Source organism: Mesorhizobium sp. M0306 (assembly GCF_040321655.1).
Lineage (GTDB): Bacteria > Pseudomonadota > Alphaproteobacteria > Rhizobiales > Rhizobiaceae > Mesorhizobium.
Window position 1 is genome coordinate 55,908 of the sequence record NZ_JAMYRY010000022.1, and the last position, 57,671, is coordinate 113,578.

Here is a 57,671-nt window from a genome sequence, read left to right on the forward strand (position 1 = left end):
CTGCATCAGGCCGCGACAAGTCAGCGGGCCGCTGCGGCTGCCGCCCAGACCATCGACCAGTTCATAGCCATCGGCGGAGGAGCGAAGTCCGACCTGTGGATGCAGATTTTGGCAGATGCACTCGACCGTCCCGTAATGCGTTCGACGACAGTGGAAGCCTCCTCGCTTGGCGCGGCGATGGCAGCGGCCAAGGGCGTGGGCTGGTTTTCCACCATCGCCGAAGCGTCGCTCGCAATGGCCAGCAAGCCGGCCAAAACCTTCGAACCGGACGCGAAACGGGCCGCGCTCTACGCCGAGCTTCTTGCGATCCATGCCGATCTTTGGCCTACGCTTTCAGCCTGGAACGAGCGCCTCGCGGCCTTCATGGAGGCCGATCATGGCTGAAACCAACTGGAACGCCTTAATCGAGGACGTTGTCGCGGGACGCTGGAAAGATCCCAAGACAGGCGCGGCAGCGGTCCTGCCGTTCCAGACGATCGAATTGCTGGAGACGACGGAGGGCCGGGAGGCGGATCTCGTTGCGCCCCTGGCCCTAGGCAGCCGCATCGCTGTTGTGTCCGATGTCAACACCGTCGATGTGATGGGCCGGCGCGTCGCGAAGGCGCTGCGCGCCATCGCCGACATCGACGAAATCGTGCTGCCTGACGGCCTCGACTGCGATGAGGCAACGATCCAGATGGTCAGGGAGAAGACGCGTCACGCCGACGGGGTCGTGGCCGTCGGGTCGGGCGTCCTCAACGACAGCTGCAAGCATGCAACCTTCCTCGACGAGCGGCCCTATGCCGTCTTCGGCACGGCCGCCTCGATGAATGGCTACGGCGCCTCGACAGCGTCGGTGACGTTGGCCTCCGGGCTTAAGATCTCGCTGCCCTCGCATGCTCCGCGGGGCATCTTCCTGGACCTTGGTGTTTCGGCTGCAGCACCCGCCTGGCTCAGCGCCGCCGGGCTTGGCGACAGCCTCTGCCGCTCCACCGCCCAGATCGACTGGTGGGCTTCGCATCGGCTGTTCGACACTTACTATTCCGAGGTGCCTTACCTGCTGCAGGCGGGTGATGAGGAACCGATGCTGGCCCATGCGCCTGGCCTTGCCAGGCATGACATCACCGCCGTCGGGCACCTCCAGCGCATCCTGACGCTGTGCTCGATGGGTGTGTGCTTCGCCGGCGTTTCCCACCCTGGGTCCATGGGAGAGCACCAAATCTCCCACTGGATCGACATGTTCGCGCAAGCCCATCATCCCGGCACCACGCACGGCCAGCAGGTCGGGGTTGCCTCGCTGGTCATGGCGCGACTGCAAGCGCGGCTACTGGACATGGAAGTGCCGCCGCAGGCAAGGCCGACCTTCATCGACGAGGCGGCAATGCTGGCGCGCTATGGCGGGCAACTTGGACCGCTTTGCATTGCCGAGATGAGGAAGACGGCACACGACGCCAGCCAGACGGAAACCTTCAACCGCAGGCTTGCGGAAATCTGGCCGGCGTTGCGCCAGGAGGTTCGGCCGATGGCAATGCCGGTCGCCCGCATGGAGGCGGCGCTCAAGGCTGCGGGGGGGCCGGTCACCGGCGCGGAACTAGGCCTGCCGCGTGCGCTTTGGCACGATGCCATTCGCTATTCGCGAGAAATCCGCGGCCGATGGTCCTTTGTCAACCTGGCCGCCGATGGGGGGTTGCTGGAAGAGTTTCTGGAGAACGAATGGTGAGAGCATCCGATCGCCAATGGCTCGCATGGCGAAAATGAGATCCAACCGGCAAGGGCAATCGAAGGGTAGCAATTTATGGCGTCTGTCACCATCAGCAACATAAAGAAGGACTATGGCGCCGTCTCGATTATCGATGGACTCGATCTCTCGATCGAGGATGGCCAGTTCGTCGTTCTGTTGGGACCGTCCGGCTGCGGCAAGTCCACGCTGTTGCGTATGATAGCCGGTCTCGAGCCCATCACGTCCGGTGAGATCGCCATAGGCGACAGGGTCGTCAACACGCTCCATCCCAAAGACCGCAACATCGCGATGGTCTTCCAGAATTACGCGCTTTACGCGCACATGACAGTCTTCGACAACATGGCCTTTTCCATGCAGTTGAAGAAACGCCCAACCGATGAAATCAAACAGAAGGTCGGATGGGCGGCGGCGATCCTCAATCTGACCCCCTATCTGGAACGGTACCCCCGCCAGCTTTCGGGCGGTCAGCGGCAGCGCGTCGCCATGGGCCGCGCCATCGTGCGGGACCCAACTGTGTTCCTGTTCGACGAACCGCTGTCCAATCTCGATGCCAAGCTGCGCGTGCAGATGCGCACCGAAATCAAGGAGCTCCACCAGCGGCTGAAGACCACCACCGTCTATGTCACGCATGACCAGATCGAGGCCATGACCATGGCCGATGTCATCGTCATCATGCGCGACGGCCATATCGAGCAGATCGGGCGCCCGCTCGATGTCTACGATCGCCCGGCAAACCTCTTCGTCGCCTCTTTCATCGGCTCGCCCGCAATGAACATGTTCCATGGCGAGGTGGCTTCCGAGCGCGGCGCCTGGGTGGTGCGGGCCGACGAGCTATCCCTCCCGCTCCCGCCAGGGGCTGCGGTCCGGCCCGGCCAAAAGGTGATCTACGGCATTCGCCCCGAACATCTTCGACCAGTGGCCGACGGGCGCGGCATTCCGGCGAGGATTACGGTTGTCGAGCCGACTGGCCCCGAAATCCACATCTTTGCCAGCATGGGCAACACCGCGATCTGCTCGGTGCTGCATGACCGCATGGAGCCCTCTCCTGGAGCGGTGATCCATCTGGAGCCGGCGCCTGAGCGAATCCACCTGTTCGACGAGGATAGCGGCGAGCGGCTGGACAAGGGAAGAAGCTGAATGGCGCGGATCATCATCCTCGGCGCCGGCGTCATGGGCTCTGCCATGACGCTTCCGGCCGCTCATGCCGGTAACCACATCACTCTTGTCGGGACCCATCTCGACGAGGAGATCGTCGGCTCGGTGGCCAGCACAGGTCGTCACCCTCGCCTCAACATCACTCTGCCTGACGCGGTGACCGCCTGTTCCTGGACCGAATTCGGGGCAGCGATGAACGATGGACCCGATCTGCTTGTACTCGGTGTTTCGTCGGCCGGCATTCCTTGGGCGATCGACCGCATTGCGGAAAGCATCAAGTCGCCCGTGCCGATCCTGATGATTACGAAAGGACTTGCGGCAACCGACGAAGGCATCGAAATCCTGCCACATCCGCTTGCCCGCGAGATCGAGCAACGCACTGGGTTGTCTGTCCCTGTGATGGCCATAGGCGGACCGTGCATTGCCGGCGAACTGGCCGCACAGCGCGACACGTCTGTGATCGTGGCCGGGCACGATCCCGACCAAGTGACCGCGGCGTCCCGCATTCTGCGTGCGCCTTTCTATCATGCGCGATCGTCATCCGATCTCGTCGGTGTCGAGATCTGCGCTGCTTTCAAGAATTTCTACACACTCGCCGTTGCGGCCCCCGTTGGGCTGCTCGAGCGCGACGACAAGGCGCCCAATGGCGCGCTCATGCACAACCTAGCCTCGTCACTTTTCTCGCAGTCCCTCGCCGAGATGGCGATTCTGGTCGAAGCTCTGGGTGGAAAAATCGAAACGGTGCTGGGGCTGGCCGGCTCCGGCGATCTTTATGTGACCTGCCAGGCGGGCCGTAACGGTCGCATGGGACGCCTGCTCGGCCGCGGCCTGCCTTATTCCGTGGCGAAGCGCGAACATATGAGTTCGGACACGGTCGAGGGGGCGCAACTGGCGCTGGACCTTGGTCCGGCTTTGAAGAATATGATGGGCCGGGGTGTACTTCCCCACGATCGCCTGCCGCTGACGAGGGCCATCATCGACGCGATTTGCCATGATGCTCCGCTGGTTTTGTCCTTCGACCGCTATCATCGAGGCTAGCGGAGCCGGGGAAACTCGATTGATGCCTCATATCGATGAGCACATGGCTCCGCCGAGCCCGCTCTGGACCCGCTGCCGCGGAGTGGACAGGATGATCTGATGGAGAAACCAGCACGAAAGAAACGCGACGGCCGCCAAGCCATAACGAGTTCCGTCACGGCCGATCGCGAGGAAGGCCTGCTCGTGCGCGCCGCCTGGCTTGCTTACGTCGGTGACCTCACCCAGGCGCAAATCGCCAAGTCTCTTGGCCTGACACGCCTTCGCGTCAACCGGATGCTGGCGCATGCCCGCCAGCGGGGGATCGTCCAGATTCGCATCAATTCCAAGGTGGCGAACTGCATCGAGCTAGAGCACCGGCTGCGGGACGCCTATGGCGTCTCCGAACCAATCGTGGTTCCGACACCGCCCGATCCTGCCCTGGTGCCACAGGTCATCGCAGCCGCTGCCGGTGAAGCCCTGTCGCTTAGAATCCATGACGGAATATCGGTGGGCGTGGGATGGGGACGGACGCTCCAGCTTAGCCTGCGGTCAGTGACCGTGCGCCCGGTCAAAGGGATGTCGGTCGTTTCCCTGCTTGGCGGCCTCACGCGTGGATCGGCGATCAACATCTACGAGATCGCTTCGCGGCTCGCGGCGCTTTTCGATGCGGAATGCTTCTACATCGCAGCACCGGTGTTCACGGACACCGAGGCCACGCGCGACCTGCTTATGCGCCAGTCCATTCTGGAAGACGCCTTCACTCATGCCCGCGACGTTGACGCCGCTTTCGTTTCGGTGGGCGCGGTGCACAAGGACGCCACCATCTTTCGGATCGGACTGGTAGGAGACGATGATCTCAGATCGCTCCGCGAAGCCGGAGCGGTCGGCGATATTTGCGGCCATTGGATCGGCGCCGACGGACAACTCGTCGATCACCCGCTAAACAGTCGCGTCATCGGCCTCGCCCCCGAACATCTGCGCGACGTCGACACTGTGATCCTGCCCTCCGGCGGCCTCGACAAGGTTCCGGTGCTGCGCGCCGTACTGCATCTCGGAGTCGTCGATGTGCTGATCACCGACGAGAAAACCGCTGAGGCGGTCCTTGCGGAAAAGCCGTAGCGCAGACTGACCTCTACCAGCAGAGCGGCCCGCGAGTGATCGTTTCTTCACGTCACAGAACCTCGTGGATTTCCTCGATCGAAGTCTCGCCGATCCGCTTGTCGAGAACGATCTCGCCGCGCGCCATGGCAACGACCCGGTCACAGCATTCGAAAACATGATGCATGTTGTGGCTGATGAAGACGCTGGTGATGTTCTGGGCCTTGAGGGCGCGAACGAAGCCGATCACCTTTCGCGTCTCTTTCACCGAAAGATGATTGGTCGGCTCGTCGAGGATCATGACTTTCGACTTGAAGTGCATGGCCCTGGCGATCGCCACACCTTGGCGCTGGCCGCCCGACAGTTCACCGACCAGCGCGTCGGGCGACCTCAGATGCAGATCGACGTCGGCGATCGCTTTGACGCTTTCGTCACGCATGCGCTTCTGGTCCAGGATGCCGATGCCGAAAACCGAGCCCTTCACCGGCTCGCGTCCGATGAAAACGTTGCGGGCGATGGTCATGGTCGGGACCATCGAATTATACTGGTAGATCGTCTCGATGCCGCGATCCATGGCGTCGCGCGGGTTCGAGAAGCGGACCGGTTCGCCTTCGATCCTGATCTCGCCGCCATCGGGCTTTTGGGTGCCTGACAGGATGTTGATCAGCGTCGATTTGCCGGCGCCATTGTCGCCGACGAGGCCCAGTGCCTCATCTGGGTAGATGTCCAGCGTGACGTTCTTCAAGGCGTGGACGCCGGAATACCATTTCTGGAGTCCCTTGATCGCGATGATGGGTGCCGCCATGATCAGGTCTCCACCTTCATTGCCCTGCCCCGCTTTCGAAGCCAGGCATTCATGACGACCGCGAAGATAGTCAGAAAGCCGATTGCCATCTTGAACCAGTTGGCGTCAACCTGACTCAGCACCAGTCCGTTGTCGATGACGCGGATAAGGGCAGCCCCGATGATGCCGCCGAAGATGGTGCCGATGCCACCAGCCAGCGAGGCACCACCGATGACGGCAGCCGATACGGCTTGCAACTCCAGCCCCTCGCCGATCGAGGGCAGCGGCGCGCCGAGCCGCATCACCTGAATGGTGCCGGCAAAACCGGCGAGCACCGAACAGATCATGAAGCAGGCGACCTTCACCCGGGCCGTCGGGATGCCCATCGACTGCGCGGCGGGCAGAAAGCCGCCGGTGGCGCGCACCCAGTTGCCGAAATTCGTGCGCGACAGGAGCACCGTCACCAGGATCGCCACGGCGACAAACCAGAAGAACGACATGCGAAAGAGGTCGCCCGGCCCGACATAGATCGTAAACAGCCATTTGGGCAGAGCGTTAGCTGGGATGACAGGAGGGAAGCCACCGGAGATTACCACCGTTAGCGAACGCGCGATGAACAGCAAGCCAAGCGTGGTGATGAAGCTTGGTATCGCGAAACGAATCGTTATGAACCCGTTGAAGAAGCCAATCAGGGCGGCGATCGCGAGGCCTGCGGCAAAGGCCGGCGCGAACGGCACGCCTGCCGCGAGCATCACCGCCATGGTCATCGGGGTCAGCGCAAAGACCGAGCCCACTGAAAGATCAAACTCGCCGCATATCATCAGCAGGGTCACGCCGATCGCGACCAGCCCCATTTCAGGCAGCAGCCCAAGCATTCCCCGCACGTTCTGCGTGTTCAAAAATACGCCGTTCGAGCGAATCTGAAAGACGAGGAGGAGGAGGAGCAGGAACACAACCGCCGCAAGCTCCGGCTTCTCCAGATAAATCTTCATCAAGCGCTTCATCATTCGCTCCGGCTTAGGATTGTTTGCGCTGGCTTGTCGCATCGGCAAGGGGGATGGCGGCAGTCTGTCTTCTACCGCCTTTGACGGGGAGATGCCGTTGGAGGATGGGACAGAGCCAACGCCCAAGGCCGTGCTGCCTGGCCCTCCCCCTTGCCCTCTCCGCGAAAAGAACGAGAGAGGACGCCGGCTTCGCGCCTACCGCACGCCTTGCGCGGCCAGTTCCTTGAGTTTCGGCACGTCTTCCTTGACGATGATGCCCTTGCCAGTGTCGATGTCTGCCGGCAGCAGACCGACGTTCTTGGCGAGATAGGCTTCCATCACCGGCATGAAGCCCTGCATGTAGGGCTGCTGGTCGACCTGGACCTGGATATAACCCGCTTCCATCTGTTGCAGGACCTCCGAGACGATGTCGAAGCCGCCCATCAGCACCTTGCCCGGCTCTATGCCGCGATCGATCAGTACCTGGGCGACGTAGGCATGCCAAAGGCCGGTGTCGAAATACACCGTGGTGTCGGGGTGGGCAGACAGATAGGCGCCAACACGATCGGCGACGACGGCGCCATCTGTGCCGGTGTCGAGCCGTTCAATGACCACTTCGCGTCCGGCATTCGCGGCTTTGTATTCCTCAAGGAACTTCATGACGCCGGCAGCTCGCTGTTCCGACCAGTTCTGACCGGGCGCGGAGACGCCGACGAGCGCCCTGATCTTGCCTTGCTTGGGGAAGAACTCGGACATCTTCTTGCCGAGTTCGTAGCCGGCGGGAATGAAGCCCTGGCCGATGAAAGCCTGGCGGGCATTGCCGGCTGCACCCTCGGTGTCGTCGACGTTGGACGCGATGACCGTGACGCCGGCAGCGCGGGCGTCGGCGATGATCTGGTCGAAGGCATTGTTGTCGACGATCGAGGTGATCAGCGCGTCCGGTTTTGCCGCGAGTGCCGCCTGCATGTTGGCCGATTGTTGCTCGATCGAGCCTTCGGTCTGCGTGAAGACCATCTGGCAATTGGCCTGGATCTTGGCGCAGGCGTCGTCAAACCCCTTCTTCACCGCCTGCCAGAACGGGTTCGACGCCGACGAATGATGCGTGAAGACGATGTTCATCGGCTCCTGGGCGCGTGAGCCGATTGCCGAGCCTCCAGCCAGTACTGCTCCCAAGGCTGCCGAGATAAGTAGCTTCTTCATGGTTCTCCTCCTCCGTAGAAAGCTGCTTCAGGTTCATTTTCAGAGAGTCGATGCGTCGGTCACCCGTCGAAGCGCCGTGAAGGCGCGATCGATTTCCGGGTTCAGTTCCATGCCGAGGCCCGGTCCGGGAGGCACGGTGATCATGCCGTTCTTCACCTCCGGCAAAGCGGTCACAAGGTCGCGGTACCAGGTCTTGTAAAAGGCCCTGACGCTCTCCTGGACAAGCGCGTTCGGCGCATTCAGTGACAGGTGGGTCGATGCGCCGAGCACAACTGGACCGGTGCAGTCATGTGGCGCGACCGGCAGGTGCCATGCTTCAGCCATGGCAGCGATCTTGCGCGCTTCCGAGAGCCCGCCGCACCAACTGATATCGAGCATAATGACACCGGCCGCTCCGGTTTCGAGAAGGTCGCGGAAGGCCCACCGGGAACCGAGCGTCTCCGAAGCCGATATCGGCGCCAGCGACGCCTCGGCATAGCGTTTCAGGCTGGACAGGCTGTCCATCCTGATCGGATCTTCGTGCCAGAAGGTCTTGTAGGGCGCAAGCTCGCGAGCGATTTGCATGGCCGGCAGCAGCTGCCACATTGAATGGAATTCAACCATGATGTCCATCTTGTCGCCGACCGCATTGCGGATTTTCTCGAATGGTGCCAGCGCGGAATTCAAGTCGGGCTGCGATATGTAAAGGCCGCGCGTTTTCTCGGCGGCCATATCGAAGGGCCAGATCTTCATGGCCGTGATGCCTTCCTCCAACAACGAATGCGCCAGTTCGTCGGCGCGGTGAAGGAAGCCGTTCAGATCATCATAGGCGTCGCCGGCCTTATCGAGCCCGTAGTTGGCCGTTTTCTGCCCGGTGGCCTTCTTGATGTATTCGGTTCCGGCACACGTGTTGTAGGTCCTGATCTCGTGCCGGGTGAAACCGCCGAGGAGCTGTGCGATCGGCTGACCCGTCGCCTTTCCGAACAGATCCCAAAGCGCGATATCGAAAGCGGAGTTGCCCCTGACTTCCGCGCCCGTCGATCGGAAACCGAGATAGCCGACGAGGTCGGCGGCAAGCAGATCGATCTGCAAGGGGTCGCGCCCGATCACGCACGGCGCGACGTATTCGTGCAGATAGGTCTCGACGGTCTCAGCCATGAAGAAGGTCTCGCCCAGTCCGACGAGGCTCTCGTCCGTGTGAACCAGAACCCAGAGAAGGTTGGGCCGCTCCTTGAGCCGCAGCGTTTCCAGTTTCGTGATCTTCATTGCGCGCCCGCTCCTCAGGCGATGCCGGCCGCCAGCAGGGCCTTGACGCTCTCGTCAAAATGCCTCGCCATCAGGTCACGAGCCGACTGGGGATCACCGGTCTCGATTGCTTCGGCGAGTTCGATATGGATCTGGATCATCTCCAACTGCTCGGCATCCGAAGGGCGGCTGCGCCAGCCGATCGGCCAGGTCTGGCGCGATACGCGCTCGAACGCGCCGACGATGAGGCTGAAAACCGGATTCTTTGCAGCCTTGGCGATTTCGAGATGGAAGGCGAGATCGTGCTCCATGACCTCTTCCGGCCGCTGGAAATTCTCGCGCATGGCGAGCGCGTGGGTCCTGATCCTTTCCACTTCGTCGGCTGTTCTGCGCAAGGCCGCCAGCATGGCGGTGCGGGTCTCAATCGTGCGGCGCACGTCGTAGATTTGCTGCACCGTGATCTGCTCGGTGTGGACGCCATGCTCGATCACCAGCGACATGGCGCCATAATCCAGCTCGGCGACGGTAGCCCGTCTGCCTGCCCTCAGGTCGATAAGCCGCATGGCGGCGAGCGAGCTGAAGGCCTCGCGAACCACGGTACGCGAGACGCTCAATTGTCTCGAAAGCGCGGCCTCGCTGGGCAGCCGGTCGCCCGGCCCGAGTTCATGCGCGCGAATATGGCGCGTGATCTCGCCGATCGTATTGCTGACCAGGCTCGCAGCGTCGGAATGTTTTGCGGATACGGCCGTGCTCACGCAATCTCCAGTTCAGGAGTGGGCAAACCTGTATGGCAGGTTTTCCAGATGTGTTGATAGTACCTAGGAAAGCTGTATGTCAAGCTCTGGTCGGCCTCATCGCCGGAAAGACCGATGACCAGAGGCTTGCATGACCGATGCTCTTGACGCGACCGATGCCGGTCGGCCGGGTGCGGGGCGCCTGCGTGATCGGACAGGCGATCATCTCGCTTGAGTAGGAAGACACCGGCGGGCGGCCGACCGTGCCGTCCGAAAATATCTCGGCGGATGATTCACTGATATTTCGATCGACCCACCCCATATGGGTGGACAGAGTGTCACTTGAGGACTTGCCTATGCTGATTTCGCGTTCAGGACGGTTTGCAGTTTTGTTTGCAGGGTTGTTCCTGGCGTTTTCCATGGTCGCTGTGGATCACGCCGATGCGCGTCGTGGCGGCAGCTTCGGCAGTCGCGGCATGCGCACTTTCCAGCCGGTCCCGCCGACGAGAGTTGCGCCGCAACCGGCCGCACCGGTCGAGCGCTCGATGACGCCGAATGCCGCAACGAACAATGCGGCCCGTCAGCCGCAGGCATTCCAGCGCCCGGGCTTCTTCAACGGCCTCGGCGGATCGATTATGCGGGGGCTGCTTCTTGGCGGTTTGATCGGCGTTCTACTGGGCCATGGGTTCGGCGGCTTGGCCGGCATGTTGGGTCTTTTGCTCCAAGTACTGCTGATCGGCGGCGCGATCATGCTGGCGATCCGCTTTTTCCGCTCGCAGGGGGCGCAAAGCCCGGCGCCCGCTATGGCCGGTGCCTCGCGGGGTACGGGGACGTTTGGGCGAAGCGCAGCAGCCCGGCCTGAGCCGAGCAACGCCACAGCGTTCCCCACTCCAGGTATTGGGTCAGGATATGGCGGAACGAGCCAAGACAATGCTTCCGATGAGATCACACTCACCCAAACCGATCTCGACACGTTCCAACGGCGGCTGACGGAAGTTCAGGAAGCATTCGGGCGCGAGGACCATGCTGCCTTGCGCCGGCTGGCGACGCCGGAAATGGTCTCCTATCTGTCCGAGGAACTTGCCGATAACGCCAAAAAGGGCGTCAGGAACGACGTATCGGATGTGAGCCTGTTGGAGGCCGATATTGCGGAAAGTTGGCGGGAGGGTGATCGCGACTACGCGACCGCTGCTTTGCGCTATGAATCTCGTGACGTGACCCGCGATCGCGTAAGCGGCAAGATCGTCCAGGGCCAGCCCGATCAGCCGACGGAGACAACCGAACTGTGGACCTTCATGCGCCAGAACGGCGGGGACTGGAAGCTCGCCGCGATCCAGCAGCCTGGCTGATGTGCTTGCCTGAATTGAATGTCTCCAGGAGGCTTGTTCAGTTTTGCCGGCTGCGCGCTTGAAGCCCAGTCAGCCGAGGTGAAGCAGCGCCGCCCTATCGGCCCAGTGGCAGCTTCGAAGTCATAATCAGTTCGGCCTCGTCCATCACTCCGGCCATGTAATTTGCAATGATGCGCGACGCGAGCGCTTCATGCTCATGCTCGGATTGACAGTCACCCTTGAGCCCGTCGAATACCCGGCCCAGAAGCGCCAGCTCGGATGGATTAAAAATACCAGCAGTCTGGGCTTTTCGATGGATCGGCATGGCCAATTCTCCGTCTCGGATGTTCTCAGCCGAACGATAGAACCGCCCCTCCAAGATTTGCATTAAAGTTTGCTAAGATCATGCTGGATAGCCACAGAAAAACGCCCGTCACGTGGAATAAGGGCATTGCGTGGCGCCGCGGATGCCACCGCCGCACTGTGGGCGCACCGCGGTCGAACAGGTGAGAGGCGCTTGGAGAGTGGGCCGCGAGCCAACAAGCCTCCGATGTGCTTGGGTAAGGTGACGGCGAGCACCCCACGGTTGTCGTTGTTCAATCCGTTGCGGACTGGTGCGGTAACTCGGTAGGGCGCGTCGGCGCCGTCTCGAGCTGGTCAGTCAATCGATTCTTCAGCACATCAATGAGGCTGACGGTGATGGCGATCACCGCGGGGCCGAGGACAAGGCCGGATGCTCCGAACAGGACGATGCCACCGATCGAGCCGATAAAGGCCACCACCGTGTGGAGGCGCAACCTGTTCCCGACAAGCATCGGATAGAGCAGATTGTCGATGCCACCGACAATGACGCCGCCCCAGACGGTCAATATCGCCGCGCTGGCCCAAGCCCCCTCCAGAGCGAGATAGACCGCCGCGGGCACCCAGATCACGAATGCCCCGAGCACAGGCACGATGGCAAGAAGTCCCATGACAAGGCCCCAAAAGACCGGCGTGGGCAGACCGAGCCACCAGAACATCAGACCACCTAGTGTTCCCTGGACGGCGGCGACGAACACGGTGCCGAGCAGTGTTGCATGAACCGTCTCCGCAAAGCGGGACAAGACGTGTGCCGTCTCGGGAGCGCGCAGGGGCGAAAGGCCCGCAACGGCTTGCAGGCCCTGTTGGCGATCCCGCAGAAAATAGAACAGAAGATAAAATGTCAGGCCGAACATCGCGACCTGATAGATGGAGCCACGCAACAGCGATGTGCTTTGTCCCGTCAGCCATTGTACGAATGCCGCGACCGAACCGGCCGGATCGAATTGATTCTCAATCCATTGGGCAACGGTCGAAAGCGTGGGATAGTCAGACATGAAGCCGTCTGCGTCCCAACCACGGACGACCTCCTGCAGATAATTGGCTCCGTTTACCGCCTCGCGAACGAGCTGCTGTGCGACGAGTACCAGCGGCAGGCCGACGGCAATCGCAGCAACGCTTACAGATATCAATGCGGCCAGGTTTCGATTTCCGACCCGTCTCTCAACCCATCGATGAGCCGGAGACAGGATGATTGCCAGGACCAGCGCCCAGGTCAATGCCGGCAAAAAAGGCCACGCCAGCAGATAGCAGACATATAGACCGATTGCCGCCGCTGTGAGGACGCCGAGCAATCTCAATTGTTTCACGTCCGGCATCTGTTTCAGATCAGGCACCTTTCGCTGTCTCGCAAGCCCAGCGAGCCTAATTGGTTTCTTGAAAAAAGGGCAGCGTCGGCTGCCGGTTACGGTGCAGGCAGGATGGCGAAATCGCAAGCGTAGGGTGCTTAGGGCAATTCAGGGATTTGCCGCCTATTCATCAGCAAACCGCTCTCTCAGGGCTTCAATGGCGGTTTTCAACGCGGCTTCGTCAACACCCACACCCAGATGATATTGTCTGCCAGGCCGTGGTATTCATGCCGCAGTACATTTCCGATCGTGCGCACCTGACGCCCTGGGATGTCCGGCTGGAGGGCTTTGACTTCATCTGGCAAGCCCCGGCTGGCCTCGGAAATAATTTCGGTGCCGCGCTGCACAGCGTGCTTGAGAACCCAGTCGCCTTGATAGTCGGCCACGGTTTTGCCTGCGACAGCGGCCTGAATCCCGTTGATGGCCTCGAGGGGTATCGTCCAAGGCATGGCGGAATTCACGTGCCATTCAGAAGATGCGCACGGCCGATTGTTCGATTTGCGGCCGCAACCGGGGATGCAGGCCATCCCGCGTGGTTACGTCGACCGGGACGTGCAGTTCATCCTCCAGAAGGAGCTTAATGCCCACAAGATCGAAGGCATTGAAACGGCTCTTGGGATCATAATCGATGAAAAGGTCAAGATCGCTTCCTTGTCCGGCTTCATCTCGAACCGTTGACCCAAACAGGTAAAGCGCGGTCGCGCCCATGCGTCTCACGGCATCAGCTGTCCGCTGCAACCTGTTGATGGCGTCCACTCTGTTCATGGCCTTAACTCATATCAGCGAGCACAACTTATCCACTTTTTCCCGCTTTCTGTGCCGGCTGCGCTTAGCACACTGCCTGCAATCCCCAACGAAGCAGCTGATGTCATTGTTCATCGTGTTCATCGCGACCTGAGCCAGCAAGATGACCGCAGCCCGTAAAGGCCGTGCCTACCGTCGGGGCTGGACAGCGGCCGGCTCTGAACGGATCAGATCAGCTGCCAGCAGTTACGGCGAGAACGGAAATATTGCCGTAGGCGCTCCCTTTCCCCGTGCTTGACCGGCGCCGGCGCATCTTCCTTTGTACCAGCGGATGCCGCTATGCTGCACCTCTTGCGAACAGCAGCACCCATAATCAATCGGCAAGCCAGAGCAGCTTCTTCAGTCAGAGATGCGGTTTGCGAAACGCCTGCGCCAGTCGGGCAACCTTGCTCCAGCCGTTCAGCCGGCTGATCCGGTTTCATGAATCACTGCGTCAAGATCGATGTCTGTACCGGATTGCGCTGAAAGACGCCGATAGAAGATCGAAGCAGGCTCACGACCGGCCTCTCGGAGCTCGTAGTACTCGAGCGCGCGCTCGACCACGTCCACAATGGTGCGATTTTGACGGCGAGCCAGGCGGCGCGCAAGATCACGCGCCTTGCCGCTACGGACTGAGAGCTGTGGATCGGTCATATCGGATTCCTTCGCGGCATTATTTAGACCCACTTGGCTTACTAGCAAAGATGGGTGGTGTTGGCTTGCTGCCGCATGAGCGATTAACGCTACAGCTGACGAAAGGAGACGCCCGTAATATTCGCGCACTTATTCGAAGGAATAGGTAAACCCTTGGGCTGAGGCGCCAACCGTCACCTTCGTCATCTTTTCACCAGCGAGCGACCGGTTCAGCACGCCGCGGCTCAATTCCGGAAGAAGAGTGTTGGTCAGAATTGCGTCAATCATCCTGCCGCCCGACTCGATTTCCGTGCAGCGGGCCTTGACCAGATCCATGACACCATCGCCGATGACCAATTCCGCATGGTTGGTTGCGTGCAGCCGGCGAGCAATCTTGGCGAACTGGTGACGAGTGATCGCTTCAATCATCGAATCCGAAAGCGGGAAGTAAGGGATGGTCACCACCCGGCCGAGAAAGGCCGCAGGAAAGACCTTCAGCAACGGACTGCGCAACGCGGTGTCCAATTCGTCGAGCCCTGCCCGTTCCGCCCCGTTCCTTGTCCGGTCCATGATGACTTCGGAGCCGACATTCGACGTGAGCAGGATCAGCGTGTTCTTGAAATCGATCCGTCGGCCTTCACTGTCGTCCATCATCCCTTTATCAAAGACCTGGAAGAAGATTTCGTGCACGTCCGGATGCGCCTTCTCGACCTCGTCGAGCAGGATCACCGAATAGGGCTTGCGTCGCACCGCCTCGGTGAGAATTCCACCTTTGCCATAGCCGACATATCCGGGCGGCGCGCCCTTCAAGGTGGAGACCGTATGCGCCTCCTGGAATTCGGACATGTTGATCGAGATCAGGTTCTGCTCTCCGCCGTAGAGCGTTTCGGCCAGTGCCAAGGCGGTTTCGGTCTTGCCGACGCCCGAGGGACCGCAAAGCAGGAATACACCCACCGGCTTTTCCGGAGCGCCGAGACCGGCGCGGCTGGTCTGCACGCGCTTGGCGATCATCTCCATGGCGTGATCCTGTCCCACAACGCGCTCGGACAGAGTGGCCGCGAGCCGCAGCGCCTTCTCGGTCTGACTCGACAGCATCCGCCCCGTCGGGATGCCCGTCCAGTCCTGAACCACGGCCGCCACGGCGTTGCGATCGACCGATGGCAGGATCAGCGGTGTTTCGCCTTGCGCCTCGGCCAGTTCGCTCATCAGTTCGCGCAGCCGAGCGAGATCGGCAGCCGGATCGGGAGGCGGAGTACCATCTGCCGCCGGAACCTTCGTCCCGGCAGTGGACTGTTCGGTCCCTGGCACCTCGACGCTCTCTGTCTCAGTGGCGGCCTCCTGCCCTTCCACGGCATCGAGCGGCACGCCGTCACCGCGCAGCCTGGCACGCAGTTCGAGTATCTCGGCCACCAGCGCCTTTTCGCGCTCCCAGCGCTGCTGCGCGGCTGCGAGCGTGCGTTCGGTCTCGGCCAGTCCGGCCTCGACCCGTGCCTGCCGCTCGGCCACTTCGATGCCGATTGCAGCCTCGCGGCCGATAATGCCGCGCTCGACCTCCAGCGCCTGGCGACGGCGCATAATGTCCTCGACCTCGGCCGGCGTGGCGTGCTGCGATACGGCGACACGCGCGCAGGCGGTGTCGAGAAGGCTGACCGCCTTGTCCGGCAGCTGCCGCGCCGGGATGTAGCGATGCGACAGGGCGACCGCCGCGTCGATCGCCTCATCCAATATCTGGACCTTGTGGTGCTGTTCGAGAACGCCAGCCACGCCGCGCAACATGAGGATGGCAACCGATTCCGAAGGCTCGTCGATCTTTATCACCTGGAAGCGGCGGGTCAGTGCCGGGTCTTTCTCGATGTGCTGCTTGTATTCCGCCCAGGTCGTTGCCGCTATCGTGCGAAGTTCGCCGCGCGCCAGCGCCGGCTTGAGCAGATTGGCAGCGTCGCCGGTTCCGGCAGCACCACCGGCGCCTATCAGGGTATGGGCTTCGTCGATGAAGAGGATGACCGGCGCTTCAGAGGATTGAACTTCGTCGATTACGGCCTTCAGCCGTTTTTCGAATTCACCTTTTACGCTTGCGCCTGCCTGCATCAATCCGACGTCGAGCATGCGCACGCTCACTCCCTGCAGTGGAGGCGGCACATCGCCTTTGGCGATGCGCAGAGCAAAACCCTCCACGACTGCAGTCTTGCCGACGCCCGCCTCGCCGGTCAGGATCGGATTGTTCTGCCGCCGTCGCATCAATATGTCGACAATCTGCCTGATCTCCGGATCGCGGCCGACGACCGGGTCGATCTTTCCGTCGCGGGCGCGCTGGGTCAGGTCGGTGGCATATTTGGCCAGTGCCGAATCCCCGCCCGGAGCCCGCCGCGGCGCCTCTGTCGCGGTGACCGTTGGCGCAGCGCCGGCTTCGAGTGAGCCCTCCGTGACATCGGCGAAGCGCGCCACGACGGCGTCGGCGTCGATCTTGTCGAACTCGCCGCTGATCTTCGACAGCAGGCCTTCCAGCACCGGTGTCTTCAGGCAAGCAAGCAGAACATGTGCGCTGCGGACCTCCTCCACGCCGAATTCCAGTGTTGCCAGATTCCAGGCCTCCTGGATGGCGTGGAAGATATGGTCGGAAAACTCTTCGATCGAGGTTGCGCCATAAGGCAGCTTGTCCACCGCACGCGTCATATCGGCCGTAAGTCGGCTCGCATCCAGTCCCGCATCGCCGATCATCATTTGCACATCCGAGCGGTCGGAGAGCACCAGCTGCTCGATGAAGTGGACGAGTTCGACGTAGGGATTGCCGCGCAGCTTGGCACTGTCGGCCGCTGCCTTGAAGGCGCGCAACCCTAGAGGATTGAGCTTGCCGACCAGTTCCTTGCGCTTGAAACTCTGCGATGACCGGCGCTGTTCCATCGAACGTGCTCCTGCACTCTGCAAGTGGGTAACCTGCCACATAAGCAGCCGCTTGACAAAGTGCGGGATGAACAAAGGTTTCAATGCCCGATTATGCGGGCTCCCATCATTGGTGGAAGATCCTGCATCGCCGGCCGCAAACAACGCGGGTCCTGACATCCCAGCACGACGCGTTCCTGGTCCAGGGCTCGCCAATCACGCCCCCGGATTCCACAATCAAGACAAGGCTGCATTAGCTTTTGTTAATTTTTTCCGCACTCGCTGAATTGTGGAAAAGCGCAACCGTGTGATAACGTAGGGGCAGGTCGGCCTCAGGGCCGGTGACTGGGGGATCGGTGTGATCGACGTCGCACTCTGGCTTGCTCCGCTCGACGGTGAAAATCCGTCGGGAGAGGATTTGCGTAACGATCCGGCGTTTCACGAACTGGAGCGCCTGACGGAGCCCCAGGTCAAGGTTGTTCATGACGGCAACAACAGGCCGGTCTCGCAAAGCACCATTCCCGTCGACTGGCCAGCAGTGCTCACCAAGGCCGAGGAATTGCGCGCGCGTGGCCGCGACCTGCGCCTGATTGTAATTGTCACACGCGCACTGGCCAACGAGCAGGGACTGGCCGGCTTGGCGCAGGGTCTGACGCTTATTGGGCGGACATTCGACCAGCATTGGGAAAGCATGCACCCGGCGCTGCGGCCCAACACGTCGCCTCGCGAGGCCGCCTTGCGCCGCATCAACGCGCTGCTCGATCTTCAAAATGGTCAGGACGGGCTGCTGGCCAACCTGCGGCAAATGACTTTCTTTGCGCCACGCTCGATCGGGCCGATCAGCGGACGCGACCTGGAACACGCTGCGCTCGACGACCGCGTCATGCTGCAAGAAGCAGCGTCAGGATTGAATGCGGCCGAAAAGGCAGCGCTTGTCAGTGCGCACGGACAACTGTTGAACCGGGTTCGTGCCGGGTGCGCGGCACAGGCGGATCAAGCCAATGAGGAAATGCAGTCGCTCATCGCCGATGCGCGCGCGGCGGTCGCGGCACTGGAAGCGGTCGAGACAGCCCTCAACGCTCGCCTTGAAGGCAGCGGCGGGACCACCATTCCGGAATTAAAACGGTTCCTGCAGCGTTTGCTGACAACCCTCGAGCGCAACTCGGCTGCCGGCGCGATGGCGAATGGCTCGGCAAAGCCGTCCCCTTCGCCTGCAGAACCGGTAATGCCTGCCCGAAACGGTCATGGAGCCGATACAATGGCAAGTGTGGCTAGCTACGCGGACTCGAGCACCGGACTCCCCGACCGGATTTCTTCGCGCGACGACGTGGTGAAATGCCTGGACCTCGTCGTCGCCTTTTATGACCGCACCGAACCATCGAGCCCGATCCCCCACCTCGCCCGCCGTGTTCGCCGGATGGTGCATATGGATTTTGTTGAACTGATGGAAGATCTTGCCCCGTCGGGACTGAAGGAGTTCCGGCTTCTTGCCGGCGTTCCCGATGCCAAGAAGACGGCTCAGAAGGATGAAAGGTAGCAAGCAATGCCAGCCGAAAGCAAAGCCAAGGTCATCGAACGAAATCGCGCGCCGCGGGTGCAGATCGCCTATGACGTGGAAACCTATGGCAGTCCAACGACCATCGAGCTGCCGTTTGTCATGGCCGTCATGGCCGACCTTTCGGGGGCTTCGCAGACGAAGGAAGCGGCGAAGTCGGTGCTGGACCGCTCCTTTGTCGAGACCGATGCGAACCGGTTTCCGCGTTTCATGGAGGCACTTGGACCACGCGTCAAAGCCCGTGTGAAGAATACGCTGCCCCAGGCTGAAGGCGCCGAGCGGGACGAGGAACTGGCGCTCGATCTTACCTTCACCAAGATGGGCGATTTCGCGCCCGACAAGATTGCCGAGCAGGTCCCACAATTGGCCGAAATCCTCAAGATGCGCCGCCAACTCGAGGAACTTCTCGGCTTCATGGACGGGCGCGTCGACGCCGAAAAGCGCATTGCGCAACTGCTGAACAATGAACCGCTTCTTGGCAAGATCGCCAGCCAGGCACTGGCGGACGACAAGGCAGGGGAATGACCATGGCCGAACAGCAAAAAACCGCCGCCGTCGCCGAGGCGGAAACCATCGATCTTGGAGAATTCAGCGGGCTCCTCGAGAAGGATTTCAAGGTCAAGAAGGACGACAGCGAAAAGCTCCAGCAATTGGTGCGCAATCTCGCACTTGCAGCGCAGACGCGCTCCGATACCACGACCATCTCGTCGAATGCGATCAAGTCGATCAAGTCGCTGATCGCCGGCATCGACAAGATGCTCTCCGAACAAGTCAACGAGATCCTGCACGCGCCGGAAGTGCGCGAAATGGAGGGCACATGGCGTGGCCTGTGGTATCTCGTCAACAATACCGAGACGGATCAGAAGCTGAAGATCCGGGTGATGAACATCTCCAAGGAGCAGCTGGCCGACACGCTTGAGGATTATGAGGGCCAGATGTGGGATCAGAGCCCGATCTTCAAGAAAGTCTACACGGACGAGTACTCAATGCTTGGCGGCGAGCCGATCGGCTGTGTGATTGGTGCGTACGAATTTTCCAACCACCCGCGCGACGTCGGTCTGCTGCGCAACATCTCCGGTATCTGCGCCTCAGCGCACACGCCCTTTATCGCAGCTGCGTCGCCTCGCCTGTTCCGCATGGACAGCTGGCAGGAATTGCCGAACCCGCAGGACCTGCAGCAGATCGTCTCCAACCCCGCCTATGCCTCGTGGCAGGCGCTGCGCGAGAGCGAGGATGCACGCTACATCGGCCTGACCATGCCTCGCGTTCTGGCACGGTTGCCGTATGGCACCGATACCGTTCCGGTGAAGGGCTTCACCTTCGAGGAGGAGGTACATGGCGATCATAACAAATACGTCTGGATGAACGCCGCATTCCCGATGGGCGTGAACATAAACCGCAGCCACAAGCTCTATGGCTGGGGCACGCAGATCCGCGGCGTCGAAAATGGCGGCACGGTCCTCAACCTGCCAGTGCACAGCTTCCCGACCGATGATGGCTCGATAGCGATGAAATGTCCGACGGAGGTCGCCATCGACGACCGGCGCGAGGCGGAGCTGGCCAAGCTCGGCCTGATGCCCATCCTGCATCGAAAGAACACCGATCTCGCCGCCTTCATTGGCGCCCATTCGCTGCAGGACGACGAGACAAGGGCGGGACGGCTGGTCGACCCCGATGCGCAGGCCAACGAGCGGCTGAGCGCCAACCTGCCCTACCTTTTCCCGGTCTCGCGCTTTGCCCACTACCTCAAGGCGATCGCGCGCGACAAGGTCGGTTCGTTCAAGGAGCGCTCCGACATGCAGATCTGGCTGACCGAATGGATCAACCGGTATGTGCTGGCCAACCCGGCCTTTGCCGACGACAAGGCGCGCGCCAAGCGCCCGCTCGCCGCCGCCGAGGTTCAGGTGGATAGCGTGGAAGGGCGCCCCGGCTACTACAATGCCCGCTTCTATCTGCGCCCGCATTATCAGCTGGAGGGTATCAATGCCTCGCTCCGACTGGTTTCGGAACTTCCGTCCGTAAAGACTTGATTTGCAGCAACAACATCTTGGTTTTTGAAAGCGGTGGAGAAAGACAATGCCCACAAATACGAAGATTGATGGCTTTCTAAAGGTTCCGGATATCAAGGGTCCAAGCACTCGAGATGGCCATGAGGACGAAATCGAAATCCATGGCGTCGATTACAAGATGATCGCGCCCTATGATCCAAATTCGCTCTCGCGTCGCGGTCGTGTGTCCTTGGGTATGATCAAGTTCACCAAGCACTATGACAAGTCTTCGCCCTACCTGAAAAAGGCGCTGTTCGAAAACAAGGCCCTGGACGAAGTCGTGTTTTCTGCACGGCGGACCATCGATGGCGAGACCAAGGATTACCTGGTCGTCACACTCACCGACGCCTCGATCATGGAATACGACATGTCGCAGGCCGAGGATGAGGAGGACCTGATCGAGGAAGAGGTCAGCTTTGCCTACAAAAAGATAAAGTTCGTCTACGACGACAACGACGAAATCGAAATGGATGTCTATGTCGGCAAGTGAGGCCCGGCGGCCCGGCGCGGACAAGTCGCTGGGTAGCGGCAGCTCGCGAGCAAAGCGCGAAGCGGTCCAGCCCTCTTTATGGGACCGCCTCGTAAACGATCTGCCGGGTATGACCTCCGAGATAGACGGGCTGCGCCAGGCACTGCAGGACGAGCTTGGCGCGGAGCGGCTGGACAATCTTGTTGCGGCCAGCGCGCGGCGCATCGACGCCGACGCGGAGTTGACGGCCGACCAGAAGCGGCGTCTCCATCGCCTGGCCTTTCAGAGCCAGCACCGCGCTGAAATTGAAAGCCGTGGCGTGGTGGTGTCGGCTCGTGTGCTCAAGGAAGCCGTGCGGCGCGATGTCGAGGCTTTGTTCAACACCGAGCGCTTCGAGGCCGTTCCGCTTCTTTCCGACCTTGAAAGCGAACAGGCCGCGGACAACCCGCCGTCGCTCGCCGATTTTCCGGAGGTGCGTCGCAGCGTCGTTAATTACGGAGTGCCTTCCTTCTCGGGCCGTTCCTCCCGCGACTTCGATCGCGAGGCGCTGGCGCGCGAGATCCGCTCGGTGCTTGCCACCTTCGAGCCGCGTCTCAAGGACAGTGCAACAAAGGTTACGGTAACCCTTGGCGACAAAACCGTGGGCCTGAAGATCGAGATAGATGCGGTGTTGATCATGACGCCGACGCCCGAACGCATGCGCCTGCGCACCACGATCAATCTCGATAACGGCTTGGCTCGGACCGAATTTAGGGAAGCCTGAGATGGATCGGGTCTTCGTAGAATATTACGAGGAGGAACTGATCCATATCCGTGCGCTCGCGGCAGAATTCGCCGACATGCATCCGGCGGTGGCGCGCAACCTTTCACTCGATACGGTCCCCTGTCCGGACCCCTATGTCGAGCGGCTGCTTGACGGCGTTGCTTTCTTGGCCGCGCGGACCCGGCTCAAGGTCGATGCGGAACGCTCGCGCTTCTCGCGCGCCGTCCTTGATGTTCTCTATCCTGACCTTGTCACGCCGGCGCCGGCAACGGCCATGGTAGTGCTCAAACCCGGCCAGCAGGTCCAGACAATGATTGGGGGCCATGTCGTCAAGCGCAATACGCGGCTGGTTTCCAGCCTCCAGCCTGGCCTTTCGACGCGTTGCACGTTCACCACCGCCCAGGACATCACGCTGTGGCCGATAGCCATTACCTCGGTCGGCTATTTTCAGGATCGTAGCGCCTTGGCGGCAGCCGGCATCACGCGGCTCGGCGGTGTGGATGGCGAGGCGGCGCTTCGCATCACGCTGGCCCGTACTGGAAAAGGCAAGCTCGATGAACTGTCGCTCGACCGGCTTGATCTTTACTTTGCCGCGCGCACCAAGGCACCACTGCTTTTCGATGCGATTTTCGGCGCCTGCTCAGCCGTTGGTGCACGACCGGAAGGCAAGGCCAACCCAATATCGCCGTTGCCGGTACCTGAAATGGTCGGCATCAGCGACGACGAGGCTCTGATGCCTCGTACACGTCCGACCTTCGAAGGATATCGTCTTCTGCGCGAATACTTCATGATGCCGGAGCGCTTTCACTATGCTCGGATTTCGGGGTTGCAGCCCATTGTGCGCAGATGCACAGCCGAGCTCGAGATCATCTTCATCTTCAGGCGTCCGGTGCCTGAACTTGCCGATCTGGCGGCGGCCGATTTTGAACTTTTCGCAACGCCGATCATCAATCTGTTCGAACGTGAGTGCAACGTCGTCGAGCTCGATCCGCGCAAGACGCGGCAGGTGCTGCATGCCGACCGCACGCGAGCGCGGGACTTCGAAATCTATCGGGTTACCCGCGTCGAGGACGCCGACAGCGAGGGGAGCGACGCCGCAATCCCGGAGCTCTTCAGCCTGGGACAGAACCGCGGCAGCGGTTGGGTTTATTCCACCGAACGGCGCCCACGTCGCCCGACGGAGGAGGAACGGCGCGACGGCCTCACCCGCACTTCATACACGGGCGACGACGTTTTCCTGGCGATTTCACGCCCAGCGGAAAATCCGCCTAACCGGCCGCTGAAGCGCGTCGACATCGTGGCGCTCTGCACCAACCGCGATCTGCCAATCCTTGACGACAACCCTACCTTGACGCTGGAAGCCGGCGATCCGGTCGAAATGATCCGGCTTCTCGGCGCATTGCGCCCGCCTCGCCCAGCCATCCCTGCAGCACTGCCGGCGGGCGCGGCGGGTGAATCGCGAGCCGACAATCTCGCCTGGCGGCTTGTAGCGCAGCTCGCGCTCAACTTTCTAAGCCTTGCAAAGGAAGGGCGCGGCGTCGACCCGCTGCATGCGCTGCTTGAGCTCTACGCCGACAGGGGTGACCCGAACCTCGCCCGCAATGTGCACTCGATCGTGCGCATCGACTCCCGGTCCGTCATCGAACGACTGCAGATCGATGGGCCGATGTGCTTCGGACGAGGCACGGAGGTGACATTGCATGTCGATCAGTCTGTCCTGGCGGGGCAGAGCACCTTGCTGCTTTCGGCCCTGCTGGCACGGCTGTTTGCCCGTCACGCTGGAATAAACGGCTTTGTGCGAACCCGCACATGGCTGCTGCAGAAGCAGGAGGATGTGCCATGGCCGATGACGCCCGGCAATCGCTACCTGATCTAGACAAGCCTGGCCTGGACCAGCCCGAAGAGCTGTCGGATGCGTTCGACTTCTTCGAGCTGTTGCGCCGACTCGAACGAAGAGGCGGGTTGTTCGGCTATTCAGGCCCGCCGGAGCGCGAACCCTCGCGGCTCGGGCAGCATGTTCGTCTCAGCTTTTCCGCCAAGGACTTGGCAGAATTCCGCGAAGCGACTGACAAAGCGCCCGCTCGGGTTACGGTCGCAAACATTGGTCTGATGGGACCTGAAGGTCCGATGCCTCTGCATTTGACGCGCTGGGTGCTCGATCGCCTGTCGCAACGCTGGTTCACCGGCGCCGATGCGCAGCAGACCAGCGACACGACCTTCATGGACTTCGTCAACATTCTTCAGAACCGCATGATTGGGCTGTATTACAGGGCGTGGGCGGATGCGCATCCGGCGGTTCAGGTCGAGCGCCCGGTAGGTGGGCGCGTTCGCGCCATGCTTGAAGCCATGGCGGGAATAGGGCTTCCCGGCACCCACAACCCCGAACTGGACGCCGTTAAGCTGCGCCAGGCCGCTTCGCTTGCCAATCAGGTCGACGGCCCCGAGCGGCTGACGCTGTTCCTGGCTGAGGCGTTCAAGGTGCCGGTCCAGATCAGGGAGTTCATCGCTGCCTGGATGACCATACCAGCCGCGCTCCAGACCCGCCTTGGCAAAGCCTACGCAGGGCTCGGTCGGGGAGCGACGATCGGTCCGCGTGTCTTCAACCGTCAAAGCAGGATCGAGCTCCGCGTCGGCCCGCTGGGCTATGAAGACTTCAAGGCGTTCCTGCCGGGTGGTCAGCGCCTCAAATTGTTCAAGCAGGCCGTTAGCGACATGGTCGGCGAATCGCTCGACGTCGATCTGCGCATCGTGCTGGCGCGCGATGCCGTTCCGCCGCCGCGTATTGGAACCGTGCAACTCGCCCGGACCGCGTGGCTTGCGCGGCCCGCTGAAAGGGGCGATGCTGACGACATGCGGCTGCGGACATTAGTCGGCTGGCGGCAGGAAGGGGGGGAGGTCGCGGCATGAGTCTGCTGCTGACGCTGGAGCAAGGGCCACGCACCCAGGCGGTACGGCAGACCCGGCTTGACGAGGGGGAACTGGTGATCGGCCGCAGCGCGGATGCCGGCTGGCAGATCGACGATCCCGACATGTTCGTTTCACGCGCCCATTGCAGGATCACTGGTGGGCGCGATGGATATTTCGTCACTGATACGTCGAGCAGCGGATTGTTCATAGACGACTCCGACAGCCCGCTCGGCGCCGGCAAGTCGGCGCGTCTTCGCAATGGCATGCGGCTGAGACTGGGCGATTACATCGTGTATGTCGATCTGCAGACGTCGAGCGCCCAAGCCACAGCAGCAGCAGCCGCAGGGCCAGTTCCGGAGCGCTTGCCGCCGGCGTCTCGGGCGCCGGTCAGCATCGGCCGTGACGATTTCTTTTCAGCCACCGTGGAAGAAGAGCCGCAGCGGCCACGTCCAGCCGAGCTGCCGAACCCGTTTGAGCAGCCGATCCCGGGTGCGTTCGAACGCGCCAATTCCAGACAGCGAAGCTCGCCTGCTTTCGACGACCCGTTCAGCCTCGATCCGGTTTCAACGCCCCTGTCAAAAAGCGCCGACGCCTACCTGGAACCAGACAGCACACCCAGCCGCGCGGACCCATTCGGCCTCGATCCTATGTCGTCCCCGAACGGCGCAACGGAGCCCGCGACGGCAAAGATGCCGGAATTCAATGACGATTTCGGTTTTGGGCCTGCCGCGGCGCCCAGCCCGGGACGCGATGCGGGCTCGACCGGTCAGCGCGAGCGCGACGCCCAACCACTGCAAGCGGCCAATCCCTGGGACCTGCCCGTGCGAGCGGCAGATGCCCCTCCCCCAATGCGGGCAGGCGCAGCCGCCAGCCCCGCCCGCCAGCCGCCCGCGAGGCAGCACGCCGACATGGCGCTTCGCACCGCATTCCTGCGCGGCATGGGCATCGCGGAAGCCGATTTTCCCGGGCGCGACGCCGTCGCCGAGATGGAGAAGTTCGGTCGCGAATATCGGCTTATGATGGAAGGATTGATGCAGCTGCTGCGCAAGCGTGCCGAAGAAAAGGGAAATGCCCGCGTTGCCCAGACAATGGTCGGAGCCTCCGAAGTCAATCCACTCAAGTTTCTTCCGACGGTCGACGACGCAATCGTGACGCTTATTGCCGAACGCAGCCCCGGATTTCTCGCCGGCGAAGCGGCTATCGCGGATGCGGTTCGCGACCTGGCACAACATCACGTGCGCGCCTGGCGCGGCGTGCAGGCCGCCTTGCGGCGGATGGTCGACCGTTTTGAGCCGGCAGCCATCGAAGCAGAGCTGAAATCGAGTTCCGCGATCGGCACGCTGTTGTCAGGCGGGCGCGGCGCCAAGCTGTGGGAGCTCTACCAGAAACGCCATCGTGAAATCGCCGAGAGCGCGGAAAAGAGCTTTCTCGGCGAAATCGGCGCCGATTTTCGTGATGCATATGAGGAGGAGTAAGACATGATCGATCGACGCGAATTTATCGTTGCCTTGGGTGCGACCGGGCTGCTTACGGCCTGTCAAAGCGCCGGGCCGCCAAAACCGTCGGTCATCACGGTGAAGCTGTCAGGGGCGGCCGGCATGAACCCTGGACCAGGCGGCGGCGATCGGCCAGTGACGGTGCTGGTCATGCGGCTGCGCAGCACCGGTAAGTTCAATTCCGCCGACTACTTTGCCTTGCAGGGGGATGCCGGCTCGGCACTGGCAGGCGATCTCATCGGATCCGACCAGATTGCCGTCGGGCCTGGAAAAACCGCGACCAAGACCATTACGGTTGAACCGGATGCGACGGCCCTGGGCTTCGTTGCACTCATCCGTGAGCCTGGAGGGCGAAACTGGCGGACGACAAAATCGGTTTCGCCCGGATCAAACTTTACGATCAATGTCACACTCGGCAGCGGCGGCATTTCCGCCTGACGGCCAAGGCAAGGGGAGCTCGATGCAGAGAGTAGGCGGATGAGCGATGCAAACAGGGTGCTGTGGTCCGAGGGCCTTTTCCTGCGGACCCAGCATTTCCAGCAGCAGGATCGTTTCTTGGAGGCGACTGTGCGCGGCGCGTTGCAGGCCGGCCAGCTGCATACGTTCGGCTTTCAGCAATTGACCCTGGATAAGGCATTGCTCGATGCCGGCCAGATCTCGATCCTGTCTGCACGAGGCATTTTCCCGGACGGAACCCCCTTCTCCATTCCGGATCTGATGGACGCGCCGCGTCCGCTGCCGGTCACCTCGGATACAGGCGCCGGCCCGGTGCTGGTCGCCTTGCCGCTCGAGCCGGCCGGCGGCGTTGGCTTCGATCCCGCGCATGCGCCACCCAGCGGTGCGCGCTATCATGGACGGATTGTTTCGGTGCGCGATGCCGTCCAGGGCGGTGCAGACCCCGAAGAAATCGAAATCGCCCGGCCGCAATCGCTGTTGCTTGCACCCGGCAAATCGGTCGGCGGCTATACCGCCCTGCCTATAGCCGACATCAAGGGGGTTCGTGCCGATGGCGGCGTTTCGCTGGACGAGACGTTCCTGCCACCGGCCCTGGTTACTGGTGCAGTGGCCTGGTACCGGCAATTGCTTCTGGAAGTCGTCACGGGCCTTGACCAAATCGCCGAGGCGCATGGCAAGATGGTCATGGGCGGGCCAGGGCGCAGCGTCGAAGACCTGTTGATGCTCAACCTCGCCAACGCGGCGCGTCCGCGACTGGCCCATATGCTGGCGCAGGATGTTTTCCATCCGGCCGAACTTTACCTGGAACTGGCCGGGCTTGCCGGTTCGATGGCGACCTACGGCTCGAGCGCGCGGCGACTGGGCGAGCTGCCGGCTTACAATCACATGGCGCCCGGCCCACCGTTTTCGGCGCTGGCGGATGCATTGCGCTCACTGATCCTGAGCCTGCGCTACATCGAGCCGAAATCGCGCGCGCTGCCCGTTATGCGCCATTCGACCAATGTTTGGAAAATCCGCATCGACAATCCGAAGCTGCTGGTGGCCAGCCGGATCGTCATCCGGGTCGGTTCGGAACTGTCGGAGGACGCGCTACGCAAGATATTCGTCAACCAGGCGACTGTGGGCTCGGCTGATGAGTTCGAAGGCCTGTGGAAGTCCCGCCTGCCCGGCATCCCGCTGAAACCGCTTCATTCGCAACCTCGCGAGATTCCTTACGACGGCGATCGGCTGTGCCTTGAGCTCGACCAGAAAAGCGAGCACTGGGCATCGCTGCTCGGTGCCCCAGGCTTCGTCATTGGCGTTTCGGGTGTGCTGCCGAGCGAACCGCAGGTGGACTGCTATTCGGTGAACAGGTGAAACCATGAGCCGGGATGATCCTTTCGGGCTGTCGGAGGATCGCGAACGCACTCGCATCAGGCTGACCGGCACGCCGATGCCGCGACCGATGGCGGCATCCTTGCCGGGCGGGCCGGTAAAACGCTCGCGCACCCACCCGAACGGCCTTGTCAACGCCTTCGCGCCCCTGCTCGAGTTTGCGCCTGAGCTTGAAAGCGCGCTGCCACCGGAGAATCCGGAAGTGTTACGCACTCGGCTGCTCGAAGAACTGGTTCGGGCACGCGACACGGCAATGGCGGCGGGGTCGTCGATGGAACGGGCCGATCAGGCAGCCTGGGTGGTGGCGGCCTTGCTCGACGATCTGGCCCTGAACACGCCCTGGGGCGGGGCCAGCGCGTGGCCGCGTCAGCCGCTTGTGGTCATGTTGCGCGGCGATGTCGACGCCGGCACGCAGTTCTTCACACGGCTCGACGAACTGGAACGCCATCCGAACCGAGATCGCGAATTGCTGGAACTCCAGTATGACTGCCTGGCACTGGGTTTTCGCGGCAAGTATCGCGTGCCCGGCCGCTCGGGCGATCGCTCGCTCAATGCCGTTCGGGTTGCCGCGGCACGTTTCCTGCGCGATGCTGACGCCGAGAATGCGCCGCTGTCGCCGAACTGGAAGGGCGTAATCGCATCCGACGAGCCGCAGCGCTTCATCGTTCCGATCTGGGTGATGGCCCTTGCCGCGGCGGTCATCGCCACCGCGACCTATGTCGGGCTCTCAATGGGACTAAGCAGCCAGGCGGTGGAGCTTTCGGCCCTGGTCCGCGCCTTGCCGCCGCCGACCCGTGGCGACATCAGTCGCGTGTCGCCAACGGTCGATGTCCCGCCGCCGGAGACTGTGGATTTTGCACTGCTGCCCGAATTTGAGGCCGGGGCGCCGGGCAATCTGAGATCGGCTCTCAGCGGCACGGAGAGCGTTTCACTGGCCAAGCTGGTCATCCAGGCCTCCAACCCCGAACTATTCCAGTCGTCGCGGCCAACACTGACGGAAGGATTCGAGCCGCTGATCGGCTCGATCGCCAAGGTGATCCTCGCCAATCGTGACCTGATCGGCAACATCACTGTGGTCGGACATACGGACAGCGTTCCTCTGCAAAGAACCAATCCGCTGTCGACCAACCAGCGACTGTCAGAGGCTCGCGCCCAGACCATTGCCGACATGCTGGTACAAAACGGAGTGCCGCAGGAACGCGTCCATTCCGAGGGCCGGGCAGCCACGGATCCAGTGGCCGATGACGGCACGCGCGAGGGCCGGGCTCTGAACCGGCGCGTTGAGGTGCTGGTCGAAAAGAGGCTGTGAGATGTTCATCCTGCGCTTCCTCTGGGCGGTCCTGACATCGCGCTGGCTGTGGACACTGATTGGCATCACGCTGCTTTCCTTGGTGATCTGGATATTCGGGCCGATCGTCAGGGTCGGACCTTACGACCCTTTCGCCTCGGACAATGTGCGCATCGTCATCATCGCGCTGCTGGTCATCTTCTGGCTGATCTGGCTGATCGTTGCCCAGCGTCGGGCGATCCGTGCCAACCGGATGTTCGTCGCCGAAATCGCCGCGCCGGCGGTAGAGAAGCCACTCAGCCCCGGCGAAGAGAATGTTGCTGCCGTCGGAGCCAAGTTCGCTGAGGTCATGGCCGAGTTGAAGCGCCGCAAACTGGGCGGTCGCAAGTTCCTGCGCGAGATGCCCTGGTACGTGATCGTCGGGCCGCCGGCCACCGGCAAGACCACAGCCTTGCGGCAGTCGGGGTTGAACTTTCCGATCGACCTGACCGACGACCTGCAAGGGGTCGGCGGCACGCGCAATTGCGATTGGTTCTTTTCGGAGAGCGCCGTTCTGATCGACACTGCGGGCCGCTATGTCCAACAGGAGAGCCAACCCGACGTCGACGCGGTGGAGTGGCTGGGCTTTCTCGACCTTTTGAAGAAGCACCGGGGCCGTCGCGCGCTCAATGGTGTGATCGTCGCGCTTTCGATCGATGTGCTTTCGGAGGGCGACGACGCCATCAAGGCGCATGGCCGCAAGATCCGCCGTCGGCTGGCCGAACTCAACGATCGCCTCGAAATCCGCCTTCCCGTCTATCTGATGCTGACCAAAGCCGACCTGATCAAGGGGTTCGAGGCTTTCTTCGGCGGTTTGTCGACGGCTGCGCGCGAGCAGGTCTGGGGGACGACGTTCGCACTCGATGCGCATGTCGATGCAAAGACCATCGAGCGGGAAATCGCGACGTTAGCAACCGAGCTCGAGCGGCGGCTGGTGCCCCGGCTGGAGGACGAAGACAAGCTTGCTGCCCGCGCCGAAATCTTCAGGTTTCCCGCCCAACTCGCCAGCCTGTCCGAGCCGATCCAGGTACTGATCGAGGCGATGTTCGGCGAAAGCCGGTATGAGGAGGCCGCCTGGCTGCGTGGCCTTTATCTGACATCGGCGACCCAGGAAGGGGCGCCCATCGACCGGCTGACCGCGGCGCTGTCTGCCTCCTTCGGTCTTCCGCCGCGCCGGGCGTTGGCCGCGCCGCGTGTCGAAAAACGCAGCTTCTTCCTGAAGAACCTGCTTACAGAAGTCATCTTCAAGGAAGCCGGCCTCGGCACCTTCGATCCGCTGGCGCAACGCCGCCGCGCCTGGATCTGGCGTGGCGCGGCCGCCGCATGTGCCGCAGCCGCCCTACTGGTCAGCGGGCTGTTCACCTGGTCCTATTACGACAACCGCAACGCGATCACGGCCCAGGCAAGCCAGTTCGAGGCGCTGCAAACGCCACTGACCTCGGCCGCGGCAAACCCGGCATCCGTAGAACAGCCCGCGATCGATGGCGCCCTCAGTGCGATGGATGAGGTCGCAAATGCCCGTACCCCGCCGCCTGGCGCAGCACAGGATTTGCTGGGGCCATCAGCCTCGGCGGAACTGGTGCGGGCACAGACCGACACTTACGACCATGCTTTGCGCAACGTTCTCGAGCCGCACATGGTGGCGCTGCTCGAGGCGACGATGTGGCGGCAGATCCGCGATCCGGACTTCATGCTTGGCGCGCTGAAGACCTATCGCATGATGACCGGCCTTTCTCAGATGGATCCGGATTTCGCCCAGGACTGGTGGGTGAACAAGCTGCCTGAATTCGCCGCGGCTGCCCCCTTTCCGACAGCTGACGCCGAAGAGCACCAGCTTGCCGCGATCCGTCGCATGGCGGTTGACGCCAGTTATATCGCCCCGGACCAGGCGTTGGTTGCAGAGGCACTGAAAACCGTCTGTACGATTTCCTTGCCGGCGCGTGCCTATAAACAACTGCTGGCCGACCCGGCGGTGACTGCGCTCAAGGAATGGATTCCTGCCAACTTCGCCGGCCCCAACGGCGCAAAGGTCTTTGCGCGGCGTTCCGACAAGACGCTTCGGGTCGGCATTTCGGGAGCGTTTACCTATGCCGGCTTCCATGACGCCATTCTCGACCGGGTTGAGGATGTCGCCGCCCAGGCAGCACTCGACCGGGCGGTGTTCGCCGGCGGTTGCTCGGAAAATTCCGAAACCTCGGTGTCAGCGCTGTCAGAGGATATTCTGAAGCTCTATTACGACGACTATATCGCGCAATGGGACAGCTTCCTGCGCGACATGAGGCTGGCGCCATTGACCGACCTCAACGTCGCCAGTGAGAACCTCAAGGATCTTTCAAGTGCCGACTCCGCGCTGAAGCGCTTGGTCACCGCGGTGGTCCAGGAGACCGAGCTTACGCGGTCCGATGACGCGCCGGCAAACGACAAGGCAGCGGCGGCAGGTGGCTCGAAACTGCTTGGCAAGCTGGGCAAGCTTGGCAAGATCGTAAAAACCGGAGCAAAGCTTTTGCCGCGTGCCGGCTCCGCCGACGAAGTGGATCTTACCGGCAGTCTGGTGGCCGAGCATTTCAAGCCGCTCAGGGGCGCCATCGCCGAGGTCGACGGTCAGCCGCCGGCGCTCGACGCCGCCATTGTCGCGCTGACCGCACTGTCCAATGTGCTGCAGACCGTGACGGCCAATCCCGATCCTCAGGACGCCATCAAGAAACAGGGCGGCCTTGCCGAACTGACTGGAGCGGTTGCCAGGCAGGCGCAGATCCTGCCCGACCCGATCGATGATTGGTTGGGCGGTATTGCCGGCGATACGAGCGGGCTGACGCAGAAGGCGGTCACCTCGGAGCTCAACGCCATCTGGCGCGCCGACATCCTGCCGTTCTGCCAGGCAGCACTCAACAACCGCTATCCCTTCAGCCCTGACAGCGCCGTCGACGTCAATGTCCGCGACTTCGCCCGCCTGTTCGGACCGGCAGGCCTGATCGACACCTTCATTAACGACCACCTGATCAGCTATGTCGACACGTCAGCGCAGCCATGGAAATGGCGCGCCGATTTCGGCCTCGACCCGTCGGCACTGGCCGCGTTCGAACAGGCAAGGCGGATCCGCGATGATCTCTTTCCCGGCGGTTCAGGCCCGCTGATGAGCTTCACGCTCGAACCGAAGGACCTGTCGCCCAATGTCGCGCGCGTGACGCTCAACCTCGATGGGCAGAATCTCGTCTACTATAACAATGCAACGAGGCCGCAGCCGATGACGTGGCCCGGCAAGGACGGCACAGGGGTCATCTCGCTTGCCTTCCAGCCGATCGATGGCTCGCCCGAAATCTTGCTCAACGAGACCGGCAGCTGGGCGTGGCTGAGAATGTTGCGCAGCGGTCGCTTCACCGGCACCTCGCTGTCGGACGTCTACAGCCTGCGCCTGGGCACCAAAGGGATGTATGCCGACTTCCAACTCAAGGCTGCCAGCGTCGAAAACCCTTACAACCTGCAGATGTTCAAGAAATTTTCATGTCCGCCACAGATATGATCCTGCCTGGCTTTTACGGCAAAATGCCCGCGACCGGCGATTTTGTCACCCGGCGGCTGCCGGGAGATTTTGTTCGCGCCTGGGACCGCTGGCTGGCGCAGCATGTCGTCCCGCTCATTGGCTCGGAATCCTGGGCGCGCGGCACACCGCTGCGGTTCCTGACCGGTCCGGATTTTCTCGGCGCATCGGCAGGCGTCATCGTGCAGAGCGCCGACAGAGTTGGCAGGCAGTTCCCGTTGAGCGTCGTCGTGCAGCTTTCCGAGGCTCCCGTCGAGCTAGCGTATGCCGATGCATGGTTTGCCGAGATCGAAAAGGTGGCCATCGCCGCCCAAGACGGCGAGCTGACGCCGGATGAATTGGATGGCGCGCTGGCTGCGCTACCAGTGCCGCAGGTTGAGCCGGGCGAAGAGCTCATCAGCGATATGGCGATGTGGACAGCGCGTTCGGACATTTTCGACATCGACCCGCTATCGCCTCAAACGGCGCTGGAACAAATCTTTGCGGCAAGCTGGGAGACCAGCTGATGCAGATCTGGAACCAGATGGGCTATCCGCACCAATTCACCGTGGCCTTGGACAAGGCCGGCCATGAGTGGATCGTCATAGTGATAAAGGGCACGTTCGATTTTCCCACGATACCCGGCGGACCGGTGCAAAAATCGGCCGAGCAGGTGCCGCTCGTCTTTGCCGACATCCATACCGGCGAGTCCGGTTACTCGGCCACGCTCTGGGAGACCGACTTCGCTTTTCGCAAGCCGCGTTGTGACGTGATCGCCAATGGCTTTGCCTACGCGCCAGGAGGACGCCCCGCCCAGCGTGTACCGGTCGGTATCAAGGTGGGCAATTGGTCGAAATTGTTCGAAGTCGTCGGCCACCGCGAGTGGCGCGCCATCGGGCCGGTGTTCAGCTCCACCGCCCCGCAGCCCTTCCTGCGCTTGCCGATTTCCTATGATGTCGCCTGGGGTGGTGTCGACAGACTGGACCCGGACGACAAGCTCCCCGCCAGTTACAAGTACAATCCGGTCGGAACCGGCTGGTCGCGGACCAAGAACCAACGCCTTATTCCAGGCCTGCGGCTACCGAATACGCAAGCTATCGACGAAGAAATCCGCTCGCCGTTCGGCGACTACAAGCCGATGAGTTTTGGCCCGATAGGCCGCGGCTGGCCCGGCCGCATCGAATATGGCGGCACCTTCGACGACAACTGGGTGAAGAACATCTTTCCCTTCCTGCCGCCCGACTTCGACGAGCGTTACTTCCAGATGGCACCACCAGACCAGCAGATCAACGCGCCTGCAGGTGGCGAGGACGTTCAGCTGGTCAACTTGACCCCTGAAGGTCGGGTGAGCTTTGCCCTGCCGCGGACTACACTGCCGATGACGCTGTTCAAAGGGCGAAAAAGGGTCTTTGAGGGGGATGTCCTCCCCGACACACTGCTGTTCGACTTGGAACGCCGTTATTTCTCCGTGGTCTGGCGCTTGGCACAGCGTATCCAAACCAGTCTGCTGGATTTCAGCCAATGCTGGGTGGGTCCGCCGACAAGCGGGATGCTTCTGGCATGGGATATGGGCAAGCGCTACGTTCGCGCAGACCGTTTCCCCTCCAGCCGCGACGCGGTGACAAGGTGACTGCCGGCGTTGATATCCTGTCCACCGGTATGGTGACCGCGGTTGGCTTGAATACGGCCGCAGCCTGCGCAGCCATGCGTGGCAAAATCGACGGATTTCAAGAGACAGATTTTATAGTCCCGGGCGGGGAATGGTTGGTTGGAGCACCGGTGCCGCTGCCGCGGAAATGGCATGGTGAGAAGCGTCTGGCCCATCTCGCCGCCGCGGCGATTTGCGAGGCCTTGGACGCCGTACCCCAGGCTCGAGGTCAAACCGCGCTGCTTTTGTGTACTGCAGAGGAAGACCGTCCGGCCCGCCCTCTTGTGAACGATGCGGATTTGTTGAAGCAGATTGCCAGGATTGCGGAACTTGAACTGGTCGCGAGCAGCCGCATTGTCGCGCACGGCAGACCCTCCGGACATGTAGCACTCGACCACGCCCGCAAACTGATCGAATCGCAAAGCGCCCGCTACGTAATGATCGTTGGGGTCGATAGCTTTCTGAGCAGCCGCGGCGTCGCACACTACCTGAAACAGAAGCGCCTGCTCATTTCAGGCAACTCTAACGGCTTTATCCCGGGCGAGGCAGCCGCCGCATTCCTGTGCGGCGCGGGAGGCGGCAGCTTTCATTTGCGCGGTGTCGGATTGGCGCGTGAAGAAGGTTCGATCCTGAACTCGCGGGATATACCACTGCGCGGCGACGGGATGACCCAGGCTTACAGCACGGCCTTGGCCCAAGCAGGCATCGGGATGAATCAAATTGGATATCGGATCGCGGATCTGATTGGCGAGCAATACTGGTTCTCGCAGTCAACTCTGGCGTCTGTCCGTCTTCTTCGTGGTGATCACGGCTTTCAAGATATTTGGTCCCCCAACGAGTGCCTCGGCAATGTCGGTGCTGCGGCTGTGCCGCTCATGGTCGGCATGGCTTGGACGGCCGCCCGCAAGGGCTACGCTGCCGGCAACCCGGTGCTGATCGAGTCCTCCTCTGACAGCGGTGTGTGCGGAGCCGCAATCTTCGCGGCGAGGACCAGGTGATGGGCACCGTTTACGCCAACGGATTGGAGGTCTCCGCCAAGGCGCAAGGCAACAAGATTATTGCCGCGTTTCCAGATACTTGTTTCACCCCACCCGAAAACCCCGCGACGCCGCCTGGGACGCCGATTCCATACCCAACCTTTGGGATGGATTCCGACACCGACAATGGCACAAGCACGGTGAAGATCGGGGGCAAGACTGTAGCTCAGAAAAACATTTCCTACTACACGACGACCACTGGAACCGAAGCAGGGTGCGCGGCCAAGAAGGGGATCATCACTTCGACGAATACGGGTAAGGCCTATGCCGCCGCCTGGTCGAGCAACGTCAAGGCACAAGGTGAGCCGGTGCCGCGCAACACTGATCGGGCAACCGTCAATCATGCTTCGCCTCAGCCGAATGACGGCAACGGCGCGCTTGTCGGAGGTGGCGGCGGTGGCGGCGATGACGTCAACTGTGAGGAGTTAGCCAATCAGATCGAGCTTCTCCTGACGCGTGACAAGCGCGCCGAGAATCCGACATCGAGCAAAAAGAAGGGCCCGAAAAAGCGTGGCGGTCAACATGGCTATCTATTTCGCATCGCCGAGCAAAGATGCGGCGAAAATGGGCCCGGCACGGCAGGTTGGGACAACCATCGTGGCGAACTCGAAAGAGATTTTGTTGCCGTGCGGGATGCAATCGACCTCTTTATGGCTGCATGCGACTTGGATGACATAGATTTCGCCGAATCGAACAAAGAGAGGGATCGCGACCCCAATATGAAGCAAGCCATCAACGGTATCGCGGAGCGCGATCCGCGCTACATGCCTGATCAGATCACGCACCTAGGGAGCGATCACGCACTCTGCAACGGCGGAGATCTGGCCGATGCGCGTGCCGACCGCACACTTAATCAGATTACCGAAATCATAAACTTCGGTATGGATTGAGCCAAATGAGAAACTATCTTGAGGCCGATCTGCTGAATTTCTCCCGCCAGTGGGTCTGGATCGCTTCCGATCGCGTCTATGAATTCGACGACGTCATTCGGCGGCCAATCAACTCCCTTGAAACACTCCATGTCGCCACGGCCAAGTATGCTAGGCTCCGAACATCGATTCCGCCGGAAAATCCTGCCTCGGAAGCCGTCGCTGTCTTCCGCGTGATGCTGAGCGAACTTGAAACGACGGGGGAAGATGTCGATCGCGTGTATGATTGGGCATATTGTCTGACCCCTTTCATGCAGAACGAAAATGCTGTCCGGGCTATGCAAATCTGGGTCGAGACATTTACCCGTTTCGCCCGAGGCAAACGCGACAGAGCCAAGCACGTCGACGAGGATTTCATGGAGCAACTCTCCCTGTCGTACGCGACACATGTACTCCAGCCGAGCATTCAGTTCTCAGTCCGGTGCATGCGCTCGCGTAGTGTTTGGCTGGAGAACGCTGCTCGCAAGAGCAATTTCGATCAGGTGCTTTGGAAATATTTTCTGGAGGAAGGGCACTCCGACCCATCCGTGTTCGTCAGTTCCGGACACAGGGATGTGCTGGTTCGCGAGTGGTGGCGCGAGATACGCAAAACCATTGGAGCGGCTGAGATGAAGGGGCTTCGGTCAGAGCAAGTTGACAACATCCGCACCTTCAGCCAAACGAAACAGTCATGGAAGCTGGACGGATCAGTAGACGAGTCAATGCTTTTGGCGGGTTTCCCCGAGTTCGACAAGGTCGCCAAGCCGCCGAATTGAGCGAGTGAAGCAGGCACTTTGTGCTATGCCGACGGCAAATTTGCTGCGATGTACTTCCTGACCTTGACGGCATCCAGCTCTGAGATGCGCGGCGCATTTGGCACTGACAACATGCGCAGAACGAACAGTTCACCTTCCTCGGGAAATTCATCGTAAAGTCTTTGTGCGATATCGCGGCCTACATCGCCGGCCACGCGCAACCCGTCGAGATGGGCCTCCAGTTGCGCAACCACCCGAGCCAGACGCTCATCGTCCATGTCGGGGTTGTCGTCCGGGTTGAGTAGGTGATGATCGTAAACCGTCCACAGAAACGCGGCCATCTCAGCGTGCTGCCGCACGATATCTGGAAGAGGCGGCGCGGCCATCAGTTCAAGTTCACCGATCCACCGCGGATTCGGTTGGAAACGCGTGCATGGCTTGTCACATAGGTACCTCGGATCGTTATCCGGCCATCCTTTTCCATAATGATTGTCGCCTTGCCGCAGCGCAATTCGATGCGTTCCTCGCCAACGATCCTGATCGTCTCGCCATCCTTGACGACCTGCGGAGGTGCCTTGCGGGCCGGTTCAACGATGCGGCCCACAATCAAGGGCCTGCCGGGATCGCCGTCCTGAAAGAGAAGCGCCACGTCCGTGCCGATCATGTCCGAGCTTAACTCAGTCAGACTTCTGGCGGGAATGGCTGTCTCCCGAGTGTTTCCGGCAAAGACGACCAACGGGTCGCCTCCATCGAACCCGAGGAACACACCGATTACCACGCCTTCAATTCGGTTCTTTGTCTTGGCCATTTCGACGTGCCTCAATTCTGTTTGATCTCAGAACCCTTCATGATGATGTCGCTTGATGCTTTCACATTGATCTTCCCTGACCCCTTCACGAAGATGTCCTTGCCGGTGATTGATATTGTACCGTCCTTCTTCAGCTCGATGGATGCCGATCCGCTCTTAATCATGATGGAATCACCCGCCTCGATGATGAGCTTCTTCCCGACGTTGATGGCACCGCCCTCACCCACTTCAACAGAGCTGTTCTTTGCAATTTTGAGTGCCCTGTTGCCGCCTATCTCGGTGCCATCATCATTGCCGATCTTGACCGAGCGCGTAGCGCCAATCTCTGCTTTCTGATCTTTGGCAATCTTGGCGTTTTGTCCGCCTCCGATCTTGACGTTCTGGTCAGCGCCAATGTCCCAACTATCGCTCGTGCCGACTTTGTGACTTTGGCTTACGCCCACGCTAACCGATCTGGTTGCGCCTATATCGTTCGACTGAAGGCCGCCGACGCTGCGTTGCTCCGCGGCGCCGACGCTGTCGACACGCGCCGCGCCGACGGTGATCGTCTGGACCAGCCCGACTGTCTGGGTGTGATTGGCGCCGATCGTTTCGGTGGAGTTTGAGCCAATATTGATCGTCTCGTCGATGCCTACCGTGAGCGAACGGTTCTTCCCCACCGTCTCCGTGTCGTTCGAACCGATATTCGTTGTCTGGTCGACACCGATCTTGACGGTCTTGTTGTTGCCCACGTCCTCGTCAAGGTTGTGGCCGACAGAGTGCTTGGCGTCGTGATCGATGCGGTCCGACTGATCGTGCTGCACCAGCTTGTTGCGGTCGTGCTTGATCAGGAGGTGGTGATCCTTCTGCGCCTGGAAATTGACCAGCTCGGAGCCGGCCTTGTCCTCGAACATCAGCTCGTTGTAGCCACCGCCACCTTTCGATGAGTCGGATTTCCAGCCGGATTGCGTGGCGTTGCCGGGCAGTCCGTAGGGCGGCATCTGCGCGGCGTTGTAGACCCTGCCGGTAATGATCGGAAGGTCGGGATCTCCTTCGATGAAGTCGACGATTACCTCCTGCCCGATGCGCGGTATCTGGATAAAACCCCAGCCGCTGCCGGCCCAGGTCTGCGAAACGCGCACGAAGCAGGAACTGTTCTGGTCCTTCTTGCCCAGCCGGTCCCAATGAAACTGGACCTTCACCCGTGCATATTTGTCGGTGAATATTTCCTCGCCGGAAGGTCCGACCACGGTCGCCGTCTGCGGCCCGCGCATGATCGGCCGTGTCGTGACCCGCGGCGGACGATAGGGCAAAGCCGTAGGTGCCACACCAAGGATCACCTTGAAGTTCTCGCTGTCGACATCCGCATGGGCCCTGTAGCCAGGGTCGAATAGCCTGTATTCGGCGCTGACCACCAGATACTCCTGGTTCTGGTCCTCGCGCGGAAAGCCATCCAGCTTGAACGTGCATCCTGAATACAGGCCCCGCACGGTTCCGACCGCTGCGATGCGCTGGTGCACCGCCTGGATCTCCTCGCGCCGGATCGCCGCCAGGCTATCGCCGCGACCGACTTCGAGATGGGCGCCGGGCTGACGGTAATTCTCGCCCGCGGCCAGCTTATGATTGAACGGCTGGGCGGATTTGGCCATCAGGTCGGCGCCCGGCTTCTTGAAATCATAATCGGTATGCACATAGGCGCCCGGCCGCACCGAACTGCCCGGAATCCATTCCGTGATATATTCGACATCGCGCCGGGAGCCCTGCCCCTCAAAGTGGTAAGGTACTTTTTCATAGCCCGGCGCCGGCTTCAGCTTGCTCATCGCATCAGCAAGCACAAGCGTGTGCTTGCCCTCGCCATGCTCGAAGAAATACAAGATGCCCTCGTGCTCGAGCAGCCGCTGCACGAAATCGAGATCCGTCTCGTTATATTGCACGCAATATTCGCGCGGCGGATAGGACCCTTGCAGGCGTTTCTCGAATTTTGCCGTGCTGTATTTCGAGAAAACCTCTTCGACGATTTCGATGACGCTCATGTTCTGGAAAATGCGGCAGTCGGTCGTATTGCCGAGAAACCAGAGCCATGGCCGGACGACTGCTTCGTAATAGGCCAGCCGGTCCTCGATCCGGGTGAGGCGAAAGTCCGACACGATGCCGCTGAACCAGCGCTGGGGGTCGGCTTCACCTTCGACGGAGACGGGGCCACCCAGCATCTTCAGCGGATCGATATCGGGGCTGGGGCTTACGAACCCGACCGTATAGGCCAGACAACGACTGATCTCATCCCGCCCGACGAGATGTGTAAAGGTCAACAGCTCAGCGCCAACTGGCGTTTGCACCACCGTGGCACGTTGTTCACTTGGCATCGGTCGTGCCCCTCCTCGGCCTGGCGGCCAGCCCGGTGGATTTGAAGATCCTAGTCAGGAACTCGAAATCGCATCAAACCCTGATGGTTGCCAGTCCATTTCGAGCGTACCACATGTTTGTTGTGCAGGCCAAAGCGGACCATGAATAGGTGGCCCACTGTGATGCGAATTTTGGATTAGCCACGCTAAAAACATGGAGTATCGTGTCGGCAAGGCCGCCAGCGATCACACAGGCGATTTCGCATGTTAATCAGTCTGCAGATCAGCAATGTCGATGCCCTGCCCGCTGGCGTGTCGCCCGGCTACAGATCGCGTAATCGCAGCTTCAAAATCGGGCGCGAACATTGCGACTGGATCTTGCCCGACCCTGACAAGTTCATCTCCGGCCGGCATTGCCAGATCCGATACGAGGCAGGCGCGTTTTGGCTGCACGACATTTCGCGCAATGGCACCTTCATCAATGGATCGAGCCAACGCATCACCGGTCCGCGCCGGCTAGACCACGGCGACAGGCTCCTGGTCGGCCGCTACGTCATCTTTGTATCGATTGACGACGAGCACGCAACGCCAAGTCATCCGGAGGCCGACCGAGGTTCGACGCAACGACACATGCCGGTCGCGGCCGATCGGTTGCTTGATTCCGGAAGCGAGCCTCTCTTCAGTTCGGCAGAGCGATGGCCCGGGCAAGCACCGCCATCGACATCGTCTCTGCCTGCGGCCGTCCCTTCGACGACAGACGAGGTGCTGCGGGAAATTGCAATCGCCGCAGGCATTTCGCCGGAATTGTTTCAATTGCGTGATCCGCATGAAGTCGCTGCCGAAATCGGCGCAGTGCTTCGCACGGTGGTCGAGCAACTGGCCATGCTGCTGAAGGCACGTGCGGCTGCAAAGACATTGGCCAAGAGCCCACACCGAACGATGATAAGCTCCGCTGAAAACAATCCCCTCAAATTTGTCCCGGGCACCGACGACATACTCGAAATAATGTTCGCGCGGCGCAGGGCCGGCTATCTCGATGCCAGGCACAGCGTCGAAGACGCATTCCGCGATCTCAAGGCGCACGAATTTGCCACCTATGCCGCCATGCAAGCTGCGCTCTCTCGACTGCTTGACGACCTGTCGCCGGAAGCAATCGGCAAAAAGCTTCCGCCGACGTCGTTTACCTCGAAGAAGGCCCAAGCATGGGACGCGTTTGTCGGGACGTGGCGGAGCATGGAGGAAGCACACGAAAACGGCATGCTGGATATATTCTTGGCCTATTTCAGCGACGCGTATTCCAAAGCTGACAAACAAAAATAGACGGGACAAACAAACTGCGGCGCTGTAGCCGACGAAGAAAAACGCGTCGGCGCACCGCATCATGTTCCAATCGACAACATCTGCGATTACGATCACATACGACAGTTCGCCAAGCGGGTAAGCCTGATTGACCTGGGGGTCTGCGGCAGATGTCAAATTGCGGCGCCATAGTTTCTTGTAGCTCCGGACCGCCTTGCCGGAAGGACCATTGCCTGCCCTATCCGGCCAGGAAAGATCTGGCGCCTCTCGCACGCGAGCGCGGACACTGCATGGCAGCGGCATATCGGCGATGAGCTCGAAGGATGATCCATTCGGCCCGGTCGGCAAGACCGTCATCCGCCCACGGCGCGGGCAGAATGCGAAACCAGCCGCAAACGAACTGATCGCGAAGACCGTAGGGCCCTCGGATGTCAAGGAATCGACAGTTTTCGATCCTGACATAGGTCGGCATATGCCGCCGGACTGGACATCCGGAACCATTCTTTATCAGGGAGCATCGTCCGGTACAGCGGCCGGAGCCGAGGCAGCCGGGTCAAGGCCGACCATTCAGCAGGAGGTGCTGCTCGGCGCCGCAGACACGGTAAAATATTCGACGGCAAATCCGATCCTCGCTGCGTCAGCACCGTTGCTCGTCCTGTTCGGGCATCTCAGGCTCGTACCGGTCGAAAGACAGGCGGCGCCATTGGCCGAACATATCGCCGATGCGATCGAGAGGTTCGACTGGACGCTGGAGAAGTCAGGCGTTCCCGAAGAGGATGCGCGGATCGCGAAGTTTGCCCTTTGCGAAACCGCCGACGATCTTGTGGGCAACCTGCCCTGGGCCGGCAAGGACACCTGGGCACAGCACAGTATGCTGTCGCGGTTCTTTCACGTCGAAGCCACTGGCGCCGGTTTCTACGAAGCACTGAACAAGGTGCTGGCCAATCCGGAGCCACACTTAGACCTGGTCGAGCTGATGCATGTCTGCCTGTCCCTGGGATTTGAGGGCCAGTATCGGGGGCTGGCGCGCGACGATACCAGTCTCGAACGTGTGCGGCGCGACGTCTACGAGACGCTTCGCTATTTCAGGGCCCGCGCCGGAGAGGATATCTCCCCCCGCTGGCAAGGCATAGCCGCGACGATGATGCCGTCTTCAACCCGCCTGCCGCTCTGGGGTGTTGCTGCGGCGGCCTCAGCCCTGCTGACGGCCGCGTTCTTCACGTTGCGGGCGTTCATGACCGATGAAGGCGATGCTGCAGCCAGACAATTGCTGGCGCTCAATCCCTCGACGCCTGTGACGATCGAGCGCGCCAGAGTGGTACCCCCACTTTCCAAACCGGTGACAGTCGCCTCGCCTGCTGCAACCGAGCAGATCGACCGCATCCGCTCGGCACTGGCCACGCAAGTCGAGCGCGGCGGGCTCACCGTCGGCACGAAGGGCGACTTCATCGTTGTGGAGATCAGCAATCTCTTGTTGTTTCAGCCTGGCAAGACCGAAGTGAAGCCCGAGTTTCTGCCACTGGCCGCACAGATTGCCGCAGCCCTTGAGCACGAGCCAGGGCCAATCCGGATCGTTGGCCACACGGACAATGTGAAGCCACGGAAATCAAGCACGTTCAAATCCAACTTTGACCTTTCGGTCGCCCGCGCGAAGGCTGTTGAAACAATGATCGCCGCGAAACTTGGCGATCCCTCGCGAGTAACCGCCGACGGCAAGGGCGAAGATGAGCCAATTGCCGACAATGCGACGTCCGAGGGCCGCGCCAAGAACCGCCGTGTCGACGTGATGATCCCCAAGGAGGAAACGCTGTGAACACCGCCGGTCGGAAACGCCCATGATGCGTTGGCTGCCGCGGATATTCAGCACGGCCGCGTTGGCCGGTTTCGCGGTGGCGATCTGGTTTGCTGGACCATTGATCCGCTTCGCCGATATCCGGCCGCTGGGATCTGTCTGGTTGCGCGCGACAATCATCGGCACGATCGTGGCGACCGCGGCCCTCGTTTACGCAGTGCGCGTCTGGCAGGTGAGAAAGGCGCAAAAAGCGCTCGAGATCGTCATTGCCCGCAACGACGGGGGCAATGACGATTCACCGGTGCTCGAGGCGCGCATGAGTGAGGCCATCGCAGCACTCAAGCGGTCGAGCGGCAAGCGCAATTTCCTTTACGACATTCCCTGGTACATCGTCATTGGCCCGCCCGGCGCCGGCAAGACGACGGCACTGGTCAATTCGGGTCTGAATTTTCCGCTTGCCGGTTCAGGAGACGCCCAGCCGGTGGCCGGTGTTGGCGGTACCCGCTCTTGCGACTGGTGGTTCACTGAAGGGGCTGTGCTGATCGACACGGCAGGACGTTACACCACGCAGGATTCCAATGCTGGAAGCGACAGCAAGAGCTGGCTTGCGTTTTTATCATTACTCAAGAAATACCGTATCAGACAGCCGATCAACGGGGTCATCCTGGCCATCAGCCTTGCCGATCTCATCAGCCTCGATGACCAGCAGCTCGACGCCCATGTCGTTGAAATACGCAGTCGCCTGAGGGAGATCCGCGAGACGCTGAAAATCCAGTTTCCGGTGTACCTGCTTTTCACCAAGGCCGATCTTGTTTCCGGCTTCATGGAGTATTTCGGCAGTTTCGAGGAGCCGCGCAGGCGCAAGGTCTGGGGCGCGACATTCCAGACCACGGACCGCAACAAGAACATGGCCGGTGAGGCTCCGGCCGAATTCGATGCACTGGCGAACCGATTGGCGGACGAGATGGCTGACCGCCTGCAGGAAGAGCCTGATCCGGTCTCGCGCATATCGATCTTTGGCTTTCCGGCCCAGTTTTACGCGCTCAGGGGCCGAATTGCCGGTTTCGTAGCCAGCCTGTTCGATCCGGTCCACAGCCAGGTGAATGTCAGCCTGCGTGGGTTCTACTTCTCGTCGGGGACCCAAGAGGGAACGCCGATCGATCAGGTGTTGGGCGCAATCGGCCGCAGTTTCGGCAACAATTCCCGCCCCCATCTGTCCGGGACCGGCAAGAGCTTCTTTTTGCACGACCTCCTGACTGATGTCATTTTCGCTGAATCCGGATGGGTTTCCTATGACCGAGCGACCGAGAGGCGGGCAGCGGCCCTCAGATATGGCGGCTTTGGCATCATAGCGTTGACCACAGCCATAGTCCTTGGCACGCTCGGGATGAGCTTCATGGCCAACCGCTCGCTGATCGCCTCCACGACGCAGGCGATGGGCCAATATCGCGTGACAGCGGACGCCCTGCTCAAAAGCACGACGGTCACCGATGTCGACCTTGAAAACGTCATCGGGCCGCTCGACCAATTGCGCAACATGCCGGCCGGTTTCGAAACCAGTGACTTACCGACACCGATCGCGGAAACGGTCGGCCTTAGCCAGCGGGAAAGGCTTCTTTCGGCATCGACAACGGCCTACCGGCAAGCACTGGAACGAATGTTGCGGTCGCGTCTGCTTATTCAGGCTGAGCGGACAGTCCAGGCGACGATGGCTGATCCCGCCGCGCTTTACGAACCGCTCAAGATTTACCTGATGCTCGGTGGTAAGGCACCCAAGGTCGATGACCCATTGATCATCTCCTGGATGAAGCAGGATTGGGAACAGAACCGGTATCCGGGCGAGAGCAACCGCGAAGGACGCGCGCAGCTCGAAAAGCACTTACGCGCCATGCTTGCGTTGGACGATGCCTATGATCCGGTTTTCGAACTCAACCAGCCGCTTGTGGAAGCCGCCCAGCGTTCGCTCGGGCGCATGAGCCTTGCCGATCGTGCGTCCGCATCGATCAAGTCGGCGGTGTACGCGGCTGCGCTGGACGATTTTTCTGTTTCGCAAAAAGGCGGGCCGGAAGCGCAACTTGTGTTCGAGCGCGTCGATGGCGGCGATTTGTCGAAGCTCCGTGTTCCCGGTCTCTACACCCATGCCGGATTCAACAACTTTTATCTCGGACAGCTTTCGCGCATTGCGCAGACACTCGACGACGACCAGTGGGTTCTGGGAGGTGGCGGCGAGCAAGGCGGCATCGATCAGGAGTTGCTCAAACTCGGCCCCGAACTTCTCGACCGCTACGGCAAGGACTTCGCAGCCGCATGGAACAGCGTTCTCGATGGTTTGAAATTCAAGGCCATGCTGAACGACAAGCCGCACTATGTCGCGCTTTCCGCCGTTGCCTCACCAAGCTCGCCGATCGAACAGCTTTTTACCGCGATTGCCGAGGAAACAGCCCTGGCGCGCGACTCTGTTTCTGGCGAAGAGTCGGGCACTGGGATGCAAGCCGGCACCGTCATGCGCCAGTCCCAGGACGCCGCAGACATGGCCAAGGGCCTGGCTCGCATCGGCATTCAAGTTAGCTCCGCAAAATCGCAAAGCCGTGCCGGTACCGGGTCCGCGAAATTTCAAAGCCAGAGCCCCGGGGCAAACATCGAAGCGCAGTTCAGGTCCTTCCAGGCTCTGGTAAGCGGTCCTTTTGGACACCGACCGATCGATGCGCTGACCCAGAATTTTCGCGATATCCACCAGAGCCTGCAACTGGCAACCGAGGTCCCTTCGCAGACGGAACGTGTAAACGCCAACCTGCAGCTGCAGATAGCCACCCTTCGCGCCAATGCATCGCGTCTGCCCAAGCAACTCGGCAGAATGGTCAACGCAACTGCAGACGAATTTGAGGGCAACGCGGCTGAAATTTCGTTGACGAATTTGAACGAGATGCTCGAACAGGCCGTCACGCAGCCCTGCGAGGAGGCGGTCAACGGCCGCTACCCCTTCGCCGGCGATGGTACCCAGGATATTGCGATGGCGGACTTCGCCAAGTTGTTCTCTCCGGGCGGCCTGATGGATCGGTTCTTCGCACAGAACCTTGCTTCCTTGATCGACATGAGCGGCCAGGACTGGAGCTGGAAACAGGATGCGCGCTTTGGGCGCGACCTGTCGAAGTCGACGCTGAAAAACTTTCAGGTGGCTGCGGAAATCCGCAACGCCTTTTTCCCCTCGGGCGGATCAATGCCCTCGGTCAACCTGACCTTTGCCCCGTTCTCGCTGAATGGCGATGCAGATGCTGCGGTGCTCGACGTCGATGGCCAGATCGTCCAGAGCAACCAGGCGGGTAACACGCCAAGCACGGTGTCCTGGCCGAGCGGCGCGGCCTCGGCGTCTGCCAGTCTGAGACTGATACCGGAAATGCCGGGCCGCGAATCCGCAATCAGGTTCGAAGGGCCGTGGTCGCTCAAGCGGTTGCTGGACAAGGCGACGATCACCAGCAAAGACGGCACTGTTGAAGCGCGCTTCGTAATCGGCGGACGCGACGTCAGCTATACGATCCAGACCGGTTCCGGACCCAGCCCGTTCTTCCTTCCCGCACTTTCTGCATTCAGCTGTCCGAAGGCGTTTTGAGAGGATTTGAGCCTCACCTGGTGCAACTAGGGCGCCAAAAGTTGCTGCGATCACGGATTGTCCTTCCATCGGTGAAGTCGCATCAGGGTGAACTCTGGGATAAAGCGCATTTGCCTGTGCGCTTGATATGCATTATTATGTGCATATATTGGGCAGTAATGAATTTTTGAGGTTGCCCATGCCGCCGGTTCAGCATGCATACAACGCAATGGTCTCGGGCTTCGTTGACAGCCTTCAGGAGCCTCGGACCCCCTATATCTCGCCCCAACGCCTGTCGAAGGCCCTTGGTGTGAAGATTGCCAATCTGGCGCAGCTAACAGGCGTCCATCGAAATACGTTGCGCAACCCTTCCTCCGAGCGCCTGCAGGGCAGGATGCGCGAAATGGTGAAGGTGATCTCGGCGGCGACGGAACTCACCGGCGAAGTTGACAGGGCCATTTATTGGTATCGCAACGAGCCGATCGCCGACTATGGGCATCGCACGGCGGCCGAACTTGTCGCCAACGGCCAAGTCGAGGCGGTTCTCGCGTTTGTTCGCGATCTTGAGAATGGCGCGCGCGGGTGAAAATCTCTCGCGTCGGTCCCGACGAAATCTTTCATCGCTATCTAACACCCAAATGGGCCTTCCTCCCGACCAGCGGTGCGGGCGCAGCTTCCGACGGTGGCCGCTTCAATCGGCCGGGGGTCGAAGCGCTGTATCTGTCGCGAGCACCCCAGACAGCGCTCGAGGAATATAAGCAAGGCGCCAGTATCACGCCGCCGGCGACGCTCGCTACCTACGATCCCAATAACCGCCTCCCGCACAATCAGTCGTCGTGGTCGTAATCCGCCAGTGCCTGCTGCAAAGACTACAATCCGCTATTGGGTTCAATGATGACAGCCACGTTCCGCCCGGCGTCGTCAATAGCCCTCGCCATCAAGCCTCTTCCGAAAAGCGTCACGCGCTCAAAGCTAAATTTCGGTACTTTAATATTGCAGCATATGGCAAAGTGGCGCTAGCGAGCGCCTGAGAGTGCGCTGCAGAGGACGCTTCGAGAAGCGCTTGGTGGCAAGTTGAGCGATGTCGCCCTTTCCTTTGAAAGCTTCGGCGTGAGCCACAATGGCTGTGTCCGTGAGCACAATGAAGACAACTATCTGGTCGAGCCACGGACTGGCCTGTGGGTGGTGGCCGACGGAATGGGTGGGCATGAAGCCGGAGAGGTCGCTTCAGCCAGCATTGTCGATCATCTGGCCACGATCGGCATTGCCAGTTCCGCCCCGGATCTTCGTGCGCGCTTCGAGGACAGGCTGAGCCGCGCCAACGCCGAGATCCGCAAGATCTCCGAATCCCGCGGCATAACCATCGGCTCCACCGTTGCCGCCCTGTTGGCGATGGATGGGCGATTTGCCTGCCTGTGGGCGGGCGACAGCCGGGTTTATCTGATCCGCAACGCCTCGATCTCGCAGATATCGAAGGACCACACCGAAGTTCAGGAACTTCTCGACCGCGGTATGATCAGCGCAGCCGAGGCGCTCACCTGGCCGCGCCGCAATGTCATCACGCATGCGGTAGGCGTCAGCGACGAAATCGTCATCGATTTCCAGCAAGGGGAAATCATGCCGGGAGACATCTTTGTGTTGTGCACCGATGGGCTGACTGCGCATTTGACCGATGCCGAAATCGGCGCCGCGGTCGTGACTGCAACACCTCAGGCGGCCTGTGAGGCTCTGCTGAAAACGGTGCTGGAGCGAGGCGGGACAGACAATGTCACGATTGTACTGGTAAAATTCGCAAGCAGAAGCAATGGGCACCCCCCCTACCCTGATCTGTCCAGAGCGGAGGGTTGAGGCTGATGAGCGCCGACGACAAGACGCGAATATCGCCGCAGCTGGCCAACACCGCCGTCGGCACGCAGCTCAGCGGCATCTACGAACTTGACGAGAGGATCGCATTCGGCGGCATGGGTGAGGTCTACCGCGGCCACAACATCCAGACTGGCGACCATGTCGCGATCAAGATCGTCCTGCCCGAATTTGCCCGCGACCCGACGATCTTGTCCTTGTTCCGCAAGGAAGCGTCGATCCTCAATCACCTCTCGCATGATGCGGTCGTGAGATATCACGTCTTCACGATCGATCCAGGGATCGGTCGTCCCTATCTTGCGATGGAATTCGTCGACGGCGAGTCGCTATACGACATTATGCGACGTGGCCCAATGCCGACTGAGGAGGTGCGCAAGCTCTGCCATCGCCTCACGTCGGGTCTGAGCGCCGTGCATCAGGCGGGAGCAATTCACCGCGACCTCTCTCCGGACAACATCATATTGCCGGGCGGGCGGGTTGACCGCGCCAAGATCATCGATTTCGGTATCGCGCGATCGGCGACCGTCGGCGGTGAGACCCTGATCGGCGGAAAATTCGCGGGAAAGTACAACTACGTTTCCCCCGAACAGCTGGGGCTATACAGCGGCGATGTCAGCGAGCAGTCCGACATCTACAGCCTGGGGCTGGTGCTGGTTGCCGCCCTGCGCGGCAAGCCGATCGACATGAGCGGGTCCCAATTCGAGATCATCGAAAAGCGCCGGACGGTGCCGGACCTGTCCGACATCGACGACGATTTTCGTGACATTGTTGAAGCCATGCTGCAGCCGGATCCGCGAGACCGCCCGGCGAGCATGGCGGAAATCGCCAGGATGACGCGTGACGAGGACGAAGGGACAACGCCGCCGACGTTCATCCCAAACCGCGACAGGCCGGGTTTGCCACGGGCGGGGCAAACCCTTGCGCCCGATCCGAAGGCCTCGTCCCCGCCATCCAATGTTTTAGGCCATGACGCGCCTTTGGCGGGCTCGGGCGGGCAGCGCTTTGTCCCGCATGTCCGGCCAGCGCTGCTGTCCGAACCGCGGGCCTCACCGGTCGCCGCGCCGCCACGTGCGGTCGTGGGGGCTGTTCCCGGAAAATCCACAAAGAGCCGAGCCATCGCAATCTCTGCCTTCGCGACATTGGCTCTCGCCTCAGCTGCCGGCCTCTATGTCAGCGGCTTTACAACGCCCCCACCGCCGAGCGCCGGCAAGACCTCGCTTTCCGCGCCAGAGCCACCGCAACCTACACCACAAGCAACAATGCCTGTCCCCGAAGCATCAATTCCTGAGGCAGAGGCGTCAAAGCCGCTGGCGACGGACAATGTTGCGGACTCCCCTGAGCCGCCACAGGAAGTTCCAGCCCCAAAGCCCCAAACGGAGGCCACATTAGCGCCAGCTGAAAATCAGGCGGACGCCGCCGCGGCTCGAACGCCGCCGCCGGCAGCGTCGCCTAAGATGCTCCCGCAAATGCAGGAAACGCAGCCGTCGGCAAGTGGGGCGCAACCGCCCGCGGAAAACGAAACGCCGTCAATTCAGCCCGATACGCCCTCGCCGCCTGCCAAGCTTGCTCCAGCCCTCTCGCCGGTCGAAAAGGCTGCGCCGCCGCCCGTAGCCCAACCAGACACCGCGGCGGGCCAAAAGCCTGCACAGCAGGCAAGCCAGCAGGCGGAGGCGAAACCGGCCGCGCCAGCTCCCGAACCGGCTGCAGGCCAGTCGGATGCAACGAGGGCAAAGGAGCAGCAGGCCGACCTGCCGCCGCCCAAACACCAGGCAAGCCGACCGGGGAAGGCGATACCAGCAGCGCCCATTCCCGAGGCGGCTGCACGCCAGGCGGATGAGACGAGCGCAGCAGGGCGGCAGGCCGACCTGCCCCCGGCCAGTCAACCAGAGCAGGCCACGGTCGCCCTGAACGTGCCCAAGCCGGAAGTTGCCCCGGTGATCGACGACATAGCGCAGCGTGTCTCGTGGGTTCGCGACTTCAGCGGTGGCGACTGTTTCTACGCCGCCGTGACGTCGATAACCGATAAGACCGCTGCCATCGAAGGATTTGGAACCGCGGTCCAGCCATTCGAGCAGATGCTGGCTGATTTCCAGGCAAAGTTCCACGTTGAGCCGGACATTAACGTGCGCCTCATTGAGCCGAGCCAGTGCGAAGTCACCAATTTCCTGCGCTTTCTGGGGCAGACTGCTGGCGAAAAGCCGCAGCTTGTTCTCGATCGAACATCGGTGCCAAATGGTACGCCGATCAGCGGTACGCTGGTGACGCGTGGCGGGCTCATTTCCAGCGTGCTGCTGATCGACCACAAAGGCATGATGTTCAACCTCGATGACCGCATGGTCGTTCAATCGGACAAGGCCACCTTCAGCATTCCGATCGGTCTCGGCGCCGCCGACAGGGCTGCAGGCAAGGCCGTGCCGCAGATCATCATGGTGATCACCGGCCCCCAGGATATCCAGGCGGCTGCGTTCTCCACACCAATGCCGGCCTCGCAGCTGTTGCCCAAAATTGTCGAGGAAATCGAGGCCAACGGATCCAAGTTCTCGGCCAGCGCCAAGTATTTCCGGCTCGGCGGATAGCATGGGCGTCCGATGGAACTCCGTAGCTCGCGTTTGCCCCGCTCGTCTTCCGACCTGCCCTTAAAGCAGCGTGGTCGGCTTCGAACCTTGCTTGCCTCGAGGGGCCGCATGAGGCTTGCCGTCGTTTCGGCCGCCGCGTTGCTGGCCGTGCTCTCATGCAACGAAGCGTGCGCCGAATTCACGGTCTGCAATCAGACGCTCGACGTCGTCAACCTCGCCGTCGGCCAGGAGGTCGACAATGCCGACCAGACCGATGGCTGGTGGACCATCGGCGCAAATCAGTGCGTGAACGTCATCCGCGAGGAACTGACGAACCGCTACATCTACCTCTACGCCACTGACGTTTTCGGCCACGCGATCCTGACCGGATCGACCGAAATGTGCATTGAGCGGCGACGTTTCTCGATACGCGGCATCGACGAATGCTGGCAGCGCGGCCATATTGCCGCGCGATTTGTTGAAGTCGATACGCTTGAACAGGTGCGTTGGACGTTTTTCCTGACCGGAAGCAGTCCGTGACGCACGCTATCGACACCAGCTTCAAGGAGAAGAAGCAAGCACGCGCTGCCCTTCGCCGGGGCAGGTTTTGGCGCAGACTTCTTGCCGGCCTCGCCACGGTTTTCCTGTGTTCGATTGCCGCCGGCTTCTACCTCACCGCGGACTATTGGTCGTTTGGCGACGAAGACGAGGAGCTGCATGCGGTCGAAGGAGCCGACGATGTGCCGGCCGATGCCTCTGTTTATGTGCCTGCCATTATCGGCCTGGCGGGGGACCCGATGTGGATCACGCTCGCACCCGATTCCGGCGCCGCAACGAAAGGCCGCGTTGTTCCGCGTCCGGCCGAACTCGACCAGGCCGGGGTTTCGCCACAGATCGAGATTTTGTCCGACGTTATGCATAGCGCCAGCGAGAAATTCATGACGACCATACCGTCGACGCAGGAGGATTTTGCATTCTTCCAGGCGCAACGAAAGACCGCCCCCGCAGCCCCTAGCGATCTGCAGAATAATCTTCAGCCATCTCCTGCCGCGGACGAACCCCCGCCTGCTGCCGATCAACAGGCCGAGGCCGATGACCCCGAGGCCGGCTGGGCTGAAACAATCGATGCAGGCGATGCAGCTCTTCCCGCGTTCCAGAAGACCCAGATCGAAAACAACACCAGCGTCGCGACTGTCACGAACGAATATCAGCGGTTCGAGGCGACGGAAGACACGTTCGTGAAGATCCTCAACGATCGCAGTTTGGATAGCGTTGCGCTCGATGCACATTTCTCCGCCGACGACGCCAAGCAGGCGGGCGTGGCGCTGAAGGCGCTCTTCGGCCGGAACGGCCTGGAGCCGGGCTATGTCGTGGCCATGCGTGGATACCGGCCGAACCGCGAGACGACAACGATGTCCCTCATGCAGGTGTCGATCTACGCCAAGAACGTCTTTGTCGGTACGCTGACGCGTAACGCCGCCGGCGTGTTCGTATCGGGGGTCGACCCTTGGGTACGCGAAGATCTGTTCAACTACTCGGGCGCGCCGGCGGAAGGCGGCCACAAAAGGCAGTATCGTCTGCTCGACGCGATCTACTCGACAGCGGCACGCAACAGCGTTCCGACCGGCGTGATCGGCGAAGCCATCATGTATCTGTCGAGAGGTCAGGATCTGGACGCCTTCGCAAGCGAGGACCAGCGTCTTGTGCTGATCTATTCGCAGACGCCGCGCGGCAAGGACGAAGGCGCCGGGCGGGTGCTGTATGTTGGCGTTCAGGGCACGACAAAAAGTCTCGACTGTTTCGTCTTCCAGCAGGGCGATGGCCAGTTTGCATGTGTGACAGGCGACGATCAGGTCCGCTCGCTGACGGTCACCAACGGCATGGTCACACCGGTCAACGGGGTCTTGACCTCGACCTTCGGGCCCCGCAAGCACCCAATTCTGGGCACCGTTCGCATCCACAAGGGCGTCGACTGGGCGGCGCCGGTCGGCACGCCGATCGCAGCCGCCTTCGATGGCGAAATCAGCTTCCAGGGCGATGGGGGCGGCTATGGCAATCTGGTCAAGATTTCGCACGGAAGCGGGCGCGAGACGCGCTATGCGCATATGCAGAAATTCGCAATCGTGGGTGGCGTCGGCACCAAGGTGAAGGCAGGCGACATCATCGGCTATATCGGCACCACCGGACTGTCGACCGGACCGCACCTGCATTTCGAACTCTACCAGAATGGCGCGGCGATCGACCCGCTGGGTACGGTTACCGCGGTCGCTTCGGATTTTTCCGCCGTGGAAACGCTCACCGACCGGATCGTCCATGTCGAAAGTGGCGGCAGTGCCCGTGCCAAGAACCCAAATTCTTCAGCGACCGGGGCCGGCCAGTTCATCACCAAGACTTGGATCCGGATGATGAATACATACCGCCCCGAACTTGCACGCACACTCTCGACCGCCGACCTGCTTGCCCTGCGTTACGATGCCACGATCTCGCGCGAGATGGTTCGCAATCTGGCGCGAGAGGGCGAAGCCTATCTTCGGGCGCGCGGCCACCAGATCACAGCCGGCCGGCTCTATCTGTGCCATTTCCTCGGCATGGAGGGGGCGCATCAGGTGCTGTCGGCGTCGGGTTCGGCGCAACTGAGCGCCGTGCTCGGGTCACCCGTCATTCAGGCCAATCCCTTTCTCACCGGCAAGACCGCCAGCTATGTCGTGGACTGGGCCGAAAGGAAGATGGGTCGAAAGCTCAGCCCAGCCACGACCGCGGCGAGCCAGCAGACGACGACCACCACTGAGGTCCGGCAGACATCTCCCGAGTTCGCAAAGTATAAACAGGTGATCACGGCGATGCTGAGCTCCGTTCAGAATGCGCTTTGAGCCAGGGCATGGCGCGGGCAAGTCGCAGCCGATTCGGAGACGCAGACCGATTGGTTCCCCGGGTCGGCGATTTCCCAACCGAGGCGGTGCTTTTCGGCGCCGGTGTGCTGGTGGGCGGCGTGCTGAAGGACTGACAGCAGGCATTCAAACGACTGCCCTGCCCGCGGCAAAGCAGTTGCGGCTCGAAACTGCCGCACAGTTTCTGGCGGCATGCGCCAGCTTCTCGCTACTCGGTCTTTATGCGCATTTCCACCCGGCGATTGACAGCATCGTACGGGTTGGGGCTGCGCGGATGCGCTTCGCCCAGGCCGATCGGGTTGATGCGGGCAGCCTCAATGCCGCTTGATGTCAGGAAGGACGTCACAGATTGCGCCCGTCGCTGTGAGAGCCGCTCATTGTAGTTTGCCGGACCGGAAGCGTCGGTGTAGCCCTCGACGACGAAGTGGAAAGTGCTCAGCCGGTTGTCTTTCAGGGCCTTGGCAAACTCCGCGAGCTCGGCGCGCGCGGTTGCGTCGAGTTCGGCCGAATCGAGCCCGAAATTGATCAGCATGTCGAGACTGGATTTGTCGGCGGGTCCGTCTTTCGCCTTGGTCTTGCTCTTGCACTGCTCCTCGGTGCCGACACAAATTCCACGCGACTTGCCAAGATCGGCTGCGCCGGCAAAAAACTTGACGATGTCTTCTGATTTCTGGACGGGGTCGGCGCAAACATGGGTCGAGAAAACCACGACCGCCAACACCAAGGGTGAACTGGCCCACCGCATAGCGGTTACTCCTGTTGAGCATCCGATATTACCAACCGTGAACATACCAAATTCCGAAGCAATTGTCTGCGGGAAATACCGAGCCGCGGCTGTGTCGCCGGTCATCACCCCGCCGCGAGTTGAGACTTGACCCGCGCCGCGCTGCAGGCTTGAGTGCCGATAGGCTCTCGATGAAAGCGTGGCGTCATGGCCAACGGGCTCCGATTCAAAACGGCACGGGATCTTTTCATGGCTTGTCCCACCGCTGCCCGGGACATGCGAACCCTTCCAACCGAACAGCGTTCGATCGAGTTTTGCCGCGATCTCCTCGCCGGGCGCGTTCCCGAAGAGGCAATCACCTTTTGTGCCTACCTGCTGCCGGATCGGGCTGCGGTCTGGTGGGCTCATGAATGTCTGGGGCATTTGAGCGAGCTGCTCGATGAAGCCGATCAAGAATTGCTCGCACTCGTTAGCAACTGGGTCAGCGAACCGGGCAGCGCCCACCATCGCGCCGCACTGGGCCAGGCAGCGGCATTGCCGCCGACAACCCCGGGCGCCTGGATAGCCTTGGCTGCCGGATGGCGTGACAATGGCCTGGGTACTGGTGGATTCGTCGGCCGCACAGCAGTGCCACCGGCCTTACAGCCGTTTCCTGCCGCCCATGCCGTCAATGCCGGAGTTCTGGCAGGGCTGGCGCGTGTTGCACTCGCAGACCGTTTTGCCGTTCTATCTGCCTTTGTCGAAATGGGCCTACAGATGGCCGAGATCGAGGCGCTGCGGCAATCAGCGGACGCATACTAGTCTCGCATGTTCCCTGTCAGGGCTGACGGCGAGAGGGAACAACTGTTTGGCGCGAGTGTCCAAAGGAGGCGGATTGGCTGGAACTGCACAGGGCCGAGGGTGGAGCTCAGAGATGACGGTTCATCAGATTGTCATCCGCTCTTCGTCTCGGTGCTTTCCTCGGTCTAGAGGGCGGGCGTCGGGTGGATTGTGCGGGCGAGCAGTCTCAGCCCTGGAAGATGAGGTCTAGCAATGCTGCTGCCCCTACTCGCCGCGATCTTGGTGTTGTCTGGGCAGCGTTGCCATGACGGGCACATTTGAAATCAATTCGATGTACGAAAGCGTACCGAAGGCTCGTCAGCCAGTTCCTGCTCCCGCTGGTCAAGCGCGGCTAGCAACGCGGCAAAGTGCTCCGGCATTTCTTGATCGACTTCCAACCCTAGCCGCTTGCGCAACACCTGACGATTGCCTTCTGAACTGATCAATCGTCGGAAGGCTGTCCGAGCTCTTCGTGGTGGCGGCATCAGCTAGACCCACGCTTTGTGCGAAAGTACACATATCGAGGCGAAACTCGCTCATTCCCAAAGCGTTCCAACGCAGCGAAACAATTCTTGGTAGAAATTCTGAGCGGAGTTGGTCACGTCAGCCTCTGTCCTGATCGAATGAGTGCAGAGCCTCCTCCTTCTTGGCATCAGCCATGAATGACGCAAAAGCGCACCACGAGGTCCCACTGACGGCCCACGCCCACTTCATGAGTTGTTGCTGCTGCCTGTGCGTTGCAGACGTGGTACGTTAGACCGGTTACTTCCGCCCTGACGAGGACCGGAGGAAACCCTTCATGCGGTCACTCTTTGTCGGCTCGATCAATTTCATCAAGCAAAGACTTGTGCTCATCCGGAAGCCCCTGTTCTACCGGAAGATTTAGCGCCTTGCGAAGGTAGTCGCGGATGGCTTCTGACGTTATCCACCGTCGTATGAGGTCGGCGATAACCTTCTGTTTCTTTTCGTCGAACTCAACCATGGCCGGCCCTACATGCGAATAGGTCCGAACCTCCCGGTGATCCGATTTGTTCCTTAGCTATTCTTTGGCGTCGAGCAGGACGGCCCTTCCATCATGTGTCGCGCCAGATCGATCAGAATTTCACACAGTTCGAGGTCCGTCTCGTCTGCATGTGGGCACAAGGCCCGGAGGGCCGCTACGCCCGTTCTAAGGGACACCACGTTGCCGTCCGACGCGGTCTTAACGGCTGCGGCAATAGCTTCAGGCGTAATGCCTCCCGGCGCAGTATCCATGATAGCCGACCCCTCGGTGCCCTAGGGTCATCTTGCCGGGAACTTAGGAGAGATCAACAAACGATCTCGTGTGGAATGGGAGGTCGGAAATGTCTGGCAGAAATTTTCTGAGAGGGTGATCGGATAACTGGCTCGCGCGGTGACCAGCTTGTACCCCTCCACATTACGCCTGTGGGCACAGCCTTGCTATGTACCCTTGGCGGCGTCCTCGATCAGTTCGGCTATTAAGGTGCGGACCCGTAGGTCGGACCTATCCC

52 protein-coding genes (2 of these 52 cut by a window edge) are annotated in these 57,671 nt (G+C 61.1%); 33 read left to right on the forward strand and 19 right to left on the reverse strand.

Annotated elements, in window-relative coordinates:
* From NKI95_RS24570 to NKI95_RS24590, 5 genes are all read left to right on the forward strand, one after another.
* Window positions 1-384: the 3' portion of a xylulokinase gene (locus NKI95_RS24570; protein WP_352719847.1), read on the forward strand. Its footprint begins 1,146 nt before the window's first position; 384 of the gene's 1,530 nt are visible here — the last part of the coding sequence; the start codon falls outside the window, past its left edge; the stop codon is at window positions 382-384.
* Window positions 377-1,699 carry an iron-containing alcohol dehydrogenase gene (locus tag NKI95_RS24575; RefSeq protein WP_352719849.1) on the forward strand — a complete coding sequence of 441 codons (1,323 nt, stop codon included), beginning with the start codon at window positions 377-379 and terminating at the stop codon, window positions 1,697-1,699. Before NKI95_RS24570 ends, NKI95_RS24575 begins: the two co-directional genes overlap by 8 nt.
* Before the next feature lie 75 nt (window positions 1,700-1,774).
* Window positions 1,775-2,857 (forward strand): ABC transporter ATP-binding protein, encoded by a 1,083-nt coding sequence (locus tag NKI95_RS24580; protein WP_352719852.1) that lies wholly within the window; start codon window positions 1,775-1,777, stop codon window positions 2,855-2,857.
* Window positions 2,858-3,913 carry a hypothetical protein gene (locus NKI95_RS24585; protein WP_352719854.1) on the forward strand — a complete coding sequence of 352 codons (1,056 nt, stop codon included), beginning with the start codon at window positions 2,858-2,860 and terminating at the stop codon, window positions 3,911-3,913. It abuts the gene before it with no gap.
* A 99-nt stretch (window positions 3,914-4,012) separates the two neighbouring features.
* The gene (locus NKI95_RS24590; protein ID WP_352719856.1) at window positions 4,013-5,011 is read left to right on the forward strand and encodes a sugar-binding transcriptional regulator; all 999 of its coding nucleotides are present in this window, start codon (window positions 4,013-4,015) and stop codon (window positions 5,009-5,011) included.
* 52 nt (window positions 5,012-5,063) lie between these two features.
* Here the strand turns inward: NKI95_RS24590 and NKI95_RS24595 are convergent, their stop codons facing one another.
* The 6 genes from NKI95_RS24595 to NKI95_RS24620 all read right to left on the reverse strand — a co-directional run bounded on the left by NKI95_RS24595 (window position 5,064) and on the right by NKI95_RS24620 (window position 10,336).
* Entirely contained in the window at window positions 5,064-5,795 is a 732-nt protein-coding gene (locus NKI95_RS24595; RefSeq protein WP_254819755.1) for an ATP-binding cassette domain-containing protein, read from the reverse strand.
* A gap of 2 nt (window positions 5,796-5,797) precedes the next feature.
* Window positions 5,798-6,778: an ABC transporter permease gene (locus NKI95_RS24600; protein WP_352719859.1), complete on the reverse strand. Its 981-nt coding sequence runs from the start codon at window positions 6,776-6,778 to the stop codon at window positions 5,798-5,800.
* A gap of 195 nt (window positions 6,779-6,973) precedes the next feature.
* Window positions 6,974-7,957, reverse strand: coding sequence for a sugar ABC transporter substrate-binding protein (locus NKI95_RS24605; RefSeq protein WP_352719861.1), 984 nt, complete (start codon window positions 7,955-7,957; stop codon window positions 6,974-6,976).
* 39 nt (window positions 7,958-7,996) lie between these two features.
* Window positions 7,997-9,202 carry a mandelate racemase/muconate lactonizing enzyme family protein gene (locus NKI95_RS24610; protein WP_352719863.1) on the reverse strand — a complete coding sequence of 402 codons (1,206 nt, stop codon included), beginning with the start codon at window positions 9,200-9,202 and terminating at the stop codon, window positions 7,997-7,999.
* Between the two features lie 14 nt (window positions 9,203-9,216).
* Window positions 9,217-9,936 (reverse strand): FadR/GntR family transcriptional regulator, encoded by a 720-nt coding sequence (locus tag NKI95_RS24615; protein WP_352719865.1) that lies wholly within the window; start codon window positions 9,934-9,936, stop codon window positions 9,217-9,219.
* 79 nt (window positions 9,937-10,015) lie between these two features.
* A complete protein-coding gene (locus NKI95_RS24620) occupies window positions 10,016-10,336 on the reverse strand; it encodes a hypothetical protein (protein WP_352719949.1) in 321 nt (106 codons plus the stop codon).
* Between NKI95_RS24620 and NKI95_RS24625 the strand changes: the two genes are divergently transcribed.
* Window positions 10,275-11,264, forward strand: coding sequence for a Tim44 domain-containing protein (locus NKI95_RS24625; RefSeq protein WP_352719945.1), 990 nt, complete (start codon window positions 10,275-10,277; stop codon window positions 11,262-11,264). The genes NKI95_RS24620 and NKI95_RS24625 overlap by 62 nt on opposite strands.
* A gap of 94 nt (window positions 11,265-11,358) precedes the next feature.
* On the opposite strand, the gene NKI95_RS24630 is transcribed toward NKI95_RS24625, so the two are convergent.
* From NKI95_RS24630 to tssH, 6 genes are all read right to left on the reverse strand, one after another.
* Window positions 11,359-11,568: a hypothetical protein gene (locus NKI95_RS24630; protein WP_352719867.1), complete on the reverse strand. Its 210-nt coding sequence runs from the start codon at window positions 11,566-11,568 to the stop codon at window positions 11,359-11,361.
* Between the two features lie 271 nt (window positions 11,569-11,839).
* Window positions 11,840-12,937, reverse strand: coding sequence for an AI-2E family transporter (locus NKI95_RS24635; protein ID WP_352719869.1), 1,098 nt, complete (start codon window positions 12,935-12,937; stop codon window positions 11,840-11,842).
* A gap of 179 nt (window positions 12,938-13,116) precedes the next feature.
* A complete protein-coding gene (locus tag NKI95_RS24640) occupies window positions 13,117-13,410 on the reverse strand; it encodes a HepT-like ribonuclease domain-containing protein (RefSeq protein WP_352719871.1) in 294 nt (97 codons plus the stop codon).
* A gap of 7 nt (window positions 13,411-13,417) precedes the next feature.
* On the reverse strand, window positions 13,418-13,714 hold the full coding sequence (locus NKI95_RS24645; protein WP_292655791.1) for a nucleotidyltransferase family protein: 297 nt from the start codon (window positions 13,712-13,714) through the stop codon (window positions 13,418-13,420).
* Between the two features lie 438 nt (window positions 13,715-14,152).
* Window positions 14,153-14,386 carry a plasmid stabilization protein gene (locus NKI95_RS24650; RefSeq protein ID WP_352719874.1) on the reverse strand — a complete coding sequence of 78 codons (234 nt, stop codon included), beginning with the start codon at window positions 14,384-14,386 and terminating at the stop codon, window positions 14,153-14,155.
* A 129-nt stretch (window positions 14,387-14,515) separates the two neighbouring features.
* Window positions 14,516-17,266, reverse strand: coding sequence for a type VI secretion system ATPase TssH (gene tssH / locus NKI95_RS24655; protein WP_352719876.1), 2,751 nt, complete (start codon window positions 17,264-17,266; stop codon window positions 14,516-14,518).
* A 337-nt stretch (window positions 17,267-17,603) separates the two neighbouring features.
* On the opposite strand from tssH, the gene tssA reads away from it, so the two are divergent.
* From tssA to NKI95_RS24740, 17 genes are read left to right on the forward strand one after another with little or no spacing between them, the layout of a single operon-like run.
* On the forward strand, window positions 17,604-18,782 hold the full coding sequence (gene tssA / locus NKI95_RS24660; protein ID WP_352719879.1) for a type VI secretion system protein TssA: 1,179 nt from the start codon (window positions 17,604-17,606) through the stop codon (window positions 18,780-18,782).
* A gap of 6 nt (window positions 18,783-18,788) precedes the next feature.
* Complete coding sequence (gene tssB / locus NKI95_RS24665; RefSeq protein ID WP_352665767.1) at window positions 18,789-19,325, forward strand: type VI secretion system contractile sheath small subunit; 537 nt, start codon at window positions 18,789-18,791, stop codon at window positions 19,323-19,325.
* Window positions 19,326-19,327: 2 nt separating this feature from the next.
* Entirely contained in the window at window positions 19,328-20,830 is a 1,503-nt protein-coding gene (gene tssC / locus NKI95_RS24670) for a type VI secretion system contractile sheath large subunit (RefSeq protein WP_352719882.1), read from the forward strand.
* A 46-nt stretch (window positions 20,831-20,876) separates the two neighbouring features.
* Window positions 20,877-21,338 (forward strand): Hcp family type VI secretion system effector, encoded by a 462-nt coding sequence (locus NKI95_RS24675; protein ID WP_023678576.1) that lies wholly within the window; start codon window positions 20,877-20,879, stop codon window positions 21,336-21,338.
* On the forward strand, window positions 21,325-22,080 hold the full coding sequence (gene tssE, locus NKI95_RS24680; RefSeq protein WP_352719884.1) for a type VI secretion system baseplate subunit TssE: 756 nt from the start codon (window positions 21,325-21,327) through the stop codon (window positions 22,078-22,080). Before NKI95_RS24675 ends, tssE begins: the two co-directional genes overlap by 14 nt.
* Before the next feature lies 1 nt (window position 22,081).
* Window positions 22,082-23,956 (forward strand): type VI secretion system baseplate subunit TssF, encoded by a 1,875-nt coding sequence (gene tssF / locus NKI95_RS24685; protein WP_352719886.1) that lies wholly within the window; start codon window positions 22,082-22,084, stop codon window positions 23,954-23,956.
* Window positions 23,920-24,987 (forward strand): type VI secretion system baseplate subunit TssG, encoded by a 1,068-nt coding sequence (gene tssG / locus NKI95_RS24690; RefSeq protein ID WP_352719888.1) that lies wholly within the window; start codon window positions 23,920-23,922, stop codon window positions 24,985-24,987. Before tssF ends, tssG begins: the two co-directional genes overlap by 37 nt.
* Complete coding sequence (gene tagH, locus NKI95_RS24695; RefSeq protein WP_352719890.1) at window positions 24,984-26,462, forward strand: type VI secretion system-associated FHA domain protein TagH; 1,479 nt, start codon at window positions 24,984-24,986, stop codon at window positions 26,460-26,462. The genes tssG and tagH (NKI95_RS24695) overlap by 4 nt, the downstream gene beginning before the upstream one ends.
* A gap of 3 nt (window positions 26,463-26,465) precedes the next feature.
* Entirely contained in the window at window positions 26,466-26,921 is a 456-nt protein-coding gene (tssJ, locus tag NKI95_RS24700; RefSeq protein WP_352719892.1) for a type VI secretion system lipoprotein TssJ, read from the forward strand.
* Window positions 26,922-26,960: 39 nt separating this feature from the next.
* Complete coding sequence (gene tssK, locus NKI95_RS24705; RefSeq protein WP_352719894.1) at window positions 26,961-28,295, forward strand: type VI secretion system baseplate subunit TssK; 1,335 nt, start codon at window positions 26,961-26,963, stop codon at window positions 28,293-28,295.
* 4 nt (window positions 28,296-28,299) lie between these two features.
* Window positions 28,300-29,622, forward strand: coding sequence for a type IVB secretion system protein IcmH/DotU (gene icmH / locus NKI95_RS24710; protein WP_352719896.1), 1,323 nt, complete (start codon window positions 28,300-28,302; stop codon window positions 29,620-29,622).
* A gap of 1 nt (window position 29,623) precedes the next feature.
* On the forward strand, window positions 29,624-33,160 hold the full coding sequence (gene tssM, locus NKI95_RS24715; RefSeq protein WP_352719898.1) for a type VI secretion system membrane subunit TssM: 3,537 nt from the start codon (window positions 29,624-29,626) through the stop codon (window positions 33,158-33,160).
* A complete protein-coding gene (tagF, locus tag NKI95_RS24720; protein ID WP_352719900.1) occupies window positions 33,142-33,684 on the forward strand; it encodes a type VI secretion system-associated protein TagF in 543 nt (180 codons plus the stop codon). The genes tssM (NKI95_RS24715) and tagF overlap by 19 nt, the downstream gene beginning before the upstream one ends.
* On the forward strand, window positions 33,684-34,787 hold the full coding sequence (locus NKI95_RS24725) for a DUF2169 family type VI secretion system accessory protein (protein WP_352719902.1): 1,104 nt from the start codon (window positions 33,684-33,686) through the stop codon (window positions 34,785-34,787). The genes tagF and NKI95_RS24725 overlap by 1 nt, the downstream gene beginning before the upstream one ends.
* Window positions 34,784-35,803, forward strand: a complete 1,020-nt coding sequence (locus NKI95_RS24730; protein WP_352719904.1) for a 3-oxoacyl-ACP synthase — start codon at window positions 34,784-34,786, stop codon at window positions 35,801-35,803. The genes NKI95_RS24725 and NKI95_RS24730 overlap by 4 nt, the downstream gene beginning before the upstream one ends.
* Window positions 35,803-36,732 (forward strand): DUF4150 domain-containing protein, encoded by a 930-nt coding sequence (locus NKI95_RS24735; RefSeq protein ID WP_352719906.1) that lies wholly within the window; start codon window positions 35,803-35,805, stop codon window positions 36,730-36,732. The genes NKI95_RS24730 and NKI95_RS24735 overlap by 1 nt, the downstream gene beginning before the upstream one ends.
* Before the next feature lie 5 nt (window positions 36,733-36,737).
* Complete coding sequence (locus NKI95_RS24740) at window positions 36,738-37,526, forward strand: hypothetical protein (protein WP_352719908.1); 789 nt, start codon at window positions 36,738-36,740, stop codon at window positions 37,524-37,526.
* A 23-nt stretch (window positions 37,527-37,549) separates the two neighbouring features.
* On the opposite strand, the gene NKI95_RS24745 is transcribed toward NKI95_RS24740, so the two are convergent.
* From NKI95_RS24745 to NKI95_RS24755, 3 genes are read right to left on the reverse strand one after another with little or no spacing between them, the layout of a single operon-like run.
* The gene (locus NKI95_RS24745; RefSeq protein WP_352719947.1) at window positions 37,550-37,894 is read right to left on the reverse strand and encodes a hypothetical protein; all 345 of its coding nucleotides are present in this window, start codon (window positions 37,892-37,894) and stop codon (window positions 37,550-37,552) included.
* Window positions 37,891-38,313 (reverse strand): DUF6484 domain-containing protein, encoded by a 423-nt coding sequence (locus NKI95_RS24750; RefSeq protein ID WP_352719910.1) that lies wholly within the window; start codon window positions 38,311-38,313, stop codon window positions 37,891-37,893. Before NKI95_RS24750 ends, NKI95_RS24745 begins: the two co-directional genes overlap by 4 nt.
* Before the next feature lie 11 nt (window positions 38,314-38,324).
* A complete protein-coding gene (locus NKI95_RS24755) occupies window positions 38,325-40,655 on the reverse strand; it encodes a type VI secretion system Vgr family protein (protein ID WP_352719912.1) in 2,331 nt (776 codons plus the stop codon).
* A 243-nt stretch (window positions 40,656-40,898) separates the two neighbouring features.
* Here NKI95_RS24755 and tagH (NKI95_RS24760) point away from each other — a divergent pair, with 243 nt between their 5' ends.
* The 9 genes from tagH (NKI95_RS24760) (at window position 40,899) to NKI95_RS24800 (ending at window position 54,599) form a co-directional block, all read left to right on the forward strand.
* Complete coding sequence (gene tagH, locus NKI95_RS24760) at window positions 40,899-41,954, forward strand: type VI secretion system-associated FHA domain protein TagH (protein ID WP_502909238.1); 1,056 nt, start codon at window positions 40,899-40,901, stop codon at window positions 41,952-41,954.
* Between the two features lie 289 nt (window positions 41,955-42,243).
* A complete protein-coding gene (tssL, locus tag NKI95_RS24765; RefSeq protein ID WP_352719916.1) occupies window positions 42,244-43,746 on the forward strand; it encodes a type VI secretion system protein TssL, long form in 1,503 nt (500 codons plus the stop codon).
* 22 nt (window positions 43,747-43,768) lie between these two features.
* A complete protein-coding gene (gene tssM / locus NKI95_RS24770) occupies window positions 43,769-47,332 on the forward strand; it encodes a type VI secretion system membrane subunit TssM (protein ID WP_352719918.1) in 3,564 nt (1,187 codons plus the stop codon).
* Between the two features lie 178 nt (window positions 47,333-47,510).
* Entirely contained in the window at window positions 47,511-47,897 is a 387-nt protein-coding gene (locus tag NKI95_RS24775; protein ID WP_292655734.1) for a hypothetical protein, read from the forward strand.
* Entirely contained in the window at window positions 47,894-48,157 is a 264-nt protein-coding gene (locus NKI95_RS24780) for an RES family NAD+ phosphorylase (RefSeq protein WP_352719920.1), read from the forward strand. The genes NKI95_RS24775 and NKI95_RS24780 overlap by 4 nt, the downstream gene beginning before the upstream one ends.
* A gap of 228 nt (window positions 48,158-48,385) precedes the next feature.
* Entirely contained in the window at window positions 48,386-49,159 is a 774-nt protein-coding gene (locus tag NKI95_RS24785; protein ID WP_292655729.1) for a PP2C family protein-serine/threonine phosphatase, read from the forward strand.
* Window positions 49,160-49,164: 5 nt separating this feature from the next.
* Window positions 49,165-51,750: a serine/threonine-protein kinase gene (locus NKI95_RS24790; protein ID WP_352719923.1), complete on the forward strand. Its 2,586-nt coding sequence runs from the start codon at window positions 49,165-49,167 to the stop codon at window positions 51,748-51,750.
* A gap of 108 nt (window positions 51,751-51,858) precedes the next feature.
* Window positions 51,859-52,269 carry a DUF1036 domain-containing protein gene (locus NKI95_RS24795; RefSeq protein WP_352719925.1) on the forward strand — a complete coding sequence of 137 codons (411 nt, stop codon included), beginning with the start codon at window positions 51,859-51,861 and terminating at the stop codon, window positions 52,267-52,269.
* Window positions 52,266-54,599, forward strand: a complete 2,334-nt coding sequence (locus NKI95_RS24800) for a M23 family metallopeptidase (protein WP_352719927.1) — start codon at window positions 52,266-52,268, stop codon at window positions 54,597-54,599. Before NKI95_RS24795 ends, NKI95_RS24800 begins: the two co-directional genes overlap by 4 nt.
* A gap of 226 nt (window positions 54,600-54,825) precedes the next feature.
* Here the strand turns inward: NKI95_RS24800 and NKI95_RS24805 are convergent, their stop codons facing one another.
* Window positions 54,826-55,794 (reverse strand): OmpA family protein, encoded by a 969-nt coding sequence (locus tag NKI95_RS24805; protein WP_352719929.1) that lies wholly within the window; start codon window positions 55,792-55,794, stop codon window positions 54,826-54,828.
* On the opposite strand from NKI95_RS24805, the gene NKI95_RS24810 reads away from it, so the two are divergent.
* A complete protein-coding gene (locus tag NKI95_RS24810) occupies window positions 55,714-56,142 on the forward strand; it encodes a DUF6931 family protein (protein ID WP_502909240.1) in 429 nt (142 codons plus the stop codon). The two genes, NKI95_RS24805 and NKI95_RS24810, sit on opposite strands and share 81 nt — an antisense overlap.
* A gap of 302 nt (window positions 56,143-56,444) precedes the next feature.
* On the opposite strand, the gene NKI95_RS24815 is transcribed toward NKI95_RS24810, so the two are convergent.
* From NKI95_RS24815 to NKI95_RS24825, 3 genes are all read right to left on the reverse strand, one after another.
* On the reverse strand, window positions 56,445-56,606 hold the full coding sequence (locus NKI95_RS24815; RefSeq protein WP_352719933.1) for a hypothetical protein: 162 nt from the start codon (window positions 56,604-56,606) through the stop codon (window positions 56,445-56,447).
* Window positions 56,607-56,965: 359 nt separating this feature from the next.
* Window positions 56,966-57,142: a hypothetical protein gene (locus NKI95_RS24820; RefSeq protein WP_352719935.1), complete on the reverse strand. Its 177-nt coding sequence runs from the start codon at window positions 57,140-57,142 to the stop codon at window positions 56,966-56,968.
* Between the two features lie 458 nt (window positions 57,143-57,600).
* Window positions 57,601-57,671 carry part of the coding region annotated (locus NKI95_RS24825; protein ID WP_352719937.1) for a hypothetical protein on the reverse strand (this coding region is incomplete at its 5' end). 157 nt of the annotated region lie beyond the right edge of the window, so 71 of the 228 annotated nt are shown.

Coding starts and splice junctions, on each gene's coding strand:
- NKI95_RS24575 (WP_352719849.1), top strand. CDS start 377: ATGGCTGAAACCAACTGGAACGCCTTAATCGAGGACGTTGTCGCGGGA.
- NKI95_RS24580 (WP_352719852.1), top strand. CDS start 1,775: ATGGCGTCTGTCACCATCAGCAACATAAAGAAGGACTATGGCGCCGTC.
- NKI95_RS24585 (WP_352719854.1), top strand. CDS start 2,858: ATGGCGCGGATCATCATCCTCGGCGCCGGCGTCATGGGCTCTGCCATG.
- NKI95_RS24590 (WP_352719856.1), top strand. CDS start 4,013: ATGGAGAAACCAGCACGAAAGAAACGCGACGGCCGCCAAGCCATAACG.
- NKI95_RS24595 (WP_254819755.1), bottom strand. CDS start 5,795: ATGGCGGCACCCATCATCGCGATCAAGGGACTCCAGAAATGGTATTCC.
- NKI95_RS24600 (WP_352719859.1), bottom strand. CDS start 6,778: ATGAAGCGCTTGATGAAGATTTATCTGGAGAAGCCGGAGCTTGCGGCG.
- NKI95_RS24605 (WP_352719861.1), bottom strand. CDS start 7,957: ATGAAGAAGCTACTTATCTCGGCAGCCTTGGGAGCAGTACTGGCTGGA.
- NKI95_RS24610 (WP_352719863.1), bottom strand. CDS start 9,202: ATGAAGATCACGAAACTGGAAACGCTGCGGCTCAAGGAGCGGCCCAAC.
- NKI95_RS24620 (WP_352719949.1), bottom strand. CDS start 10,336: ATGGAAAACGCCAGGAACAACCCTGCAAACAAAACTGCAAACCGTCCT.
- NKI95_RS24630 (WP_352719867.1), bottom strand. CDS start 11,568: ATGCCGATCCATCGAAAAGCCCAGACTGCTGGTATTTTTAATCCATCC.
- NKI95_RS24645 (WP_292655791.1), bottom strand. CDS start 13,714: ATGAACAGAGTGGACGCCATCAACAGGTTGCAGCGGACAGCTGATGCC.
- NKI95_RS24650 (WP_352719874.1), bottom strand. CDS start 14,386: ATGACCGATCCACAGCTCTCAGTCCGTAGCGGCAAGGCGCGTGATCTT.
- tssH (WP_352719876.1), bottom strand. CDS start 17,266: ATGGAACAGCGCCGGTCATCGCAGAGTTTCAAGCGCAAGGAACTGGTC.
- tssB (WP_352665767.1), top strand. CDS start 18,789: ATGCCAGCCGAAAGCAAAGCCAAGGTCATCGAACGAAATCGCGCGCCG.
- tssC (WP_352719882.1), top strand. CDS start 19,328: ATGGCCGAACAGCAAAAAACCGCCGCCGTCGCCGAGGCGGAAACCATC.
- NKI95_RS24675 (WP_023678576.1), top strand. CDS start 20,877: ATGCCCACAAATACGAAGATTGATGGCTTTCTAAAGGTTCCGGATATC.
- tssE (WP_352719884.1), top strand. CDS start 21,325: ATGTCGGCAAGTGAGGCCCGGCGGCCCGGCGCGGACAAGTCGCTGGGT.
- tssF (WP_352719886.1), top strand. CDS start 22,082: ATGGATCGGGTCTTCGTAGAATATTACGAGGAGGAACTGATCCATATC.
- tssG (WP_352719888.1), top strand. CDS start 23,920: ATGGCCGATGACGCCCGGCAATCGCTACCTGATCTAGACAAGCCTGGC.
- tagH (WP_352719890.1), top strand. CDS start 24,984: ATGAGTCTGCTGCTGACGCTGGAGCAAGGGCCACGCACCCAGGCGGTA.
- tssJ (WP_352719892.1), top strand. CDS start 26,466: ATGATCGATCGACGCGAATTTATCGTTGCCTTGGGTGCGACCGGGCTG.
- tssK (WP_352719894.1), top strand. CDS start 26,961: ATGAGCGATGCAAACAGGGTGCTGTGGTCCGAGGGCCTTTTCCTGCGG.
- icmH (WP_352719896.1), top strand. CDS start 28,300: ATGAGCCGGGATGATCCTTTCGGGCTGTCGGAGGATCGCGAACGCACT.
- tssM (WP_352719898.1), top strand. CDS start 29,624: ATGTTCATCCTGCGCTTCCTCTGGGCGGTCCTGACATCGCGCTGGCTG.
- tagF (WP_352719900.1), top strand. CDS start 33,142: ATGTCCGCCACAGATATGATCCTGCCTGGCTTTTACGGCAAAATGCCC.
- NKI95_RS24725 (WP_352719902.1), top strand. CDS start 33,684: ATGCAGATCTGGAACCAGATGGGCTATCCGCACCAATTCACCGTGGCC.
- NKI95_RS24735 (WP_352719906.1), top strand. CDS start 35,803: ATGGGCACCGTTTACGCCAACGGATTGGAGGTCTCCGCCAAGGCGCAA.
- NKI95_RS24740 (WP_352719908.1), top strand. CDS start 36,738: ATGAGAAACTATCTTGAGGCCGATCTGCTGAATTTCTCCCGCCAGTGG.
- NKI95_RS24750 (WP_352719910.1), bottom strand. CDS start 38,313: ATGGCCAAGACAAAGAACCGAATTGAAGGCGTGGTAATCGGTGTGTTC.
- NKI95_RS24755 (WP_352719912.1), bottom strand. CDS start 40,655: ATGCCAAGTGAACAACGTGCCACGGTGGTGCAAACGCCAGTTGGCGCT.
- tagH (WP_502909238.1), top strand. CDS start 40,899: ATGTTAATCAGTCTGCAGATCAGCAATGTCGATGCCCTGCCCGCTGGC.
- tssL (WP_352719916.1), top strand. CDS start 42,244: ATGAGCTCGAAGGATGATCCATTCGGCCCGGTCGGCAAGACCGTCATC.
- tssM (WP_352719918.1), top strand. CDS start 43,769: ATGATGCGTTGGCTGCCGCGGATATTCAGCACGGCCGCGTTGGCCGGT.
- NKI95_RS24775 (WP_292655734.1), top strand. CDS start 47,511: ATGCCGCCGGTTCAGCATGCATACAACGCAATGGTCTCGGGCTTCGTT.
- NKI95_RS24790 (WP_352719923.1), top strand. CDS start 49,165: ATGAGCGCCGACGACAAGACGCGAATATCGCCGCAGCTGGCCAACACC.
- NKI95_RS24795 (WP_352719925.1), top strand. CDS start 51,859: ATGAGGCTTGCCGTCGTTTCGGCCGCCGCGTTGCTGGCCGTGCTCTCA.
- NKI95_RS24820 (WP_352719935.1), bottom strand. CDS start 57,142: ATGGTTGAGTTCGACGAAAAGAAACAGAAGGTTATCGCCGACCTCATA.